At 70.6% G+C, this 55,740-nt stretch carries 54 protein-coding genes and 1 other RNA gene (2 of these 55 only partly in view); 20 read left to right on the forward strand and 35 right to left on the reverse strand.

Annotated elements, in window-relative coordinates; all coding sequences use genetic code 11:
- Nucleotides 1-1,331 carry the 5' portion of a DUF3352 domain-containing protein gene (locus ACYVGD_RS08080; protein ID WP_460742721.1) on the reverse strand. It extends 247 nt beyond the left edge of the window, so only the first 1,331 of its 1,578 coding nucleotides appear in the window; it begins with the start codon at nt 1,329-1,331; its stop codon lies beyond the left edge, outside the window.
- A 142-nt stretch (nt 1,332-1,473) separates the two neighbouring features.
- On the opposite strand from ACYVGD_RS08080, the gene ACYVGD_RS08085 reads away from it, so the two are divergent.
- A complete protein-coding gene (locus ACYVGD_RS08085) occupies nt 1,474-2,568 on the forward strand; it encodes a pyridoxal-phosphate-dependent aminotransferase family protein (protein ID WP_460742722.1) in 1,095 nt (364 codons plus the stop codon).
- A 148-nt stretch (nt 2,569-2,716) separates the two neighbouring features.
- Here ACYVGD_RS08085 and ACYVGD_RS08090 read toward each other — a convergent pair whose 3' ends face one another.
- Nucleotides 2,717-4,150 (reverse strand): hypothetical protein, encoded by a 1,434-nt coding sequence (locus ACYVGD_RS08090; RefSeq protein ID WP_460742723.1) that lies wholly within the window; start codon nt 4,148-4,150, stop codon nt 2,717-2,719.
- 49 nt (nt 4,151-4,199) lie between these two features.
- Entirely contained in the window at nt 4,200-7,118 is a 2,919-nt protein-coding gene (locus tag ACYVGD_RS08095) for a bifunctional [glutamine synthetase] adenylyltransferase/[glutamine synthetase]-adenylyl-L-tyrosine phosphorylase (protein WP_460742724.1), read from the reverse strand.
- 119 nt (nt 7,119-7,237) lie between these two features.
- Here ACYVGD_RS08095 and ACYVGD_RS08100 point away from each other — a divergent pair, with 119 nt between their 5' ends.
- Complete coding sequence (locus ACYVGD_RS08100; protein ID WP_460742725.1) at nt 7,238-8,041, forward strand: sterol carrier family protein; 804 nt, start codon at nt 7,238-7,240, stop codon at nt 8,039-8,041.
- Nucleotides 8,042-8,062: 21 nt separating this feature from the next.
- Here ACYVGD_RS08100 and glnA read toward each other — a convergent pair whose 3' ends face one another.
- Complete coding sequence (glnA, locus tag ACYVGD_RS08105) at nt 8,063-9,406, reverse strand: type I glutamate--ammonia ligase (protein ID WP_460742726.1); 1,344 nt, start codon at nt 9,404-9,406, stop codon at nt 8,063-8,065.
- 71 nt (nt 9,407-9,477) lie between these two features.
- Between glnA and ACYVGD_RS08110 the strand changes: the two genes are divergently transcribed.
- Nucleotides 9,478-10,338, forward strand: coding sequence for a DUF2510 domain-containing protein (locus tag ACYVGD_RS08110; protein WP_460742727.1), 861 nt, complete (start codon nt 9,478-9,480; stop codon nt 10,336-10,338).
- A gap of 15 nt (nt 10,339-10,353) precedes the next feature.
- On the opposite strand, the gene ACYVGD_RS08115 is transcribed toward ACYVGD_RS08110, so the two are convergent.
- Nucleotides 10,354-10,593, reverse strand: coding sequence for a hypothetical protein (locus tag ACYVGD_RS08115; protein WP_460742728.1), 240 nt, complete (start codon nt 10,591-10,593; stop codon nt 10,354-10,356).
- A gap of 107 nt (nt 10,594-10,700) precedes the next feature.
- Between ACYVGD_RS08115 and map the strand changes: the two genes are divergently transcribed.
- The 3 genes from map to rnpB all read left to right on the forward strand — a co-directional run bounded on the left by map (nt 10,701) and on the right by rnpB (nt 12,873).
- Nucleotides 10,701-11,516 carry a type I methionyl aminopeptidase gene (gene map / locus ACYVGD_RS08120; protein WP_460742908.1) on the forward strand — a complete coding sequence of 272 codons (816 nt, stop codon included), beginning with the start codon at nt 10,701-10,703 and terminating at the stop codon, nt 11,514-11,516.
- Nucleotides 11,517-11,586: 70 nt separating this feature from the next.
- Nucleotides 11,587-12,393: a MerR family transcriptional regulator gene (locus ACYVGD_RS08125; RefSeq protein WP_460742729.1), complete on the forward strand. Its 807-nt coding sequence runs from the start codon at nt 11,587-11,589 to the stop codon at nt 12,391-12,393.
- A 135-nt stretch (nt 12,394-12,528) separates the two neighbouring features.
- Nucleotides 12,529-12,873, forward strand: an RNA gene (gene rnpB / locus ACYVGD_RS08130) — RNase P RNA component class A.
- A 30-nt stretch (nt 12,874-12,903) separates the two neighbouring features.
- On the opposite strand, the gene ACYVGD_RS08135 is transcribed toward rnpB, so the two are convergent.
- Both ACYVGD_RS08135 and ACYVGD_RS08140 read right to left on the reverse strand, forming a co-directional pair.
- Nucleotides 12,904-14,337, reverse strand: a complete 1,434-nt coding sequence (locus tag ACYVGD_RS08135) for an RNB domain-containing ribonuclease (RefSeq protein WP_460742730.1) — start codon at nt 14,335-14,337, stop codon at nt 12,904-12,906.
- A 65-nt stretch (nt 14,338-14,402) separates the two neighbouring features.
- Nucleotides 14,403-15,356 carry a sugar-binding transcriptional regulator gene (locus tag ACYVGD_RS08140; RefSeq protein ID WP_460742731.1) on the reverse strand — a complete coding sequence of 318 codons (954 nt, stop codon included), beginning with the start codon at nt 15,354-15,356 and terminating at the stop codon, nt 14,403-14,405.
- A gap of 59 nt (nt 15,357-15,415) precedes the next feature.
- Here ACYVGD_RS08140 and glpK point away from each other — a divergent pair, with 59 nt between their 5' ends.
- Complete coding sequence (gene glpK / locus ACYVGD_RS08145) at nt 15,416-16,939, forward strand: glycerol kinase GlpK (protein WP_460742732.1); 1,524 nt, start codon at nt 15,416-15,418, stop codon at nt 16,937-16,939.
- Nucleotides 16,940-17,054: 115 nt separating this feature from the next.
- Here the strand turns inward: glpK and ACYVGD_RS08150 are convergent, their stop codons facing one another.
- The 5 genes from ACYVGD_RS08150 to ACYVGD_RS08170 form a co-directional block, all read right to left on the reverse strand.
- Nucleotides 17,055-17,789, reverse strand: a complete 735-nt coding sequence (locus ACYVGD_RS08150) for a zinc ribbon domain-containing protein (RefSeq protein WP_460742733.1) — start codon at nt 17,787-17,789, stop codon at nt 17,055-17,057.
- 68 nt (nt 17,790-17,857) lie between these two features.
- Complete coding sequence (locus tag ACYVGD_RS08155) at nt 17,858-18,673, reverse strand: hypothetical protein (RefSeq protein ID WP_460742735.1); 816 nt, start codon at nt 18,671-18,673, stop codon at nt 17,858-17,860.
- Nucleotides 18,670-19,260 carry a histidine phosphatase family protein gene (locus ACYVGD_RS08160; RefSeq protein WP_460742736.1) on the reverse strand — a complete coding sequence of 197 codons (591 nt, stop codon included), beginning with the start codon at nt 19,258-19,260 and terminating at the stop codon, nt 18,670-18,672. Before ACYVGD_RS08160 ends, ACYVGD_RS08155 begins: the two co-directional genes overlap by 4 nt.
- 14 nt (nt 19,261-19,274) lie before the next feature.
- Complete coding sequence (locus ACYVGD_RS08165; RefSeq protein WP_460742737.1) at nt 19,275-20,402, reverse strand: IS110 family RNA-guided transposase; 1,128 nt, start codon at nt 20,400-20,402, stop codon at nt 19,275-19,277.
- 177 nt (nt 20,403-20,579) lie between these two features.
- Nucleotides 20,580-21,476, reverse strand: a complete 897-nt coding sequence (locus tag ACYVGD_RS08170; protein WP_460742738.1) for an acyltransferase domain-containing protein — start codon at nt 21,474-21,476, stop codon at nt 20,580-20,582.
- Between the two features lie 70 nt (nt 21,477-21,546).
- Between ACYVGD_RS08170 and ACYVGD_RS08175 the strand changes: the two genes are divergently transcribed.
- The 3 genes from ACYVGD_RS08175 to ACYVGD_RS08185 all read left to right on the forward strand — a co-directional run bounded on the left by ACYVGD_RS08175 (nt 21,547) and on the right by ACYVGD_RS08185 (nt 26,333).
- Nucleotides 21,547-23,022: an aminopeptidase P family protein gene (locus ACYVGD_RS08175; protein WP_460742739.1), complete on the forward strand. Its 1,476-nt coding sequence runs from the start codon at nt 21,547-21,549 to the stop codon at nt 23,020-23,022.
- A 1-nt stretch (nt 23,023) separates the two neighbouring features.
- Entirely contained in the window at nt 23,024-24,133 is a 1,110-nt protein-coding gene (corA, locus tag ACYVGD_RS08180; protein WP_460742740.1) for a magnesium/cobalt transporter CorA, read from the forward strand.
- A 466-nt stretch (nt 24,134-24,599) separates the two neighbouring features.
- Entirely contained in the window at nt 24,600-26,333 is a 1,734-nt protein-coding gene (locus ACYVGD_RS08185) for an HNH endonuclease signature motif containing protein (protein ID WP_460742741.1), read from the forward strand.
- Nucleotides 26,334-26,745: 412 nt separating this feature from the next.
- On the opposite strand, the gene ACYVGD_RS08190 is transcribed toward ACYVGD_RS08185, so the two are convergent.
- Genes ACYVGD_RS08190 through ACYVGD_RS08200 form a run of 3 tightly spaced genes read right to left on the reverse strand, consistent with a single transcriptional unit; the run spans nt 26,746 to nt 28,850 of the window.
- The gene (locus ACYVGD_RS08190) at nt 26,746-27,246 is read right to left on the reverse strand and encodes a YflT domain-containing protein (protein ID WP_460742742.1); all 501 of its coding nucleotides are present in this window, start codon (nt 27,244-27,246) and stop codon (nt 26,746-26,748) included.
- 2 nt (nt 27,247-27,248) lie between these two features.
- On the reverse strand, nt 27,249-27,908 hold the full coding sequence (locus ACYVGD_RS08195; protein ID WP_460742743.1) for a VOC family protein: 660 nt from the start codon (nt 27,906-27,908) through the stop codon (nt 27,249-27,251).
- Nucleotides 27,909-27,911: 3 nt separating this feature from the next.
- Entirely contained in the window at nt 27,912-28,850 is a 939-nt protein-coding gene (locus ACYVGD_RS08200) for an HpcH/HpaI aldolase/citrate lyase family protein (RefSeq protein ID WP_460742744.1), read from the reverse strand.
- Between the two features lie 272 nt (nt 28,851-29,122).
- Between ACYVGD_RS08200 and ACYVGD_RS08205 the strand changes: the two genes are divergently transcribed.
- The 3 genes from ACYVGD_RS08205 to ACYVGD_RS08215 are packed head-to-tail and all read left to right on the forward strand — an operon-like array spanning nt 29,123 to nt 32,179.
- The gene (locus tag ACYVGD_RS08205; RefSeq protein ID WP_460742745.1) at nt 29,123-30,415 is read left to right on the forward strand and encodes a magnesium transporter MgtE N-terminal domain-containing protein; all 1,293 of its coding nucleotides are present in this window, start codon (nt 29,123-29,125) and stop codon (nt 30,413-30,415) included.
- Nucleotides 30,405-30,929 (forward strand): DUF1003 domain-containing protein, encoded by a 525-nt coding sequence (locus ACYVGD_RS08210; RefSeq protein ID WP_460742746.1) that lies wholly within the window; start codon nt 30,405-30,407, stop codon nt 30,927-30,929. Before ACYVGD_RS08205 ends, ACYVGD_RS08210 begins: the two co-directional genes overlap by 11 nt.
- A 59-nt stretch (nt 30,930-30,988) precedes the next feature.
- Entirely contained in the window at nt 30,989-32,179 is a 1,191-nt protein-coding gene (locus ACYVGD_RS08215) for an Mrp/NBP35 family ATP-binding protein (RefSeq protein ID WP_460742747.1), read from the forward strand.
- 52 nt (nt 32,180-32,231) lie between these two features.
- Here the strand turns inward: ACYVGD_RS08215 and ACYVGD_RS08220 are convergent, their stop codons facing one another.
- The 5 genes from ACYVGD_RS08220 to ACYVGD_RS08240 all read right to left on the reverse strand — a co-directional run bounded on the left by ACYVGD_RS08220 (nt 32,232) and on the right by ACYVGD_RS08240 (nt 36,948).
- The gene (locus tag ACYVGD_RS08220) at nt 32,232-32,606 is read right to left on the reverse strand and encodes a sec-independent translocase (protein ID WP_460742748.1); all 375 of its coding nucleotides are present in this window, start codon (nt 32,604-32,606) and stop codon (nt 32,232-32,234) included.
- A gap of 47 nt (nt 32,607-32,653) precedes the next feature.
- Nucleotides 32,654-34,120, reverse strand: coding sequence for a S1C family serine protease (locus ACYVGD_RS08225; RefSeq protein ID WP_460742749.1), 1,467 nt, complete (start codon nt 34,118-34,120; stop codon nt 32,654-32,656).
- A complete protein-coding gene (locus tag ACYVGD_RS08230; RefSeq protein WP_460742750.1) occupies nt 34,117-35,556 on the reverse strand; it encodes a hypothetical protein in 1,440 nt (479 codons plus the stop codon). Before ACYVGD_RS08230 ends, ACYVGD_RS08225 begins: the two co-directional genes overlap by 4 nt.
- Complete coding sequence (gene sigE, locus ACYVGD_RS08235) at nt 35,553-36,170, reverse strand: RNA polymerase sigma factor SigE (RefSeq protein ID WP_460742751.1); 618 nt, start codon at nt 36,168-36,170, stop codon at nt 35,553-35,555. The genes ACYVGD_RS08230 and sigE overlap by 4 nt, the downstream gene beginning before the upstream one ends.
- Nucleotides 36,171-36,282: 112 nt before the next feature.
- A complete protein-coding gene (locus tag ACYVGD_RS08240; RefSeq protein WP_460742752.1) occupies nt 36,283-36,948 on the reverse strand; it encodes an O-methyltransferase in 666 nt (221 codons plus the stop codon).
- A gap of 19 nt (nt 36,949-36,967) precedes the next feature.
- Here ACYVGD_RS08240 and ACYVGD_RS08245 point away from each other — a divergent pair, with 19 nt between their 5' ends.
- On the forward strand, nt 36,968-37,213 hold the full coding sequence (locus ACYVGD_RS08245; protein WP_460742753.1) for a biotin/lipoyl-binding carrier protein: 246 nt from the start codon (nt 36,968-36,970) through the stop codon (nt 37,211-37,213).
- Between the two features lie 104 nt (nt 37,214-37,317).
- Nucleotides 37,318-38,208 (forward strand): 4-hydroxy-tetrahydrodipicolinate synthase, encoded by an 891-nt coding sequence (gene dapA / locus ACYVGD_RS08250; protein WP_460742754.1) that lies wholly within the window; start codon nt 37,318-37,320, stop codon nt 38,206-38,208.
- Between the two features lie 141 nt (nt 38,209-38,349).
- Here dapA and glgC read toward each other — a convergent pair whose 3' ends face one another.
- The gene (glgC, locus tag ACYVGD_RS08255; protein WP_460742755.1) at nt 38,350-39,576 is read right to left on the reverse strand and encodes a glucose-1-phosphate adenylyltransferase; all 1,227 of its coding nucleotides are present in this window, start codon (nt 39,574-39,576) and stop codon (nt 38,350-38,352) included.
- 138 nt (nt 39,577-39,714) lie between these two features.
- Between glgC and glgA the strand changes: the two genes are divergently transcribed.
- The gene (glgA, locus tag ACYVGD_RS08260; RefSeq protein WP_460742756.1) at nt 39,715-40,908 is read left to right on the forward strand and encodes a glycogen synthase; all 1,194 of its coding nucleotides are present in this window, start codon (nt 39,715-39,717) and stop codon (nt 40,906-40,908) included.
- A 68-nt stretch (nt 40,909-40,976) separates the two neighbouring features.
- Here the strand turns inward: glgA and ACYVGD_RS08265 are convergent, their stop codons facing one another.
- Nucleotides 40,977-41,144: a DUF3117 domain-containing protein gene (locus ACYVGD_RS08265; RefSeq protein WP_460742758.1), complete on the reverse strand. Its 168-nt coding sequence runs from the start codon at nt 41,142-41,144 to the stop codon at nt 40,977-40,979.
- 113 nt (nt 41,145-41,257) lie between these two features.
- On the opposite strand from ACYVGD_RS08265, the gene ACYVGD_RS08270 reads away from it, so the two are divergent.
- On the forward strand, nt 41,258-42,049 hold the full coding sequence (locus tag ACYVGD_RS08270) for an enoyl-CoA hydratase-related protein (protein WP_460742759.1): 792 nt from the start codon (nt 41,258-41,260) through the stop codon (nt 42,047-42,049).
- Between the two features lie 3 nt (nt 42,050-42,052).
- Here ACYVGD_RS08270 and ACYVGD_RS08275 read toward each other — a convergent pair whose 3' ends face one another.
- The 5 genes from ACYVGD_RS08275 to ACYVGD_RS08295 are packed head-to-tail and all read right to left on the reverse strand — an operon-like array spanning nt 42,053 to nt 45,318.
- A complete protein-coding gene (locus ACYVGD_RS08275) occupies nt 42,053-42,562 on the reverse strand; it encodes a DivIVA domain-containing protein (protein ID WP_460742760.1) in 510 nt (169 codons plus the stop codon).
- 13 nt (nt 42,563-42,575) lie between these two features.
- Nucleotides 42,576-43,376, reverse strand: a complete 801-nt coding sequence (locus ACYVGD_RS08280; protein WP_460742761.1) for an LOG family protein — start codon at nt 43,374-43,376, stop codon at nt 42,576-42,578.
- The gene (gene dapE / locus ACYVGD_RS08285; protein WP_460742763.1) at nt 43,376-44,467 is read right to left on the reverse strand and encodes a succinyl-diaminopimelate desuccinylase; all 1,092 of its coding nucleotides are present in this window, start codon (nt 44,465-44,467) and stop codon (nt 43,376-43,378) included. The genes ACYVGD_RS08280 and dapE overlap by 1 nt, the downstream gene beginning before the upstream one ends.
- Before the next feature lie 30 nt (nt 44,468-44,497).
- Nucleotides 44,498-44,716, reverse strand: coding sequence for a helix-turn-helix domain-containing protein (locus ACYVGD_RS08290; RefSeq protein WP_460742764.1), 219 nt, complete (start codon nt 44,714-44,716; stop codon nt 44,498-44,500).
- On the reverse strand, nt 44,716-45,318 hold the full coding sequence (locus ACYVGD_RS08295) for a DUF2975 domain-containing protein (protein WP_460742766.1): 603 nt from the start codon (nt 45,316-45,318) through the stop codon (nt 44,716-44,718). The genes ACYVGD_RS08290 and ACYVGD_RS08295 overlap by 1 nt, the downstream gene beginning before the upstream one ends.
- 104 nt (nt 45,319-45,422) lie before the next feature.
- Between ACYVGD_RS08295 and dapD the strand changes: the two genes are divergently transcribed.
- Nucleotides 45,423-46,358, forward strand: a complete 936-nt coding sequence (gene dapD / locus ACYVGD_RS08300; RefSeq protein ID WP_460742767.1) for a 2,3,4,5-tetrahydropyridine-2,6-dicarboxylate N-succinyltransferase — start codon at nt 45,423-45,425, stop codon at nt 46,356-46,358.
- 25 nt (nt 46,359-46,383) lie between these two features.
- On the forward strand, nt 46,384-47,253 hold the full coding sequence (locus tag ACYVGD_RS08305) for a hypothetical protein (protein WP_460742768.1): 870 nt from the start codon (nt 46,384-46,386) through the stop codon (nt 47,251-47,253).
- A gap of 78 nt (nt 47,254-47,331) precedes the next feature.
- Here ACYVGD_RS08305 and dapC read toward each other — a convergent pair whose 3' ends face one another.
- Complete coding sequence (gene dapC / locus ACYVGD_RS08310) at nt 47,332-48,426, reverse strand: succinyldiaminopimelate transaminase (protein WP_460742769.1); 1,095 nt, start codon at nt 48,424-48,426, stop codon at nt 47,332-47,334.
- The gene (gene fdxA / locus ACYVGD_RS08315; RefSeq protein ID WP_460742770.1) at nt 48,423-48,749 is read right to left on the reverse strand and encodes a ferredoxin; all 327 of its coding nucleotides are present in this window, start codon (nt 48,747-48,749) and stop codon (nt 48,423-48,425) included. The genes dapC and fdxA overlap by 4 nt, the downstream gene beginning before the upstream one ends.
- A gap of 231 nt (nt 48,750-48,980) precedes the next feature.
- Here fdxA and ACYVGD_RS08320 point away from each other — a divergent pair, with 231 nt between their 5' ends.
- On the forward strand, nt 48,981-49,511 hold the full coding sequence (locus ACYVGD_RS08320; protein ID WP_460742771.1) for an LSm family protein: 531 nt from the start codon (nt 48,981-48,983) through the stop codon (nt 49,509-49,511).
- Nucleotides 49,512-49,560: 49 nt separating this feature from the next.
- Here ACYVGD_RS08320 and ACYVGD_RS08325 read toward each other — a convergent pair whose 3' ends face one another.
- From ACYVGD_RS08325 to ACYVGD_RS08350, 6 genes are all read right to left on the reverse strand, one after another.
- On the reverse strand, nt 49,561-51,270 hold the full coding sequence (locus tag ACYVGD_RS08325; protein ID WP_460742772.1) for a VanW family protein: 1,710 nt from the start codon (nt 51,268-51,270) through the stop codon (nt 49,561-49,563).
- 91 nt (nt 51,271-51,361) lie between these two features.
- Nucleotides 51,362-51,892, reverse strand: coding sequence for a flavin reductase family protein (locus ACYVGD_RS08330; protein ID WP_460742773.1), 531 nt, complete (start codon nt 51,890-51,892; stop codon nt 51,362-51,364).
- The gene (mshB, locus tag ACYVGD_RS08335; RefSeq protein ID WP_460742774.1) at nt 51,889-52,788 is read right to left on the reverse strand and encodes an N-acetyl-1-D-myo-inositol-2-amino-2-deoxy-alpha-D-glucopyranoside deacetylase; all 900 of its coding nucleotides are present in this window, start codon (nt 52,786-52,788) and stop codon (nt 51,889-51,891) included. Before mshB ends, ACYVGD_RS08330 begins: the two co-directional genes overlap by 4 nt.
- A 34-nt stretch (nt 52,789-52,822) precedes the next feature.
- Nucleotides 52,823-54,508 carry a peptide ABC transporter substrate-binding protein gene (locus ACYVGD_RS08340; RefSeq protein ID WP_460742775.1) on the reverse strand — a complete coding sequence of 562 codons (1,686 nt, stop codon included), beginning with the start codon at nt 54,506-54,508 and terminating at the stop codon, nt 52,823-52,825.
- A gap of 5 nt (nt 54,509-54,513) precedes the next feature.
- Nucleotides 54,514-55,560, reverse strand: a complete 1,047-nt coding sequence (locus ACYVGD_RS08345; protein WP_460742910.1) for an ABC transporter ATP-binding protein — start codon at nt 55,558-55,560, stop codon at nt 54,514-54,516.
- 28 nt (nt 55,561-55,588) lie between these two features.
- A protein-coding gene (locus ACYVGD_RS08350; protein ID WP_460742776.1) for an ABC transporter ATP-binding protein crosses the window boundary here: on the reverse strand, nt 55,589-55,740 show its 3' portion. It continues 916 nt past the right edge of the window; only the last 152 of its 1,068 coding nucleotides appear in the window; its start codon lies beyond the right edge, outside the window; the stop codon is at nt 55,589-55,591.

A 55,740-nucleotide genomic window follows, 5' to 3' on the forward strand; every position in this document is an offset into this window, starting at 1 on the left:
TACGCCTGGTTCGGCGACAGGTAGACCATGCCCCCCTCCTCGACCTGGGACACGGGAAACTCGCCGCCGGCGCTCAGCTTGTCGATCAGGGCCTTGAGCTTCGCCTTGTCAGTCTTGATCCCCACACCGATCGGAAGGCGCTTCGGGTCGGTCGACGAGGCCTTGGCGAAGTCGAGGTTGCCCATGCTGAGGCGCAGGTCCTCACCGAGGAGGGTCTCGAGGTCAGCGCGGCTGAGCCCTCTGTCGCTGAGCGCGTCCTCGCCGCCGGCGGCCTCGACGATCTGCGGGACCATCTCCTTGCCGTTCGCGATGCCCACCGCGATCGCCGCGTCGCCCGGCAGTTCACCGATGTCGGTCTTGGCCTTGGCCACGGGCCTGAGGCTCTTGGCGACCATCGCGATCTCGGGGTTGCCCCCGGAGAAGCGCAGGGTGGCGGCACCCGAGCGCACCGAGTCGGCACCGGTCTTGCCTGCGTCGCCAAGGTCGCTGCCCATCTCGGTCGCGACCTCCTGGAGGCCGGCCTGGTCGAACCATGCCGTGGCGAGCCCGGTGGTGCCGAGCTTGCCCATGTCCTCCGTGTAGACCTTGTTGTCGACCAGCTTCTCCTTGACCGCGCCGTACCCGTCCGCCGCGGCCTGGTCCTCAGCGAGCACGAGGTGGTCCTTGACGTACGCGATCCCCATGGCCGACGAGCCGGAGTTGCACTTCGCCATGGCCTGCGCCGCGGCACGGGCCTTCTTCTCGTCCTTGGACTGGACGACCACGATGGGAGACTTGCTGCCCCGTCGCATGGTGATCGCGGCATGGTCACCCATCCACGGCTTCACGTCGTTCTCGTAGGTCATCGCCTTCTCGCAGCCCGCGCTCTCGAGCACCGAGTCGACCAGCGACTTCTTCAGGTCGGTGCCCTCGTTGAGCTTCAGCCCCTCGCGGACGCTCGGTAACTTCATGCCGAAGCGCACCATCTCCAGCGACTGGCTGGCGCCGGGCGCCAGGTCTAGGTCGACGTGCAGGATCGCGTCCGACGGGGCGACTGAGGCGGTCGCGACGTCACCGCCGCCCAGCAGCGGGCTGGCGATGGCGTAGCCACCCCCGGCCACGACGGCGAGCGCCAGGACTCCAATGCCGACCTTGGCACCCGTGGGCATCCCTTTCTTCGGTGGCTGCGTGGCCGGACCGGCGTACGCACCCTGCTGCTGCGGGTATGCCTGAGGACCTGCCTGCGGCGCGTACCCAGGCTGCGGCGCGTACCCCTGCTGCGGCGGCTGCCAGCCGCCCTGGTTGCCGGGCTGCTGCGGCTGCTGCGGCTGCTGCCATCCGTTGTTGGTCATGTAGACATCCCCCCGAAGTCGTGTGCTGTCGCCAGCGTAGGGAGAGGACAGGTCCGTTCGTGGCCCGCGAGGACGACCGATACCAACCCGTGACGGGCGGACAGCGCGCCGAGCGGGCCCCACGCTGCGTTACCGTGACGACATGACGAACATCGCTGATCGCCACCTGCTCGGACCGGGCCCCAGCAACCCTTACCCCGAGGCCGTCTCGGCGCTTGGCCAGCCGCTGCTGGGCCACCTCGACCCCCAGTTCCTCACGCTGATGGACGAGACCTGCGACGGGCTGCGGAGCGTGTTCGGCACGCAGAACGCACGGACGCTGCCGCTGTCGGCCACGGGCTCGGCCGGCATGGAGGCCGCCTTCGTCAACACCGTCACCGCCGGTGACGTCGTGGTCGTGGCCGTGAACGGCCTGTTCGGCCAGCGCATGTGCGAGGTCGCCCGTCGCTGCGGTGCCGAGGTCGTCGCCGTCGACCACGAGTGGGGTCAGCCGGTCGACGTCGACCGCGTGCTGTTGGCCCACCCCTCCCCCAAGCTGATCGGCGCCGTCCACGCCGAGACCTCGACCGGTGTGCGCTCGGACATTGCCGCGCTCGGCGCCGGCAAGGGCGACGCGCTGCTGCTCGCCGACACCGTGACCTCCATCGCCGGCATCGAGCTGAAGCTCGACGAGTGGGGCGTCGACCTCGCGTACGCGGGCACCCAGAAGTGCCTCGGCGTCGCGCCGGGCCTCGCCCCGTTCTCCATCAACGACCGCGCCTTCGCACGTCGCATCGAGGACCCACGCTCCTGGTTCCTGGACCTCGGCCTGCTCGGCGGCTACCTCGACCCCGAGGGCAAGGGCGGCGGCCGCACCTACCACCACACCGCCCCCACCGGCATGGTCGCGAGCCTCCACGCGGCGCTCGACCGCATCCTCGACGAGGGCCTCGAGAACGTCTGGGCCCGCCACGAAGCCGCGGGCCGGCTGCTGCAGGACGGCCTGCAGGAGATGGGCCTCGAGCTGTTCGCCGCCGAGGGCTCGCGCCTGCCGGAGCTCACCACGGTGAAGGTCCCCGAGGGCGTCGACTCCGCCGAGGTCCGGGGGCGCCTGCTCAACGAGTTCGACATCGAGATCGGGGCGGGCGCCGGTGCGTACGCGGCCACTGTGTGGCGCATCGGCCTCATGGGCCACAACGCCCGGCCCGAGCGTGCCCTGATGGTGCTCGCGGCGCTGAAGAAGGTCTTGGGACGCTGACGTTTCGCGCACATTGGACGTCTTCCTGTTGGACCGCGCCACGATGTCGGCCGCCCTCGCCCCCGGGGGGCGGACGTCGATCTCGTCAACGACCACCTGGGCCCGCTCCACGACGACCTGATGACGTTCTGCCGCTGAGCGGCCCCCCTCAGGCCCGGCTGGAACCCCAGCCGAGCACGAGCGCGATGCCCAGCGCCGAGCGCGGGTCGTAGGGCCCACGCCACAGCCCGCCGTGCACGGCCTTGGCGGCCTCCTCGCGCCACGGCTCGCGCGGCTCGGCGGTCCGCCCGGACATCAGGTCGTGCACGAGCAACGCGGCCATGAGCGTGTTCGACGTCGCAGGCTCGAAGACCTCCACGCCGAAGCGGTGGGCCCCGGCGTACGCCGCTGCCAGCGCGCGGTTCTTTGTCACCGACCGCGTCTTCGTCGGCGGGGCGACGTTCATCGAGACCGGCAGGCCGTCCCGGAGGGCGACGCTCGCCCGCCAGCGCTGCAGGCGCTTGGCGAGGATGTAGTTCGGGCCCTGCTGGACGATCATCGAGTCGACCACGCCCGGCTCGGCGCCGGGGCGGTAGTTGCGCTTGAGCAGCTTGCCGCCGGACACGCCCTTGAGGACCGGCCGCAGGCGACGCAGCGTACGCGACTCGTAGGAGCGCACCGAGTGGTCGATGACGTCCTGCGGCACACCGAACACGTCGGTGGGCGTCGCGAGGTACGCCAGCGCAAGGCCGTCGCGGACCGACGAGAGATGGGTGGCGAGGGCGTCAGTCGCCATGGACACCCGCAGGTTGACCGCGCCGTCGGCGTACACGTAGTTGCCGAGGACGAGCGGGCCGTCGAACGACTCGAGCCAGTCGGCGACTGCAGACAGGTCGTGGAGCAGGTCGGCGCCCGTCTCGTCGCCGTGCCGGGGCACGTGGAGCGTGCCGGCGCCCTGGGCCGCGAGCGCCTCGACACGCCTCCAGATCTCGGGGCGAGGCAGGTCGATGGCGACGACCTCCGCACCCCAGTCGAGCAGGGCGCGCAGCGGACCCATCTCGGCCCCGGCACCGAGCACGGCCACCCGGCGACCGGGCAGCGACAACCACTCGGGATGGTCGACGACCTCGCGGACCGCGTCCGCGGCCGACGGCTCGATGATGCCGTCGGTCGTCCACCGTTCGAGCTGGGTGTGGAGCTCGGCCCCCTGGAGGCGGCGGCCGTGCAGGGGCAGCGAGAAGTCGTGCACCGGGGTGCCGGTGCCGACGACGGTGCGGGTGGTCAGGGGCTTCTCGGACTCGGTGGCGAACACGTCGTCGAGCGGGATCTCCCCGGAGCGACCGACGACGCGCATCCGGCGGTGGAGCGACTCGAGGCCCCTGCGAGCGATGCCGAGCGCTGCGTCGTCGGAGGCGAGACCGGCCTCGACGAGGCGACGCGCGTGGGCGGCATAGCCCGAGCGCCAATCGGTCTCGCCGAGGGCGGCGCGGGCACCCACGGGGTCGAGGTCGCCGAACGCGTCGGCGAAGACCGCCCGTCCGAGCGCGGTGGTGGAACGCTTGCCGTCGTCGCTGGTCGGGATGACCACACCGGTGGAGTCCATGCCCTGACCCTAGAACCCGTGGGAACACCGCGTGTCGGCAGGGGCCGGATCAGTCCGTCTCGCCCCAGAACAACCGGTTCATCACCGCGCGCGACTGGCGCGCGGCGCGGTGCCACTCCTCCACGAGGTGCGACCCGGCCCCCGGCCCCCGCCCCGTCAGCTGGGCCACCGCCGCGAGTTCGCGCGCGTCGACCGGCAGCTGGTCGCTCGCCTTCCCCCGCACCAGCATGATGCGGTTGCGCAGCATGCTCGCCAGCTCCCACGTGTGTCGCAGCGTGCTCACGTCCTGGGCTGACATGAGGTCGGCCTCCTCCAGCGCGGCCAGGGCCTCCAGCGTGCTGGGCGTACGCAGCGCCTCGACTGCGTGGGCGTGCTCGAGCTGCAGCAGCTGGACGGTCCACTCGACGTCGGACAGGCCACCCGGGCCCAGCTTGAGGTGGCGCTTGGGGTCGGTGCCGCGCGGCATGCGCTCGGCCTCCATGCGCGCCTTGAGGCGGCGGATCTCCGTGAGTTGGCCGGCGGTGAGCCCGCCCTCGGGCCAGCGGCGCACGTCGATCAGGGCGAGCAGCCGTTCCCCGGTCGCCCGGTCGCCGGCCCCCAGGTCGGCGCGCACCAGGGCCTGCGCCTCCCACGTCGCCGACCACCGCTCGTAGTAGTTCGCGTACGACTGGAGCGAACGCACCAGCGGGCCGTTGCGTCCCTCGGGCCGCAGGTCGGCGTCGATCTCGAGGCGGGGTTCGGGACCGGGCCGCGACAGCAGGGTCCGCAGCCGCGTCACCAGCGCGGTGCCACGGCTGCGCGACTCCTCCGAGTCGTCGGCCAGCACGAACATCGCATCGGCGTCCGACCCGTAGCCGAGCTCGCCACCACCCCAGCGGCCCATGGCGATCACGGCCAGCGGGCCCGGGTCGGCGTCACGGGCGGCGATCTCGAGGGCGACGTCGAGGGTCGCCCCGGCCACGGCGCTCAAACCGCGCCCGACCGCGTCGAGGGCCGTCACGCCCAGCAGGTCGCCGACGCCGACGCGGAAGAGCTCGCGGCGCCGGATCGCGCGGACGGCGTCGATGGCCGCCTCGGGTGTGTCGCACTGGTGGGCGACTTTGCGCATGGCCGCTGCGATGGCATCCCGGTCGCGCGGGGCCAGGTCGTCGGTGTCGGCGAGGAGCTGGACGGTCGTCGGGTCACGGCGCAACAGGTCCACCAGAAACCTCGACGAGGCGAGCAGCGTCGCGAGGCGTTCGGCCATCGCGCCCTCGTCCCGCAGCGCACGCAGATACCACGGCGTGTTGCCCAGCGCCTCGGACACCTGGCGGAACGCCAGCAGTCCGTGGTCGGGGTTGGGCGCCTCGGCGAACCAACCGAGCATGGCCGGCAGCAGCTGGCGCTGGATCTCGGCCTGCCGCGACACGCCCTGCGAGAGTGCCTCGATGTGCCGCAGCGCCCCGCCGGGATCGAGGTAGCCGAGTGCCTTGAGGCGCTGCTGCGCCGCCTCGGTGGTCAGCGCGACCTGACCGCTGGGGATGCGGGCGACGGTCTCGAGCAGCGGCGAGTAGAACATCCGGCGGTGCAGCGCCAGCACCCGGCGCGACCGCCTGCGCCAGCCCGAGACGACCTCCCGGGCGTCGGTGCCGAGCGTGCGGCCGATGCGGCGGAGGTCGTCGTCGTGGTCCGGCAACAGGTGCGTGCGCCGCATCCGGTGCAGCTGGGCGCGGTGCTCCAGCACCCGGATGAAGCGGTACGCCTCCTCCAGCTCCGCACCGTCGGCACGGCCCACGTAGCCGTGGTCGACGAGCGCCTGCAGTGCCGGCAGCGTCGCCCGGGCGCGAACGCGGTCGTCATTGCGGCCGTGGACCAGCTGCAGCAGCTGGACGGTGAACTCGACGTCCCGCAGACCACCCTCACCCAGCTTCAGCTCCCGGCCCTGCTCGCGCGCGGGGATCAACGAGATCACCCGGCGGCGCATGGCCTGGGTGTCGTTGACGAAACCGTCGCGCTCGGCGACGCGCCACACGTGGGGCGAGACGAGCTTGACGAGCTCGCCGGCCAGGTCGAGGTCGCCGGCCATCGGCCGGGCCTTGAGCATCGCCTGGAACTCCCACGCCTTCGCCCAGCTCGAGTAGTAGGCCTCCATGCTCGCCATCGTGCGCACCAGGGGGCCGGCCTTGCCCTCGGGTCGCAGCGCCGCGTCGACCTGCCAGATCGTGCCGGCGGCGGTGTGGGCCGAGCAGACGCGGGTCATCGCCGAGGCCAGCCGGGTCGCGGTGGCGACGGACGACTCGTCGTCGGTGACGAAGACGACGTCGACGTCACTGACGTAGTTGAGCTCCTGGGCCCCGCACTTGCCCATCGCGACGACCCCCAGCCGGGTCTCGGACGCCGCGTCCCCGACCTCGTCGCGGGCAACCGCGAGCGCTGCCTCGACAACCGCGTCGGCGAGGTCGGCGAGCTCGCCGGCGATGTCGTCCATCACGGCCAGCGGGTCGGGCGCGGCGAGGTCGCGGGCGGCGATGCGGGCGACCTCGGTGCGGTAGGCCAGCCTCAGCTCGTCGGCGGCGTCCTTGCGGCCGCGGGGGCGGGACAGGTCGGGATCGGCGTCGACGGCCTCGAGGAGACGCCGGCGCAGCGTCGCGGCCTCGGTGCGGCGTGGCGTCTCCGCGAGTGCTGCGACGGCTTCCGGGTGCTGTGCGAACAACGGGGGCAGCGCGGCGGACATGCCCAGAACCGAGGCGAGGCGGCCGAGTTGGTCGGCGTCGCGGCGCACCCTCTCCCACAGCTCCGGCTGGCCGTCGGCGAACCGGCCGAGGCCCGACAGCGCCTGGTCCGGGTCGGCGGTCCGAGCCAGCGCGTCGACGAGCCTGTCGAGATCGGCCGGGTCATCGGTGTGCCACGGCTCGAGGGCGGCGGCGGCCGCCGTGGCATCCGCGAATCCGAGCCGGGCCAGACGCCCCACCAGCGATTGTGACCTCACCCCAGCACCCTATGCCGGGCCGTGGACGCGACCATCCGAGGGTTCTCAAGCGTGAGATGTTGGATCCTGTTGGCTTTCCCGCAACCATGTTGACATGTGGTCAGCCTAGGGTGACAGACGTGACGGTGGTGACACAGGGACAGATGATGCTGCGCAAGACAGTGAGGGGCCTCGCCGAGCAGGCCGGCATCGTGTCCGCCCTGCTCTCGCGCCTCTCCCAGTCCGACTACACGCGCCTCACCCCGCGCCCGGGCCACCGTGTCGGCACGCTCGTCGGGACGCTGATCGTCTGCGAGGCCGACCTGATCGGCGCCCTGTCCCGCTCGACGAGTGCCCGCCCGGGCTCCCTGGCCGACTACTTGCAGGGCGAGCGGTTCACCCGCCACAACCGGGAAGACCTCGCCCGCGAGCTGGCTCAGCACGAGTCTGGAGCCTCGCTGGCCGAACAGTTCCGCTCCCAGGCCGACGAGCTGAAGATGCTGCTCGACGAGCCCACCGTGCCGTCGGTGGTGACGGTCGGACACCAGTCCCTGCGCCTGGTCGACCTGCTGCGGGCGACCACGATCGAGCTGCTGCTCGGCACCGACGACCTCGACACCGCGCTCCCCCACCACGACATCGAGTGGAGCCGGGAGGCGCTGGCCACGGGCGTCCGAGCCCTCACCGAGGTGATCGCCCAGCGCCACCCCGGCCGGTCGATCGAGGTACGCGTACCCCCGTTCGCGGCCGTCCAGTGCGGCATGGGCGACGACCCGTCCCATACGCGCGGCACCCCGCCCAACGTCGTCGAGACCGACGCCCGCACGTTCCTGCGACTCGTCCACGACCGCACGCGTTTCGCTGACGAGGTCGCCGCCGGGCGGCTCCACGCCTCGGGGACGCGCAGCGACCTGTCGGCCTGGTTCCCGCTGCTGCGCGACTGACACCCCGGGTCTGGGGAAGGCTCAGAGGACCGGCAGGTAGCGGTCCAACTCCATCGGGGTGACCTGGGCGCGGTAGTCGTCGAACTCCGCGCGCTTGTTGCGCAGGAAGAAGTCGCTCACGTGCTCGCCGAGGGTCTCGGTGACGAGCTCGCTGGACTCGGCGGCACGGATGGCCTCGTCGAGGTTGCGCGGCAGCGGACGCAGCCCCAGGGCACGCCGCTCGCGGTCGCTGAGCGACCATACGTCGTCCTCGGCCTCCTCCGGCAGCTCGTACTCGTTCTCGATGCCAGCCAGTCCCGCGTTCAGCACCAGCGCGTACGCCAGGTAGGGGTTGGCCGCCGAGTCGATTGACCGCAGCTCGATGCGGGCCGACGAGCCCTTGTGGGGCTTGTACATGGGCACCCGCACCAGCGCGGAGCGATTGTTGCGGCCCCAGCACACGTAGTTCGGCGCCTCCCCGCCACCGGCGAGGCGCTTGTAGGAGTTCACCCACTGGTTGGTGACGGCGCTGATCTCCTCGGCGTGGTGGAGCACACCGGCAATGAACTGCCGGGCGGTCTTCGACAGGTGGTACTCGGCCGTGGCGTCGTAGAACGCGTTGGTGTCGCCGGCGAACAGCGACATGTGCGTGTGCATGCCCGAACCGGGATGGTCCGAGAACGGCTTCGGCATGAAACTCGCCATGATGCCGGCCTGCTCGGCGACCTCGCGGACCACGACCCGGAAGGTCATGATGTTGTCGGCCATCGACAGTGCGTCGGCGTAGCGCAGGTCGATCTCCTGCTGGCCCGGCGCACCCTCGTGGTGGGAGAACTCCACCGAGATGCCCATCTGCTCGAGCATCGAGATCGCGCGGCGCCGGAAGTCGCTGCCGCGGCTCGACACCGTGTGGTCGAAATAGCCGGCACGGTCGATCGGCGTCGGCTCCTGGCCGGGGACGATGTCCTTCTCGAGCAGGAAGAACTCGATCTCCGGGTGGGTGTAGAACGTGAACCCCATGTCGCCGGCGCGCTTGAGCGCCCGCTTGAGGACGTAGCGCGGGTCGGCGTACGACGGTGAGCCGTCGGGAAGCTTGATGTCGCAGAACATGCGGGCGGTGGATCCGCCGTCGGTCCAGTCGCGCCACGGCAGCACCTGGAACGTCGACGGGTCGGGGTGGGCCACCATGTCGGCCTCGTACACGCGGGCGAACCCCTCGACCGCCGAGCCGTCGAATCCCAGGCCCTCCTCGAAGGCCCCCTCCAGCTCGGCGGGGGCGATGGCGACCGACTTCAGGAACCCGAGCACGTCGGTGAACCAGAGCCGGACGAACCGGATGTCGCGCTCCTCGAGCGTCCTCAGCACGTACTCGGTCTGCTTGTCCATGGGGCTGATTCTGCCCTGTGCCGGCGACCGCCTGCGCCGGTGGTCACGTTTGGGATGCGATGATGCTGCGCATGGGTGGACCCGGAGTACCGTTCGGCCCCGGTGATCAGGCGCTGCCGCCGCCGGGGTGGTACGCCGACCCCTCTGGTGCGCGCGACTGCCTGCGGTACTGGGACGGCGCGGCGTGGACGCCGCTGGTTCGCGACCTGCGCCCGCGGCGCCGGTGGCCGTGGATCGCCGGCGGTGCGGTGGCGGCGCTGGCCCTGATCGGCGCGATCGCGCTGCCCACGCTGAGCGATCCGGGCGTGCAGACCCGCCCCGCGCCCCCTGTCACCAGCCCCCGGCTGGTCCCGCCGACGGCCGCACCGCCGAGCGGGCAGCCGACCGTGCCGGGCATCTCGGCGGCCTGCCAGAGCGGGGACCCCGATCACCGCCAGGCCTACCCCCACGTCGCCGGCGAGGTACTCGGCGGCGGCTTTCGCTACCGGCTCCTGCCCGGCTGGCGTGCGTCGGACCCGCCGCCCCTGGAGTTCGGGAACGACGTGGCGGGGGGCCGCCCGGCCAATCAGGGTTCTCCCGCGTGGTTCGCCGTCGGCGCCGTCCGCGCCGACCAGAACGAGTTCGCCGCCCCCCCGCTCGCCGCTCGAACCATCGCAGACTGCCTGGACGGGTCGGACGCCGTGGACGGCCACACGCTGCTCGACGCGAAGGACGTCCCCGGCACCGCCGTGCCGGGCGCCCGTGAGACCGGCACCGTGCTGGCGCACTACGGGCCGGCCGACGGCACGGTCGAGCGCACCGTCGTCATCGTGGTCTCCGACACCGGCTCCCCGGAGTCGATGCCGTTCCTGGTGGCCGCGGGCGCCCACCAGGGCGAGGCGTCCGACAGCGACCTCCTCAGCCATCGCGAGCGCCTCAGCGCGTCTCCCTAGGCACGCGAGCCGGACTCATCCGCCGAAGAGCGCGCCCCTGATGCCGCCGTCTTGGTCGTCGTCCTCGTCGTCCTCATCGGGGTCGTTGAAGCGCGGGTCGTTGTCCCAGTCCTCGTTGCGGCGCTGGGCCGTCACGAGCGCCTGCTCGGCCTCGTCGCGCGAGTTGTAGGGGCCCATGCGGTTGTCGGCGCGGTCGCCGTCGTACTGCTCGACCTGCTTCGTCTTGAGGTTGTAGTACCACTGTCCTTCAGCCATGCGCCCAGTCTGGCGTACATGCCGGGCCCCGCGGGAGTGCCCCCGCTGAGGTGGAGGGCGTAAGGTGACGCAGCGTGAGCCTCGTTCAGCAGTTCCCCGTCTCCCCCATGCGCGCCGTCCCCCGTGACATCCCGCGTCCCGAGTACGCCGGCCGTCCCGCGCCGCGACCCTACGACGGGCCGCTGATCCAGCCGCCGGAGGTCATCGAGAACATGCGGGTGGCCGGTCGACTCGCCGCACAGGCGCTGGTCGTGGCGGGCGAGGCCGTGGCCCCCGGCGTCACCACCGACGAGATCGACGCGATCGTCCACGAGTTCCTGTGCGACCACAAGGCCTACCCCTCGACGCTCGGCTACCGCGGGTTCCCTAAGGCCTGCTGCACGTCGATCAACGAGGTGATCTGCCACGGCATCCCCGACGCGCGCCCGCTGGAGGACGGCGACCTGGTCAAGATCGACATCACCGCCTTCATCGGCGGCGTCCACGGCGACAACTGCGGCACGTTCTTCTGCGGCGACGTGGACGAGGAGTCCAAGCTGCTCACCGAACGCACCCACGAGGCCATGATGCGCGGCATCAAGGCGGCGAAGCCGGGCCGTCAGGTCAACGTCATCGGCCGCGTCATCGAGACCTACGGCAAGCGCTTCGGCTACGGCGTCGTCCGCGACTACACCGGCCACGGCGTCCACACCGCCTTCCACTCCGGTCTGGTCATCCCCCACTACGACGCGCCCCAGTTCAACGACGTCATCCAGCCCGGCATGACGTTCACCGTCGAGCCGATGATCACCCTCGGCGGGATCGACTGGTACCAGTGGGACGACGGCTGGACCGTTGTCACCAGGGACCACTCGCGCGTGGCGCAGTTCGAGCACACCATCCTTGTGACCGACAACGGCTTCGAGATCCTCACCCTCCCCTGAGGCTCGTGACGGGTTGACCCTCCCCCGGCGGGAGGTCCGAGCGTGGGAACAACCGAAGGAAAGGAATCCCATGTACTCGATCGGTCAGTTCTCCCAGCTCACCGGGCTCTCGGTCAAGGCGTTGCGCCACTACGACGCCGAGGGGCTACTCGTCCCCGCCGACGTCGACCCGTGGTCGGCGTACCGCCGCTACGACGGCTCGCAGATCCGCGACGCCGCGACGATCTGCGTGCTGCGCGCGATGGACCTCCCGCTCGTCACCGTCAGGGAGGCGCTCGCCGACCCGAGCCGGGTCGACGAGATCGTCGACGCGTTCGTGGCGGAACGCGAAGAGCGCCGCCGCCGCGAGGACCAGATCACCGCCGACGCCCGCCGCGCCCTCGCCGGGTATGCCGCCCCCACGACGCCGCAGCGGCGACATGCCGATGCCCAGCCCTGGGTCGGGCTGGTCTGTCGGATCAGCTTGGAGGACGTCGACGTCGACGAGCGCTCGGCGGCGTTCAACGAGCGCTTCAACGAGTTCTACCGGCGCGCGCACGACGCCGGCCTGGAACCGCTCGGTCACTGGTGGATGACCTCCGACGACACCGGCGACAGCAGCGAGCTCGAGTGCACCTGGGGGATCCCCGTACGCCACCTGCCCGACGGGCCGCTCACCGACGACCCGGACGAGCGCAGCGGCACGCTGCCCGCCCGCACCGAGGTGTACACCGAGCTCGAGGTCGACGACTCCGAGGCCGATCGCCTCCTCGAGGCGCCGCACCCGCTCGTCGTCGCCTTCCTCGGGGCCGGGCTCGAACCGGACGTGGACGTGCGGCAGGTCCACATCCCGGGGCCCGACTCGTTCAGGCTGCAGGTCGTCGCCGACCTGCCCTGACCTCCCCGGAATGTCCCGGTGGGACGGGAATGAAGTTGCGGGCATGTGAGAGTGCTGCGGAGCCCCCGACGTCCGGCCGCGGGCGCGACCACGGTTCGCCGGGGACGTGCCCGCGGTGGCACACTGGGACGACGACGAGGCGTCCAGGCGATCGCGGCGTACGCATGCGTACGGCGAGGAAAGTCCGGGCTCCACAGAGCAGGGTGGTGGGTAACACCCACCCGGGGTGACCCGCGGGACAGTGCCACAGAGAACAGACCGCCCCTTCAGGGGTAAGGGTGAAAAGGTGGTGTAAGAGACCACCGGCATCCCAGGCGACTGGGGTGGCCAGGTAAACCCCACCCGGAGCAAGGCCAGACAGGGAGCGTTCGAGGGCTGCTCGCCCGAGCTCCCGGGTAGGCCGCTCGAGGCCATCGGCAACGGTGGTCCTAGATGGATGATCGCCCGAGACACAACCCGGCTTATCGGACGCCTCGTCGCCAACTTCCCCCTGTCGGGGCCGGCGCCCGGTCAGCGCACCTGCGTGAACTGCGAGACACCGGTCCTGACGTCGGCGGAGTCGAGGCGCGCGCGGACCTCCTGGCCCAGCGGCAGCTTCGCCCCCTTCACGTTCGCCTCGACCGCCGGATCGGTGATCTGGAACCGCGCGCGCCCCTTCTGGGGGTCGGCGTCGACGACGGTGCCGGTGAACACCTCGCCGATGCGGCCCGAGAGCACCAGCGTCTCGACGAGATCGACGACGCCACGCTCGAACTTCTTCGAGCGGCGGTCGGACTCGGCCATCTCGTCGGGCAGCTGCGGCAGCGCGTCGATCACCCAGCGCGGCACCTCCTCGCCCGCGCAGATCGCGACGCAGGTCTCCCCCACGTAGCGGTCGACGAGGCGGCGCAGCGGTGCGGTGGCGTGCGCGTACTCGGCGGCGATCGCCGCGTGCTGGACGTCTTGGGGCACCATGCCGTGGAAGTCTTGGTAGCCGGCACCGCGGAATAGGCTGGTGCAGGCGTACATCATCGCCTTGTGGCGCCCCTGGGTCGGGTCGAGGGAGCGGACGAACTCCGGGTAGTCCATCTCGGCCGGCCACGCGATGTGGAGGGCCTTCGCGGTGTTGCGCAGGCGGCGCAGCGCGCCGTTGTCGGCCGGCGGAAGCGTGCGCAGGACACCGACCTCGGCGTAGAGCATCAGGCGGGCGGCGGACATGCCGGTCATCAGCGAGATCTGGGCGTTCCAGCCCTCGACGGGCAGCGGCGTGCGGAACTCGAGCTCCCAGCGGTCACCGTCGACACGGACCTCCTGCTCGGGGATGTCGAGCGATACGCCACCACGCTGCTTCTCGAGCTCCTCGCGCAGCAGACCCACCTCCTTGAGCAGCTGCAGCGACTCCGACGCGGTTCCGTCCTCGAGCTGGGCCTGGACGCCCTCGTAGGTGAGCTGTTCGCGGCTGCGCACCAGCGCACGCTCGACGGTGGGATCGGCGCACTCGCCGCGCGCGTCGAGCACCATCTTCCACACCAGGGCGGGGCGCACCTGGCCGGGCAGCAGCGACGCCGCGTCCTCCGACAGCTGGGGCGGGTGGAGCGGCGTCCGCCGGTTGGGGGCGTAGAACGTCTGGCCGCGGCGATGGGCCTCCAGGTCGATCGGGTCGCCGGCGGTGACGAACGCGGCGACGTCGGCGATCGCGTACCAGACCGTGTAGCCCTCCCCCGTGCGTTCGATGAAGACCGCCTGGTCGAGGTCCTTCGCGCCGGGCGGGTCGATGGTGACGAACTCGATGTCGGTGAGGTCGGCGTCGGGCAGCCGCGGTGCCGCAGCGGCCTTCTCGGCGGCGGCCAGCACGTCGGCGGGGAACTCTTCGGGCACCTCGAGCTCGTCGCGGAGACGGTCGAGCCCCTCGACGAGCGGGGTCGGGACGTCGGTGTCGCGCAGGCGCACGTGACGGCTCGGCATGGATCCTCCTCGTTCGGGTTTCGCCAGCCTAGCGGTCGCCCCCGACAGCCCTCGTGGGCCCGCCCTCAGGCCTCGCCGCGACGCAGGACGGCGTGAGCGGTCGCCTCGTCGACGACCAGGTCGGTCGCCACGTGCGCGTGCAGCGCCGCCACGAGCGCCGGCACCTTCGCCTCGCCGGCCACGACGCACACGCGCCGCGGCACGCGCTGCAGCTCGGCCGGGTTCAGCCCCGTCGCCCTCTGGTTGAGCTCGATGTCGTCCCACGAGCCGTCCTCGCGCAGCAGGACGGTGCACACGTCACCCACGACCCTCTGACGCCGCAGCTCGGCGACATCGGTCGGCGACAGGTAGCCCGAGGCGTACACGTGGGACGGGACGGTGCCGCCGAGCGCGCCCACGCCGAAGACGGCCAGGCCGATCTTGCGCTGCACCGCCAGGACCCTGCGTACGCTGCGCTCGGCCCACATCGCCTGCTTGGTGGCGGTGTGGTCGAAGAACGCCGGCACCGGGAAGTGGACGGCCGTGGCGCCGAACGCATCGGCGGCCGCCGACAGGATGGCACCGGCGTGGGGGATCCCCGACGAGGTCGGGTTCACCGCCCCGTTCATCTGCACCACCGTCACGCCGCTCGTGCGCCGGGGCACGAGATGCTGGACCAGAGACGAGATCGTCGTACCCCAGGCCAGCCCGACCACCAGGTCGTCGGCGACCCACTCGGACACGAGGCGGGCAGCCGTCAGGCAGACCTTGTCGACGCGGGCCAGCTCCGGCGTACCGTCGCGCACCGGGACCACGTGCGCGCGCACGCCGAACCGCTCGGCCAGCCGGCGTCCCACGACGTCGGCGGAGCGGTCGGGCTCGCCGACACTGATCTGGACGATACCCCGCTCGCGCGCCTCCTTGAGCAGGCGCGACACCGACGACCGCGAGACGCCCAGGTGGTGGGCGATCGACTCCATCGTCTCGTCCTGAACGTAGTACAGAGTGGCGGCACGGTGCAGGTCGACGTCACGGGCCATGCGCCGACTTTACGCGTACCCCTACGCCGACGCGACGGTCGCGGGTCTAGGGTCGAGACATGAGCGACGAGAAATATGTGCTGGCCATCGACCAGGGCACGACGAGCTCCCGTGCCATCGTGTTCGACCACGACGGGACGCCCGTCGCCCAGGGCCAGCTCGAGCACGAGCAGATCTTCCCGCGGGCTGGCTGGGTCGAGCATGACCCCGTCGAGATCTGGAGGAACACCCGCGAGGCGATCGGCACGGCGCTGTCGAAGCAGGGCATCAACCGCCACCAGGTCGCCGCGGTCGGCATCACCAACCAGCGCGAGACCGTCGTCGTGTGGGACAAGAGCACCGGCGAACCGGCCTACAACGCCATCGTCTGGCAGGACACGCGTACGCAGAAGATCTGCGAAGAGCTCGCCGCCGACGGGGGCGTCGACCGCTTCAAGGAGGCCGTCGGCCTGCCGCTCAACACCTATTTCGCGGGCCCCAAAGTCAGGTGGATCCTCGACAACGTCGACGGCGCCCGCGAGCGTGCCGAGGCCGGCGACCTGCTCATGGGCACGATCGACACGTGGCTGTTGTGGAACCTCACCGGCGGTGTCGACGGGGGCGTCCACGTCACCGACGTCACCAACGCCTCACGCACCATGCTCATGAACATCAAGACCCTCGACTGGAACGCCGACGTGTGCGAGGCCATGGGCATCCCGATGTCGATGCTGCCGGAGATCCGTTCGTCGTCGGAGGAGTACGGCCGTGGCGCGCGGAACAGCCTGCTGATCGACACCCCGATCTCCGGGATCCTCGGCGACCAGCACGCAGCGACGTTCGGCCAGGCCTGCTTCGAGGAGGGCATGGCGAAGAACACCTACGGCACCGGCTGCTTCCTGCTGATGAACACCGGAAACGAGCCGGTCATCAGCGAGAACGGCCTGCTGACGACAGTCTGCTACAAGATCGGCGACCAGGACGCGGTGTACGCGTTGGAGGGCTCGATCGCCGTGGCCGGCTCACTGGTGCAGTGGCTCCGCGACAACCTCGGCATGTTCGACAACGCCCCCGACATCGAGAAGCTCGCCCGCGAGGTCGAGGACAACGGCGGCGCCTACTTCGTCCCGGCGTTCTCGGGCCTGTTCGCACCGTACTGGCGCTCCGACGCGCGCGGAGCGCTGGTCGGCCTGACGCGCTACATCAACCGCAACCACATCGCCCGCGCGGTGCTCGAGGCGACGGCTTTCCAGACCCGTGAGGTCGTCGAAGCCATGAACGCCGACGCCGAGGTGGAGCTCACCGAACTGAAGGTCGACGGCGGCATGGTCGCCAACGAGCTGCTGATGCAGTTCCAGGCCGACCAGCTCGGCGTCGACGTCGTCCGCCCGAAGGTGCCCGAGACCACGGCGCTGGGCGCGGCGTACGCAGCCGGCATCGCCGTCGGCTTCTGGGAACTCGAGGACGTCAGGGACAACTGGGCCGAGGACCACCGCTGGTCGCCGCAGGTGGACGACGGCGAGCGCGAGCGGTTGTTCCGCAACTGGAAGAAGGCCGTCACCAAGACGTTCGACTGGGTCGATGAGGACACCGAGCGGGACTGACACCCCGAGACCCGCACCCAGACCGGCGTGATCTGGAAACGACGGGGTGGGAGGTCCTGCGTCAACTCCCCACCCCGTCGCGGCGACCGGCTGCGTCCATCTGTCCGGGGCAGGGTCAGGCGGACTCGGAGGAGCGCACGAGGATGCGTCCGCACTCGTCGCAGGTGACGACCTCGTCGACAGGCGCGGCGAGCATCTCGCGCAGCTCGGCGGCGTCGACCTCGAGGCGGCAGCCGGTGCAGCGCCGTTGGGCGAGCTCGGCGGCGCCGGTGCCGCGCGTCGCGGCGATCTTGTCGTAGCGGGCCAGCAGCGGCTCGGGCAGCGACTTCGCCAGCTCGGCGCGGGCGGTCGCGTTCTCGTCGACGTCTGACTGGATCTCGTGGAGCTTCGCGTCGCGCTCACGCATGACGCTGCGGATCTCGTCCTCGAGGGCGGTGCGACGCTGGGCGATCATGTCGAAGTGCTTCTGGGCGATGTCGACGGCCTCCATGAGTTCGAGCTCGGCGTCCTCGAGGTCGCTGATGCGCTTGTCGAGGTGTTCGATCTCCTCGATCATCGAGCGCAGGGCCTTCGGGTCGCCGGCGCCGGCGTCGACACGCTCCTGGTTGCGGGCTCGGCGGGCGCGGACCGGTTCGAGGTCGTTCTCCGACCGCTTCACCTCGCGCTGGACGTCCGACAGCTTCGTCTCTGACTCGGTGTAGTCCTCCATCAGTTGCTTGCGCTCGGCCATCATCTCGGCGATGCGGGCGTGCTCGGGCAGCGACTTCTGCTGGTGGGCGAGCTGGGCGGCACGGGTGTCCATCTCCGCGAGCCTCAGCAGGGACCTCTGCGCGGTCGGATCAGCCTTCATGCGGGTGCGCCTCCTCATTCGTGCCCCGGTCGAGGGGCTTCTGCCGATCCTAGTGCGTTCGGGCGCCGTCAGACGTCGGTGCGCTCGTAGGCGGCCAGCTCGAGCCACCACTGCGTCGCCCCGAGCGCCTCGACGAGCGGCGCGACCACGACGCGCCGATCGGCACCCAGGTCGCGCTTGAGGAGGAGCCCGACGGCACCGGGGTCGTCACCGGACCAGCGCAGGCCGAGCATGTGGTCGCCGTCCACGACGTACACCTCGGCGGGCTCGCGGCCGCTGGCCAGGCCGCGCAGGATCGCCAGTGTGGGTCCGGGGTCTCCGTCGGGGGCGCCGAGCACGCTGAGGTCGCGTCCGTCGAGACCCGGCCACGAGGCTTCGGCGACGTCGCCTACTGCCGGGTGGTCGAGCACGGCCACCGTCGCGCCCGCGGGCGCGACGAGGCGGGCGTCGCCGGTGAGCGCGAGCTGGAGGTGGACGGCATGGGTCCCGTGCGCCAGCGGCCCGGGCACGTCGCGCGGGGACTCGTCGGGCGCCAGCGCGTACGCCAGCTGGAGCGTGGGCTCGCTCTGCTCCACGCGGCGGGTGAGGCGGCCGTGGGCGGTATCGACGTACGCCGACTGGCGCGTCCCCAACCACACCCGGTTCCAGGCGTCGCCGTGGTCGGCCGCGCCGAGCAGCCCGGGAAAGCACTCCTCTCCGCCGCCGGCGTCGATGAACGGGACGCCGGGCTCGACGCGTTCGGCACGTTCGAGCGCCACGGCGCCGTCGGGGTTGGTCCACAGCCACTCGCGGGTGTCGGTGGTCAGCGACCACCAGCGTCCCCCGTGGTCGAGGTCGGTGTGCCAGATCAACGGCACGGGCCGCCACTGGGGATCGGTCGTCATGCGCGTCCTTCCATCCGCTGGTTCCAGCGCAAGACCGCCGGAGACTCCTTCTCGAACCCGAGGACCGAGACCGTCGCGGTCTCGAGCGGGAAGCTCGCGCCGCGGGAGATGTCGAGCTCCAGCCAGCTCAGCGCCAGCACCCGCAGCGAGTGGCCGTGAGCGAACACGAGCGCGCGCTCGACGCCGGAGGTGCGTACGCGCCGGACCACGCGGCCTAGCCGCGCCATCACGTCCTCGCGGGACTCGCCGCCGGGGACGGGGTGGGTCCAGATGCGCCAGCCGGGCTGGTCGCGGCGGATCTCGTCGGAGGTGCGGCCCTCGTAGTCGCCGTAGGCCCACTCGGCCAGGTTCTCGTCGACCTCCGCGTCGGCGAAGCCCGCGATCTCCGCTGTGCGGCGCGCACGCAGGCGCGGGCTGGTCAGCACAAGCCCGAAGTCGGCGGGGTCGAGGCGATCACGCAGGGCCTCGGCCTGGCGTACGCCCTCGTCGGTCAGGTCGAGGTCGGTCACCGAGGTGTGCTGCCCCGAGCGGCTCCACTCGGTCTCGCCGTGACGGACCAGCCACAGCTGCGTACGCGCGGTCTCCATGTGTTTCTCCTATGTCAAGCAGCGGCCGTGAGGCAAGTCGTGGCGGGCTGCTGGACGGGTTGGGTGGTGTTCTTCAGGGTGGTGAAGACGATGCGGACGAGGTGGCGTTTCAGGCAGCGGAGGGCTTCCCGGTTCGACATTCCCTCGGCCTTCTTCTTCTCGTAGTAGGTGTGTCCCAGGCTGCCGCGCAGTCTGGTCTGGGTGACCGCGATCCGGTGGATCGCGCAGTTGACCTGCCGGTTCCCCGAGCGGGTCATCCGAACGCGTCCCTCGGTACGGCCGGACCACACCGGGATCGGCGCGATGCCCGCGTGCCGGGCCAGCTGCGCCTCGCCGGGGAAGCGGTCGATGCCACCAATCTCGCCGACCAGCTTCGCGGCGGTCAGCTCTGCGCAGCCGGGCAGTGCCACCAGTTGCGGCGCACGCTGGCGCACCAACACGCCGATCCGACGCTCGAAGGTCTTGATCCTATCGGTCAGGGAGATGACGTCGGCCAGCTCATCCAGAGCCAGCTCTGCCACGATGCTGCGCGGCAGTTGTTCCAGCCAGGCGCGCAGGGCCTGCTGGTGCTTGGCCAGGTCCAGCCCACGCGACTTCACCTCGTGCTCGGGGTCGAGCTCGTGGACCCGCCACAACAGGCTGTTGATCGTGGCGGTCCGCTGCCTGACCAGGGTGTCTCGCCGGTCGGTGAGCAGTTTCAGTTCCCGTGACTGCTCGTCATGGTGGGCCCGCGGCAGGTCGGGCTCGCGCAGCGCGGCCCTCGCGACCGCGAGCGCGTCGATCGGGTCGGACTTGCCCCGGGTCCGGGCCGAGGCACGGGCCTGGGCCATCATCTTCGGCGGGACCCGCACGACCACCTGCCCGGCCGCCAACAGGTCGGCCTCCAACCGGGCCGACAGGTGACGGCAGTCCTCGATCGCCCACTCCAGCTCGTCCCCGAACCGCTGCCGGGCCCAGCGCAGCGCATCCCGGTGACCGGGTGTGGTCGCCCTCACCGTGACCTGCCCCAGCTTGCGTCCAGCCCGGTCGACCGCGACGAAGGTGTGTGTCTTCTTGTGAACATCGGCTCCAACGACAACCATGGTGGTTGCCTCCTTCCACCTGATCAGTGCAGGGACGGTTGGGCCGGTCGGCGGACACATCTCAGTGGGGGCGGTGCCACGCTCCTATCAAGTCACGCCGGCCGGTCCGTCACACCAGCCGCCGACAAAACGCATGCACGCCACGAAGGCACCCAGGCTACGAGTCAGACGACCGGTGATCAGGATCCAACCACCGCGACCAGCCGCGGTGCCATCACCCTGACACTGACGTTCAGGCTAGCGGGCGTGGCCGTCAGCCATCGCGCGGCGGCCGTGCCGGATGGTCAGGGGCTCGCCGGAGCGCAGATGGGAGACGACGAGCTGTTCGAGGCGCGAGGTCGTCGGGAGGGTGTCGGGATCGACCTCGCCGCGGCGGCGGAACGTGAAGAACACGGCGTCGTCGGTGCCCGGACTTGGTTCGCCGAACAGCTCCCACTGCGCGGCGAAGGCGGCGATGTTCGAACCCGGCAGGCCCGCGGCCAGTGTCTCGTCGAGCAGCCACGACTCGCAGTGGAACCACTGGGGCCGGATGTCGGCGTACCACTGGCCGAACGCACGCTCGGCCTGCGCGAACGAGTCCTCGACCGCGTCGGGGTCGAGCGGTCCGGTCTGCGGCACGTGCACCGACAGCACCACCGTCCCGCGGTGCGGTGCGACGTCGAGGCGGTCGAGGGCGAGCTGGAGACGTCCGAGCTGGAGCAGCGCCCCCGACCAGCACAGCGTCAGCCAGTCCTGGGTGTGGAGGCCTGGCTCGCCGTACGTCAGCCGGTTCACCCACACCTGCCGCCCAAGGTCTGCCAGCGATGCCCACGAGACATCGTCGTCGACGCCGCGCGAGCGGTGGTAGGCGTGGACGGCGTCGGCCGTCGCGAGGAGTGCCATCAGCGGCAGCACGCCGCGGCCCAGCGGACCGGTGGCGTCCTGCGGGTCGAACACCTGGCGCTGCTCGGGGACGAGATCACCGATGCCGGCGACGAGCCGGTCGGCCAGCAAGCCGACGCGCTCCATGTCGTCCCTGTCGGCGAGGACGGCGTACGCCAACTCCCGCGTAGCCGCCGCGTCGTCGGGTCGGAGACCGAGCCGTTCGAGACGGCCATCGGTCAGCTGGGCGCGCAGGCGATCGGACCACTCCATGACGCCTATGATGCGGGTTGCAGCGCAATCCGCGACAGTCCGGTGCGATCCCGGGCCGGAAAGGGACACCATGAGCCAAGAGCAGCCGAAGCAGCCCAAGCGCCTCCCCCAGTTCTCCGAGGCGTTCAAGGCCTTCATCACCACCGGATGGGCCGACGACGACGTGGTGCCCGATCCCCTCCCCGCCACCGCGTGGACCCCGGCTCGTCGCGCCAGACTCAGCGAGCTGTTCCCCGGCGACCGTCTCGTGATCCCCGCCGGCGGCCTCAAGGTTCGCAACAACGACTGCGACTACCGCTACCGCCCCCACTCGGCGTTCGCCCACCTCACCGGTCTGGGCACCGACCGCGAGCCGGACGCCGTGCTGGTGCTCGAGCCGATCGACGGCGACGAGGGCGAGGGCGGCCACGACGCGACCCTCTACTTCAAGCCGCGCGCTCCGCGCGACGCGGAGGAGTTCTACGCCAACCCCCGCTACGGCGAGATGTGGGTCGGCCGCCGCGAGTCGCTGGCCGAGATGGAGCACCTGACCGGTCTGTCGTGCGCCGCCGCCGACGAGCTCGACGACGCCCTGGCCAAGAACGCCTCGGCCACCCGCATCCGTGTCGTCCGCGACGCCGACGAGCGCATCACCGCCCTCCTCGACTCGCTCGAGCGTCGGGGCGACCAGGAGTCCGACGACGAGCTCGCCACCGCCCTGTCCGAGCTGCGTCTCGTCAAGGACGAGTTCGAGGTCGACCAGATGCGTGAGGCCTGCGCCCAGTCGGCCAAGGCCTTCGAGGAGGTCGTCAAGCAGCTCCCCGAGGCCGTGCGCCGCGGTCGCGGCGAGCGCTGGGTCGAGGGCGTCTTCGGCCTTCACGCCCGTCACGTCGGCAACGCCGTCGGCTACGACACGATCGCCGCGTCGGGCGACCACGCGTGTACGCTGCACTGGATCCGCAACGACGGCGACCTCGACGAGGACACTCTGCTGCTGCTCGACGCCGGCATCGAGCTCGACACCCTCTACACCGCCGACATCACGCGTACGTTGCCCGTCACCGGCCGCTTCAGCCCCGCCCAGCGCAAGGTCTACGACGCGGTGCTGGCGGCGCAGGAGGCCGGCATCGCCGCCGCCAAGCCGGGCGCGAGGTTCGCCGACGTTCACGCCGCCGCGATCCGCGTCATCGCCGAGCATCTCGCCAAGTGGGACATGCTGCCGGTCGACGTCGAGGAGACCCTCGACCTCGAGGCCGGCGGCCAGCACCGCCGCTGGATGGTCCACGGCACGTCCCACCACCTCGGCATCGACGTCCACGACTGCGCCCAGGCGCTCGCCGAGAACTACCGCGAGGGCACGCTGAAGGAGGGCATGGTCGTCACCGTCGAGCCGGGGCTGTACTTCAAGTCGAACGACCTCCTCGTCCCCGAGGAACTGCGCGGCATCGGCGTACGGATCGAGGACGACATCCTCATCACCGCCGACGGCAACGAGAACCTGTCGGCGATGCTGCCGCGCACGGCCGACGAGGTCGAGGCCTGGATGACCGGGCTGCTCGGGGACTGACGTGCCCGACGGCAAGCGGCACCTGCCGACCCCCTCGCTGAAGCCGTTCCGCGCGTTCGGCGTGCGCACCGACGCCGTCCTCGAGTCGGTCGGCCGCGCCGAGGCGGAGTCCCAGCCACCCAGCTCAGTGGTCGCGTGGGCGCTCTACGAGAACGGCGAGCGCGTCGACTGCGACGACCTCGACGTCGCCACCGGGCACGCCGTCGCCGGACGCGGGTTCGTCTGGCTGGGCCTCAAGGACCCCTCCGACGACGACATGGCGGGCTTCGCCACCAAGTTCAACCTCCACCCGCTGGCGATCGAGGACGCCGTCGAGGGCCACACACGCTCCAAGCTGGAACAGTTTGGCGACACCCTGTTCGCCGTCATCTCGACCGTCGCGTACGTCGACCACGCCGAGCTCACCGACTCGTCGGAGATCGTCTCCACCGGCCAGGTCATGGTCTTCGTGGGCCAGAACTTCGTCATGACGGTGCGGCGCGGCGAGCACGCCCAGCTGCGTACGCTGCGCTCCCGCATGGAGGCCGAGCCCGGGCGACTCGCGAACGGCCCCTACGAGGTGCTGTACGCCGTGCTCGACAAGATCATCGACGACTATCTGGCGGTGGTCCAGGAGTTCGAGACCGACATCGAGGAGGTCGAGACCGACGTCTTCGCCCGCCAGGGCAAGACCGAGATCGACCGCGTCTACCAGCTCAAACGCGAACTGATCGAGTTCAAGCGGTCGGTCGTCCCCCTGGGTGCCCCGTTGGCGGCGCTCGCCACCCGCGATCTGGCCGCGATCCCGGCCGAGGCCCGCGCATACTTCCGCGAGCTGTCCGACCACCACGTCGAGGCCCGTGAAGCGATCCAGTCGTTCGACGAGGTCCTGACGACGATCATGTCCGCCGCACTCGCACGCCTGTCGTTCGACGACAACCAAGACATGCGCAAGATCTCCGCCTGGGTGGCCATCGTCGCCGTGCCGACCATGATCGCCGGCATCTACGGCATGAACTTCGAGAACATGCCCGAGCTGAAGATGCAGTACGGCTACTACGGCGCCCTCGGCCTCATGGCGGCGGTCAGCTTCGCGCTGTTCATCTTCTTCCACCGCAACAAGTGGTTGTAGGAGTGGGCTGACCCTCGAGCGCGGACATTGTTCCCCGAGCGCCCGCACTGTTCTCCGAGCGAGATCGCCCCGACGACACTTTTCTCCGAGCGAGGCCGCCCACGGCCGAGACGAGGAGCACCCACGCACCGACTCAGCCTGCTGGGGTGCGGGCTGCGTGGCGAGCGCTCCGCGATGGGACGCCGAGCCGCCTGCCTGTGTGTGTCCCGTTGGCTTGCGGCGTCTTTACGCCGCTCCCGCGCTACCCACTCCGCGCACACCTCTCACATGCCGCACAAGGCACCCAAGCACCACCCTCGGAACGCGGCCCACACGGCCCGGCCACGCCCTCCGCGCGAGGCCGCCCACGGCCAAGACGAGGAGCCAGCCCGCCCCCGTCCCTCCCGACCACGTGCACGGATCAGGAATTGTCAGTCCCGCTCCCTAGGATTAGAACATCAGTACACATCCGGAAAGGAGAGGGCGCATGTGCGATGCCCCCGTCGCCACGACCCTGCAATCCCTACCCGACAGGCCTGCTCTGATCGGTGGGCTCCGCGACACCGCCGAACGCATCCGGCAGGCCGAGATCGACCAGCTGCTCCTGATCGCCGCCTGCGCCCAGGCCTACTCCTGGATCGACGAGTACGCCGACCACGACGCCGACGCCCGCGTCCTCCACGGCGAACGCCTGTTACCGGTCGGGGCTGACGGGACCCCCTATGTGGCCGAGTTCCTGGTGTTGGAGGTCGGGCCGGCGTTGGGGGTCAGCCCGGCTGCGGCATCCCAGCAGATCACCGACGTGCTGAACCTGCAGCACCGTCACCCGCGCCTGTGGGCGCACGTGATCGCCGGACACGTCCGCTTCGCTGCCGCGAGGAAGGTCGCGCAGACCGTCGCCGCGCGCGGCCTCCCGCAGGCGCTGGCGCTGCGGGTCGACGAGCGGTTGGCGCCGTGGGCGCCGGGCTGGGGCACCACCAAGATGGTCAACCAGGCCGAACGCCTGTGTGCGGTCATCGACCCCGAAGGCGAGGAACACCGCCGCCAGCGCGCGCTCGACGAACGCTACGTCAACACCCAACCCGCAGGAGGCGGGGTCATCGAGCTGTCCGCACGGCTCGACGGCCCAGCCGGACTCCGACTCGAGGCCACCATCACCGAACTCGCCGGCATCCTCGCCGACCAGCCCGACCCGCTCCTCACTACAGAGCAGCAGAACGCTCTGGTGGCGTGGCCCGCCGGAGCCGACCGCAGCCCCCGTGCCCGAGCCCTTGAGCTCCTCGGCACCCCCGCCAAAGCCGCAGCCCTCCTCGCCGCAGGTCGTACCGCCGCAGGCACAGACCACAGCGGCACGCAGCACAGCGGCCCAGACCAAACCGGCCCGGATTGCACCAGCCCGGGCGCCCGCTGCGGTGGTGGTGTGAGCCGTGCCGTCGGCGCCACCTCCAGCCCCCACATCGACGACGCCCATGGCTGCGGCAGGCACGCGTGCGTGACGAGCCCGCCCAGTGCCGGCACGGCGGGTGACATGGTGCTGCAGCTGGAGGTGCGGGTCCGGCCCGACGAGACCGCCCGCGGTGCCGGCGGAGAGGTCACCGGCCTGGGTGTGGTCGCACGCTCCCAGCTCGACCAACTCCTCGCAGACGCGTCGAAGGTCATCGAGCGCCCAGTCGTGGACCTCAACGCCGATCACCAGACCTCCGGCTACGCCCCGACACCAGCACAACGGTGGGCCGTCCTCGCCCGGGAACAAGTGGTGGCGTTCCCGTTCGCGACCAGGAGTCCCCGGTCAAGGTTTGCGGATCTGGATCATGTGGTGCCCTGGCCCATGGGGCCGACCGCGACGCACAACCTGATCCCGCTCGACCGTCGGGCGCACCGGGCCAAGACCCACGGCCGGTTCCGCGTCGAACCCGTCCGACCCGGCGTGGTCAAGTGGACCACCCCCACCGGGCAGACCTACTGGGTGTCCCCGCATGGCACCTTCACCGACGACCCGGCCGTCGAACGCAAGCTCGACCCCAACGGTGTCCGACGACGCACGCGCGCGGCGACACGCCAGGCAGCCCGACTCGCGCGAGACAACGCGCGGGCCGCACTCGAAGCCGAAGCCCGACAGGCCGCCGCCAGACTCCTCGAACGAGCACCCGAACTCATCCCCCTCGACCCCGCCCTCCACCAGCCCGGTCGTCTCGGCCCGGCAGAAGCCCGAGCCGCCTGAAACCAGATCCGCGTCCTGGAACCAGAAGGACCCAATGGCCCTTCCGCAGCCGCTCAAGCCCGCCGAGCCACCCCCACCGGCAGCCGTCACCCCCGCGGTCGACGGCCCGTCGGCATGCCCTCAGGCGCCTGCCGCGGCGTGCAGGCACGCGTGAATCAGTCGTCCTGCACTCATGAACCAGGCACTGACACAAAACGGGTGGAGCCACAGATGGCTGAGCATGATGCTGTACCCATGGCTGCCACCCCCTTCACCGCCAAGCCGACGCTCACCGCTGCTGTTCCACGGCGGATGGATCGACGTGCACTACATGGCGATCCTCGCGAACGCGTCCTGACATCCCCGACGGAAGCAGGCCGACATCCCCGACGGGAGCAGGCGAAGGCGCGTACGAAAATCGGTCAGGCGGGGTTCACTCGAACAGGTGGGCGCGGCCGCCGGGGCGGTTCATGAGCTTCTCCCGCGCCTCGGCGGCGACCTTGTGCTCGCACAGGACCTCGAAGCGCGTCGGCACTGTCTGCGTCATCGACACGAAGTCACGCTTGCCACCGCTGAGGGAGTAGCCGATCGCACCGAACACGACGCTGAAGCCGATGGACACCAGCAGCGCCATGATGATCATGGCCGTGGGCGACCCCTGACCGAACACGACGAGCAGGATGCCGACGATGAGGCCGGTGCTGATGCCCGACGTGACGGCCTGCTGGATGACGGTCCCCCAGTCCTTGCGGCCGCGGATCCGCTCGACGAGCTTGAGCTCGGTGCCAACGATCGCCAGGTTCTCGACAGGGAACTTCTGGTCGGCGAGGTAGTCGACGGCGGCCTGGGCGTCGGCGTACTTGTCGAACATCCCGACCGACTGCGGGAAGTCGAGCTCGAAGCCAAGCCCCGAGAACGGCTGCATGCTGGCCATGGTCAGTCCTCTCCGAAGACGCAGAACTCGTTGCCCTCGGGATCGGCGAGGACCGTCCACGCGCCCTCCCGCGAGATGATAACGGCGCCGGCCGACGTGAACTCCTCCACGCTACCCGAGACGTCCCAGTGGATCCGGTTCTTGACCTGCTTCGTCTCGGGAACTGGCGCGAAGACGATGGAGTCGTACGGGAGCCCGTCGCCCTCGACCCACCACCAGGGCACACCATCCTCGGTGCCGGCGGTCAGCCCGAGCCGGTCGGCCCACCACCGGGCCTGTGCCTCGGGATCGGCCGCGTCGACGCCGAGCTCGTAGAGCCGCTGCGCGGGCACGTCGTGGCGGACGAACGCGCACAGTTCCAGCCCGTCGGGCGCCTCCATGACGGTCCAGCCGTGCGAGTCGTCGAGCGATCGCGCGCCCAGCGCCTCCAAGTCGGCCACGGCAGCTGTGTGCACGTCCAGGTGTACGCGGGCCTTGTGCTCCTTGGGCTCGGGGACCTCGTTCACCCAAAGGTTCAGGCGCGGGTCGTCGGCATGGACGAGCACCTGCGGCTCGCCCCAGGGATGGCCGGCGCGGTGCGTCAGTCCGAGCGCTGCCGACCAGAACGCGACGGAGGCTCGCTGGTCGGTCGTGTCGAGGCACAGGTCCTTGTAGTGGGCCACCCCTCAGCCCTCCGCCGTCGGCGACAGCCCTGCGGCCTCACCCTTGGCGACGATGCGCTGGGCGACCTTCATGCCGGCCTCGTCGACCATCTCGTCGTCGACGACGATGGCACCGACCGCACCCCCGGCCTCGGTGGTGGCCGCCGCGTACGCCTCGACCATGCGGTGGGCCCGGTCGAAGTCGTTCTGCGCCGGGGTGAACACCTCGTTCCCGGCGGCGACCTGGTCGGGGTGGAGCACCCACTTGCCGTCGTAGCCGAGCGCCGCGGCACGCCCCGCCGAACGGCGGAAGCCCTCGACGTCACGGATCGCCACGTACGGCCCGTCGATCGCCAGCAGGTCATGGGCGCGCGCGGCGACCAAGATCGAGAACAGCGGGTGGTGGAACGCATCGGCGATCTCGTAGCCCTTCGGCTGCTCGCCGACGTTCGTCGACGCCATGCCGACCGACGCCATGAAGTCGCCCGGACCGAACACCAGCGACTGCATGCGCGGGCTGGCACCGGCGATCTGCTCGGCGTTCAGCAGTCCGCGCGCGTCCTCGATCTGGGCCTCGATGCCGATTCTCCCGACGGGCAGGTCGTGCGTACGCTCCACCTGCGTCAGCAGCAGGTCGAGCGCGACGATGTGCTCACGCGACTGGACCTTCGGCAGCACGACGGCGTCGACGTGCGCGCCGGCGGCGCCGATCACCTCCGTGACGTCCTGGTAGGTCCACGGCGTCGTCCAGTCGTTGACGCGGACGGTGACCGTGGGCGCCGTCCACTCCTCAGCCAGCGCCGAGACGATCATGGTGCGGGCGGTGGCCTTCGCCGTGGGCGCGACGGCGTCCTCGAGATCGAGGAAGACGGCATCGGCCCTCAGACCGCGCGCCTTGGTCAGGAAACGCTCGGAGGATCCAGGGACGGCAAGGACGGTGCGGCGTACGCGGGGCTCGCTCATGGCGTCAGCCTATGCTCTCCCCCGTGTCCGAGGACCTGAGCCCCGGCTACGAGGTGTTCCACCACGACCTCGGGGCGCTGCTGGACTTCCATGCCCGCGTGCTGGGCTTCGAGCTCGACGATCATGATCCGGGTGCCGACTAGGTGGCGGCCCGTCCGGGGCGCGCTGCAGGTCGGATGCTGTCGTCGGGCCGACGTCCCGAGCCAGGTCGAGGACTGCGGCGACCGCACGGCCCCGAGACCGTACGCGACCGGCGCCGGTACGCTTCCCCGGTGAGCACCTCGACGTCGATCTTCATCTCCCGCATCCGCGGCCTGCCCGTCGTCGACGCCGGCGGTGACCAGATCGGTCGCGTACGCGACGTCGTGATCCAGACCCGCACCGAGGGCCGGGCGCCCCGCTGCAAGGGTCTGGTCGTCGAGCTGTTCGCCCGCCAGAAGATCTTCATGAACATGGCGCGCGTCCACTCCATCGACGGCATGCAGGTCGCCATCCAAGGTGTGGTGAACACCCGCCGGTTCAGCCGACACGCCGCCGAGACGCTCGCCGTCGAGGACCTGTTCGACCGCCACGTCAAGCGCCGCAACCACGACGAGGCGTACGCGGTGTACGACATCTCCATCCGCGAGGTGCGCAACCGCGAGTGGGAGCTGTCCGAGGTCGCGCTCCGTGAGGCGAAGAGTCGACGCTTCGGTCGCCGCCCCCACGTGACGATCGTCGACTGGGACGAGGTCGACGTGCTGCGCCCCGAGGCGACCGCGGCACGCGACAACGAGACGATCCTCGCCGAGATGGAGGACATGCACGCCGCCGATGTCGCGCGCGAGCTCCACGACCTGCCGCCGGAGCGGCGTTCGATCATCATCGCGGCCCTCGACGACAAGAAGCTCGCCGACGCCCTGGAGGAGCTCCCGGAGGACGAGCAGCTCGAGGCGATCCAGGGCCTGGAGGCCGAGCGCGCCGCCGACATCCTCGAGGAGATGGACCCCGACGACGCCGCCGACCTCATCGCCGGGCTCAACCCGACCATGGCCGAGGACCTCCTGCGCCGCATGCAGCCCCAGGACGCCTCCGACGTGCGTCGGCTGCTCGTCTATGAGGAGTCGACCGCGGGCGGCCTCATGACGCCCGAGCCGGTCATCCTCCCACCAGACGCCACGGTCGCCGACGCGCTCGCCCACGTACGCAACGAGGAGCTCTCCCCCGCCCTGGCGTGCATGGTGCATGTGTGCCGCACGCCGCTGGAGACCCCGACGGGTCGCTACCTCGGCGGGGTCCACATCCAGCGGCTCCTGCGCGAGGCACCGTCCCTGCTGGTCTCCCAGCTCATCGACTCCGAGCTGGAGCCCCTGCCCGTCGACGCCCCGCTCAGCCGCGTGTCGCGCTACTTCGCGACGTACGACCTCGTCAACGCGCCCGTCATCGACGACCAGCACCGCCTCGTCGGCGCCGTCACCGTCGACGACGTGCTCGACCACATGCTCCCCGACGACTGGCGTGGCGACCAGATGGACGAGGTCGAGCCGACCGACGACCTGGCTGAGGAGGTGAACCATGGCGCGTGAGCGCACCCGCCGCGTCGAGGACCGGCTCTCGACGCCGGGCCGCGAGCGGCCCCTGCTGCCGCAGATCAAGTTCGACTCCGATGCGTTCGGTGTGTTCGCCGAACGGTTCGCCCGCTTCATGGGCACCGCGCGCTTCCTCATCTGGATGACGGTGTTCATCGCCCTGTGGGTGGTCTGGAACGTCGTGGCCCCGAAGGCCCTGCGGTTCGACGAGTTCCCCTTCATCTTCCTGACGCTGATGCTGTCGTTGCAGGCCTCGTACGCGGCCCCCCTGATCCTGCTCGCGCAGAACCGCCAGGAGGCCCGCGACCGAATCCAGGCCGAGGACGACCGCAAGCAGGCCGCCCAGTCGCGTGCCGACATGGACTACCTCGCCCGCGAGATCGCCTCGGTACGCATGAACGTCGGTGAGCTCGCCACCCGTGACTTCATCCGCAGCGAGCTGCGCCGCAGCCTCGAGGACAGGGACAGGGACAGGGACAGGGACAAGGACAAGGACAGGGACCCGCGATAGCCGACCGCCCGGTCGTTCATTTTTGAAGCGGATCGCTGCGCCCGCGTACACTGCCCCTCATGCCCGAGATCAAGACCAACGCGCCTGACCACGCCCTCCTGGAGCCCGTCAAGGCCGCCCTCGCGACAGTGATCGATCCCGAGATCAAGAAGCCGATCACCGACCTGGGCATGGTCGACCGCGTCGACATCTCCGACGCCGGGGAGGTCACCGTCGACATCCTGCTGACCACGGCCGGCTGCCCGCTGAAGGGGCCGATCCAGGCCGACACGACAAAGGCCGTCTCCGACGTCTCCGGCGTCACGGGCGTCCTTGTGAATCTCGGCGTCATGACCGACGAGCAGCGCGCCGAGCTGCGCAAGAGCCTCAACGGCGGCCGCGGCGAGCGCGAGATCCCCTTCGCGAGGTCCGGCTCCCTGACCCGCGTCATCGCCGTCGCCTCCGGCAAGGGCGGCGTCGGCAAGTCGTCGGTCACCGTGAACCTGGCCATGGCGCTGGCCGCCGAGGGCCGCTCGGTCGGCGTCCTCGACGCCGACATCTACGGCCACTCCGTCCCTGCGATGCTCGGTATCGCCGACGCACGGCCCACCTCGATCGGCGACGACGACGAGGCCATGATCCTGCCGGTGCCCGTCATGGGCATCAAGGCCATGTCGATCGGCATGCTCAAGCCCACCCGCGACCAGGTGGTGGCGTGGCGCGGCCCGATCCTCGACCGCGCGATCCAGCAGATGCTCGCCGACGTCCACTGGGGCGACCTCGACTACCTGGTCGTCGACATGCCGCCCGGCACCGGTGACGTCCAGATCTCGCTCGGCCAGAAGCTGCCCAACGCCGAGGTCGTCGTCGTGACCACGCCCCAGCAGGCGGCCGCCGAGGTCGCGGAGCGCGCCGGCACCATGGCGTCGATGATGAAGCAGCGTGTCGTCGGCGTCGTCGAGAACATGGCCTACCTCGACTTCACCGCCCCCGACACGGGCACGGTCCACCGCATCGACCTGTTCGGCACCGGCGGCGGTCAGGCGGTCGCCGACGGCCTCACGCGACGCCTCGGCTATGACGTGCCGCTGCTCGGCCAGGTCCCGCTCGACCCGAGCCTGCGCGTCGGCGGCGACGAGGGTGCGCCCGTGGTCGTCGGCCAACCCGACCATCCGTCGGCGGTCGCCCTGACCCAGATCGCGAAGACGCTCGGATCGAAGGGCCGCTCGCTGGCCGGTCTCCATCTCGGCCTCACGCCCACCGGCCGCTGACCCGGATCGTGCGCGCCAAGATCGAGGTCCTGCGCAGCCTCTAGGCGACGGCTCAGGTCGCCTCGGTGTCGTAGGGCGTCGGCAGCGTCGCGACCGGCACCTGCTCGGCGATGCCCGCCTTGGCGTCGGCGATCTCGTTGCGCAGCGAGGCGTCGGCCTCCATGAGGTCCTTCTTCACGTCGTCGATGACCGGCTGGACCTCGTCGAGCAGGTGCTTCTGGACGAACGTGCGCGGGTTCAGGTCTCGCAGGTCGACGTCGGTGCCGAGCTCCTGGCTCAGCTGGGTCTGGGCGTTGTTGGCGATGCCACGCAGGAAGTGCAGGACGCGAGCGGCCTTGCGGGCCAGCTCGGGCAGCTTCTCGGGACCGAAGATGATGACGGCCAGGACGATGAGCGTGAAGAGCTCAGCAGGACCGACGTCGAACATGGGCGACAGCGTACCGTCTCACGATGTGCGCTCCGCACAGCTGGAGATCAGCCCTCCTTGCCCCCCAAGGTGACCTTCACGTCGCCGCGTCCCGCCACTGTCAGCGTGATGGTGTCCCCCGGCTTGTGGGCTCGGATGCGGACGATCATCTCGGTCGCCGTGCGGACGATCCGTCCGTCGACCTCCTCGATGACGTCGCCCGACCGCAGGCCGGCCTGGGCGGCCGGGCCGCCGGCCACGATCGAGGCCAGGCGTACTCCGCCGCTCTGGTCGCCGGAGATGGTCGCCCCGATCACCGGGAAGCGCGCCTTGCCGGTGGACATGATCTGGTTGGCGACGTCGACGGCCTGGTTGATGGGGATGGCGAACCCGAGGCCGATGTTGCCCTGCTGTGCGTCCTGGCTGGCCCCGCCCAGGGTCAGGATCGCCGAGTTCACGCCGATGATTCGACCGGCGCCGTCGGCGAGCGGCCCGCCGGAGTTGCCCGGGTTGATGGGCGCGTCGATCTGGATGCCGTTGATGTAGGCGACCGAGTCGTCGGTTCCTTGGTTGTTGCCGACGCTCAACGGCCGGTCGACGGCCGAGACGATGCCGGCGGTGACCGAGCCACCCAGCCCGAGCGGCGCGCCGACGGCGACGACCTGCTGGCCCGGGCGCACCGACGCCGAGTCGCCGAGGTCGACCTTCGGCAGGCCCTTCGGGTCGTCGGCCTTGATGACGGCCAGGTCGTAGCCGGGGCTGCGGCCGACGACCTCGGCGCTGCGCCGGGTTCCGTCCTGGAGCTGGATCGTCACTCTCCCGTCGGAAGCCCCTTCCACGACGTGGTTGTTGGTCATGATGTGACCCTGGTCGTCGATGACGAACCCCGAGCCGGTGCCCGAGCGCCCGCCCGAGTTGTAGGCGATCGTCACGGTGCTGGGCAGGACCCGCTCAGCCACCTTGACCGTGTCGGCCTGGCTCTGGGCCGGCGGGACCGGCTGTTGCTGGATCTGGGGAGCCGACGACGGCACCCCCCCTGACCTGCCGTCCGTGAGCTGGGCACCGCCGTAGCCCGCCGCGCCCCCGACGAGCGCCGCAACGATGGCGCTCGCCACCACAGCCGGCAGCACGCGACCCCGCGGGCGCGGCTCCACCTTGGCCACCGGGGCGTAGGGCTCGGAGTACTCGTGGGTCGGAACGCCCTGGGGCGGGAACGACGGCTGGCCGTAGCCCAGGTAGGCGCTCGGGGTCGCCGAGGGCGGGGCGTACGCGTAGCCCGGCCCGCCGAAGGCCTGGTCGCTGGTTCCGGGCGCGGGCCATGCCTGCTGGGCCGGCTGGGCCTGATGGAGTTGGTGGACGGGCGGCACCTGATGGCCGGGCGGCGCCGGCTGGTCGACGAGGGTCCGTTCGTCGAGGACGAGCGTCGGCTCGGGACGGTGGATGGCCTCGGTGGGCTCGGGTTCGAGATCCACGGTCGGCTCGTGGTCGGTCTGGTCGCCGAACCAGTGGCCCAGGCCCCGTCGGTCGTCGGTCATCGGACTCCCATCTCGGCCAGGACGACACGCCAGCCGTCCACGACACGGTCGGTGCGGGTCCGCAGGACGGTCGCGTCGTGCGGGAGCTCGGCCGACACGGCGGCCGCGTGCTCGATCCCGGCGCTGGTGACGACCGTGAGGACACGATCTCCGGACTGCCAGGTGATCATGGTCGGCAGGCCCTGGCTGCGATAACCCCGCAGCGCCGGGTCCCACACCGTGCCACGGGGTGCGCCGGCGAGGGCTCCCCGCTGCTCGAAGACGCTGACGGTGGCGACCCCGTCGCCGTAGACGCTGTGGAGCACGTCTCCCACCTGACGCATGCGGACCAGGTCGAGCCCGGCCAGCCTGGTGGGACAAGCGAATCCCGATCGGGCCATCTGGGGCGCCGCCGTGACGGTCAGCGCGGTGACCGGCATCGGTACGGTCAGGCGCGGCGCCACGTGGCGGTCGGTGCCACCACCGAGGGTGATGTCGACGAACCCCGAGCTGCGGATGACGACTCCCCGCGACCGCACCTCCGACCAGAGGACCAGTCCCGTCTCACGGTCGAGCCACCACCGGGCGGCGACGGCCTCGTCGTCCCTGGCCTCGACGACGTGGGTGGGACGTCCCGCGACGACCGGCCCGTCGCCGGTCAGGAGCGTGTGGTTGGTGGCGACGAGGTCGACTCCCAGGCTCGTCTGGTCGGGCAGGAATCCCGTGCGTGTGCCCGCCCGGCCCGGCAAGGTGACCTCCACCCCGCTGCCCGGTCGGGCCGTCACCCCGACATCGGTGGTCCAGTAGCCCGCGACGTGGCGGACCTGGACGCGGCGGGTGCCGGTGTGGGCGACATGGTCCGTGGCCTCCTGGGCGCGCTGGAGCCGGGCGTACGCCCCCTCGCGGGACGTCGCCGAGCCCGCACCCGGGGACTCGACGCGGGTCGTGGTCGTCTGGGGGGTGACCGTCAGCGCGGCCGCCGTCGCGGCGTCGGCCAAGGGCTCCGAGCCCAACGCCGAGGTGAACTCGCCCAGGGCGACGGGACCGGGATCGACGGCGGCCCGGGGCACTGGTGGGGCGGCCGTCCAGCCGACGGCGACCGCAGCCAGCGCCATGGTCGCCATGCCCGACCCGACAGCGAGCCCGGCACGGCGTACGCGTCGGCGCACGCTGGGCATGGGACGTCGGGGCGGGCGGCCGCCCCGGTCGAACGGACGCGCGTGGAGCGGCGCCGACGCCTCGTCACCGGCGATGCCCACGAGGCGCGCGGCCAGGTCGGCGGGCGGGACGGAAGGTGTCGACGCGCCACGCAGCCGGGCCGCGACGTCGCGCAGCTCGGAGACCCGCTCGCGGCACGACACGCAGTCGACCAAGTGGCCAGCGGCGCGCCCGCGGTCGCGATGATTCAGCGCCCCGTCCACGTACGCCGACAGGCACTCGTCGGAAGGACAGCTCACGGCTCCACCCCGAGGTAGCGCTCACGGTCGCCGGTCGGGCGACGGTGGGCCAAGGTCTCTCGCAACTGGGCGCGCCCGCGGTGGATGCGGCTGCGGACCGTGCCGATCTTCACGTCGAGGACCTCGGCGATCTCGTCGTAGGTCAGCCCCTCGATGTCACACAGCACGACGCACGCGCGAAACTCCGGGGCGAGCGCGCGCAGCGCCTCCTCGACGTCGGCGTCGAGGTCGCCGTCGGCGTATGCCTCCGCCGGCGGGGCGTCGGCGCTGACGATGCGCTCCTCGGCCTGGTCGACGAACCCGTCGAACCGGATGCGCTGACGACGACGCGCCTGGTCGAGGAACAGGTTGGTGGTGATGCGGTGGAGCCAGCCCTCGAACGTTCCGGGCTCGAAGCGGTGGAGCGACCGGAACACGCGGATGAAGACCTCCTGGGTGAGGTCTTCGGCGTCGTGGGGGTCGCCGGTCAGCCGGTAGGACAGGCGGTAGACGCGCGCCGAGTGGTCACGGACGACCTCCTCCCACGTGGGCGGCGTCCAGTCGGCCTCGGTCTCGGCGGGCACGTCGGACGCCGGCGCGGCATCCTGCCGCGTACGCCACCTCGTGATCGGCACACAACCCCCTCGGTCGGTCACTGGGGACCATTGTGCCAAGCGAGCCTGTCAATTCCCTGTGAGCCATGGTCCCAACCTCACAACGACCCGCGGGAGCGGGTCGTTCCCGAGGTCAGGCCTTGACCGCGACCACGAGCCCGTCGCCCACCGGCAGCAGCGTCGCGACGAGGTCCTTGTTCTCCTGGATGTTCTCGAGCGCCTCGCGCAGGACGATCGTCTCGTCCTCCTCGTTGGTGACGTCGGCGATCCTGTCGGACCACAGGCAGCTGTTGAGGATCATCAGGCCGCCGTGGCGCAGCAGGCGGAGCGCCTGCTCCACATACTCGCCGTACTCCAGCTTGTCGCCATTGACGAACACGACGTCGTACGCGCCGCTGCTCAACTTCGGCAGCACGTCGAGCGCGGTGCCAGCGATGAGGCGGAAGCGGCGTGCCGGCAGGCCCTGCTCGCTGAAGAGACGGCGGGCAGCGGCCTGATTCTCGTGGTCGCCGTCGACGGAGGTCAGGATGCCCTGGTCGTTCATGCCCGCGAACAGCGCCAGCCCCGACACGCCCGCGTTGGTGCCGATCTCGACGACGGCCTTCGCGTCCACGGCGCGCGCGAGCACGGTCAGGAGGCTCGTCGACCCGCGGGTCAGCGGCGTCTGGCCCAGCTCGGCCGCGGACGAGCGCCCCTTCTGCATCGCCTCGGCGTCGGGGCGGAAGTCCTCCGCGTAGACCCAGGAGGACGCCGACGGCGCAAGCTTGGTCGAGGTGAGAGAGCCATGGGTATCGGTCACAGGCCCTACCATAGCGCCCATGACTGCCGCCGCCCCGGACCGTTCCGCCCACACCGTGACCGCCGAGCTGGTGGCCTCCGTGATGAAGGTCGAGGTCGCCATCGGCGACCGGGTGACCCCCACCGACCCCGTGGTGGTGCTGGAGTCGATGAAGATGGAGATCCCGGTGCTGGCCGAGAAGGACGGCATCGTGCGCGAGGTCGTCGTGACCGAGGGAGATGTCGTCCGCGACGGCGACCCCCTCGTGGTTCTGACGATCGCCTGAGGCCGGGCCGCCGCACCACCACAGATCCTGTGGCGCACCTCACCGCGTACGCCATGTCCTCTCGGTTCCTGTCCCCCAAGGCCCGTCTGGACTAGGATTTCTCCATGCCTGAGACCACGCTGCCCTTCGGCCGGCTGCTGACCGCGATGGTGACCCCGTTCGCCGCCGACGGATCCGTCGATCACGCAAAGGCCGCCGACCTCGCCGTCCACCTCGTCGACGAGATGGACAACGACGCACTGGTCGTCTCCGGCACGACGGGCGAGTCGCCGACCACCTCGGACCACGAGAAGGCTGCCCTGCTGCGCACCGTCAAGGACGCCGTCGGTGACCGGGCGAAGATCGTGGCGGGGATCGGCACCAACGCCACCGCCCACACCGTTCATCTGGCGGAGCAGGCCACCGCCGCGGGGGCCGACGGCCTGCTCGTGGTGACCCCCTACTACTCCAAGCCGCCGCAGGCCGGCGTCCTGGCCCACTTCCGCACCGTCGCCGACGCGACGGACCTGCCGGTGATGCTCTACGACATCCCCCACCGCGCCGGCGTACCCATCGCGACCGACACGCTCGTCGCCGCCGCCGACCACCCGAACATCGTGGCGGTCAAGGACGCCAAGGGTGACCTGGTCGCGTCCGCCGACGTGATGGCGCGCACCGACCTCGTCTACTACTCCGGTGACGACGCGCTCACCCTGCCGCTGATGTCGATCGGCGGGGCGGGCCTCGTCGGGACGTCGACCCACTTCACCGGCCGGCTGGCCAAGCAGATGATCGAGGCCTACGCGGCCGGCGACACCGCCACCGCTCTCGAGCTCCACCGGCGACTTCAGCCGACGTTCACCGGGGTCTTCGCGACCCAGGGCTGCATCCTCGTCAAGGCGGGGCTGCGGCTGCAGGGCCGCGACGTGGGCGGACTCCGCCCGCCCCTGCCCGAGGCGACCGAGGCCGAGACCGAGGCGTTCCGCGGCTGCCTCGAGCGCTCGGGCCTGCTCTGACCCCGACTCGGAGCCCCAACTCCTGCACCGGGGTCCACGATTTGGTCGGCGGTTTCCAGCGACCAACTCGTGCGGGTTTGTGCACGAATCGGGCCCGGGTGGCAGAGACGGACGCGGGGGTCCGGTGCGGGCGGGAGACGCTCAGTCTCGGGTGACGCGCACGCCCTTGCCGACGACGGTCACGCCGCCGGCGGAGACGGTGTAACCGCGCGCAAGGTCGTGGTCGTGGTTGACGCCGATCTCGCAGCCGTCCTCGACCACGACGTTCTTGTCGAGGATCGCGTTGCGGATGACCGCGTTGCGGCCGATCCTGACGTTGTCCATGATCACGGCGCGCTCGACGTTGGCCCACTTGTCGACCCGGACGTTCGGCGAGAGGACCGACGCGTCGACGTCACCACCGGAGATGATGCAGCCGGCCGAGACGATCGAGTCCTCCGCGTTGCCGCGGAGCACGAACTTCGCGCCTGGTCGCTGGGGCTGGTAGGTCCAGATCGGCCACTCGTTGTTGTAGACCGAGAAGTTCGGGTTCACCGAGACCAGGTCCATGTGGGCCTCGTGGTAGGCGTCGATGGTGCCGACGTCACGCCAGTAGTTGCGGTCCTTGTCGGTGGCACCGGGCACCGAGTTGCTCGTGAAGTCGTGGACCTGAGCCTGACCGGCCTCAACGAAGCGCGGGATGATGTCGCCGCCCATGTCGTGGCGCGCGGTCGGGTCGGCTGCATCGGCCTCGAGGGCCTCGACGAGCGCCTTGCGCGTGAAGATGTAGTTACCCATCGACGCGAACGACTCGTCGGGCGAGTCGGGCAGACCGGGCGGGTCGGCCGGCTTCTCGAGGAACTGCTTGATCTTCGCGTCGGCGCCAGCGTCGATGATGCCGAAGGCCGAGGCCTCCTTGCGGGGTACGCGGATGCCCGCGACCGTGCAGTCGAGACCCGAGTCGATGTGCTGGTCGAGCATCTGCGACACATCCATGCGGTAGATGTTGTCGGCGCCGAAGACGACCACGTAGTCCGGATCCTCGTCGAGGATCAGGTTCATCGACTGGAAGATCGCGTCGGCCGACCCCTGATACCACCGCGGCCCCAGGCGCTGCTGGGCGGGGACCGGGGTCACGTAGTTGCCGAGCATGGTCGACATGCGCCACGTCAGCGAGATGTGGCGGTCGAGCGAGTGCGACTTGTACTGCGTCAGGACAGCGATCTGTCGGAGCTCCGAGTTCACGAGGTTCGACAACACGAAGTCGATGAGCCGGTAGGTGCCCCCGAAGGGGACGGCCGGCTTGGCCCGGTCGGCGGTCAACGGCATCAGCCGCTTCCCCTCGCCTCCGGCCAGGACGATGGACAACACCTTCGGTCGGACAGCCATGGTCTGGACCCTTCTTCCCACGTCGCGTGATCTCACCATAGCGAGAGCCGACCCGCCCCGTGCGGGGCCCCTTCGACCGCTCGATGACGTCGCACACCCCGCCAGGCCGCTCGCCCCGCCCTGTGCAACTATCACGTCATGAGCCCGCGCATCTCCATCCTGACCCGTGAGTACCCGCCCTCGATCTATGGCGGCGCCGGTGTCCACGTCGCCCAGCTCGTCCCCCAGCTCCGCAAGTTCTGCGAGGTCGACGTCCAGTGCATGGGCGAGCCCCGTGACGGCGCCACCGCCCATGCGGAGAGCTTCCCTCCCGACGCCAACGCCGCCCTGCGGGTGTTCGGCGCCGACCTGTCCATGGTCGCGTCCGTGCCCGAGGTCGACGTGGTCCACGGCCACACGTGGTACGCCGCCCTGGGCGCCCTGATGACGGGCCTCATGCAGGACATCCCCCACGTGGTCACCGCCCACTCGCTCGAGCCCGACCGCCCCTGGAAGGCCGAGCAGCTGGGCGGCGGCTACCGCCTCAGCACGTGGGCCGAGCGGTCCGCGTACGAGTCCGCGGGCGCTGTGATCGCCGTGTCCGAGGCGATGCGCCCCGCCATCCTGAACGCCTACCCCGACGTAGACCCGGCCCGCATCCATGTCGTGAAGAACGGCATCGATCCCGAGGAGTTCAAGCCCGACCACGACACCGACGTGATCACCGGCCTGGGCGTCGACCTCGACCGGCCGATCGTGACCTTCGTCGGACGCATCACCCGCCAGAAGGGGCTCATCCACCTGGTCCACGCCGCCGAACAGCTCGACCCCGACACCCAGCTCCTGCTGCTCGCGGGTGCCCCGGACACCCCGGAGATAGCCGCTGAGTTCGACGAGGCGTTCGACCATATCGAGCAGACGCGCTCCGGCGGGGTGACCTGGGTGCAGGAGATGCTCCCGCGCGCCGCGGTCCGCCAGGTGCTGACCCACTCGACCGTGTTCGCCTGCCCGTCGATCTACGAGCCGCTGGGCATCGTGAACCTCGAGGCCATGGCCTGCGAGACCGCCGTCGTCGCCTCGGCGGTCGGCGGCATCCCCGAGGTCGTCGTCGACGGCGAGACGGGCTCGCTGGTGCGCTATGACCCCGCTCAGGCCGAGGACCCCGACTTCGTACGCAGGTTCGAGAGCGAGTTCGCCGCGAAGGTCAATGACCTGACCCGCGACCCCACGAAGGCCGCGGAGATGGGCCGTGCCGGGCGCCGGCGCGCCATCGATGAGTTCTCCTGGGAGAAGATCGCCCGCGAGACCCTGGCCGTGTACGAGGCCGCCATCGCGGCCCATGGCTCGCGCTGAGGGCCCCACGGACAGCCAACGGGCCCCGGACTCTCAGTCCGGGGCCCGTCGCCAATTCTCGGGGTTCGTCAGCCGACGACGTCCTTCAGAGCAGCGGCGAGCTCGTCCGCCTCGGCGGCGTTCATCTCGACGACCAAGCGGCCGCCACCCTCGAGGGGCACACGCATGACGATCCCACGGCCTTCCTTGGTGACCTCCATGGGGCCGTCGCCCGTACGCGGCTTCATTGCTGCCATGTGTGACCTCATCTCTCCTCGCGGCCTGGACCGCTGCTGATCTCTACCCACTCCATTATTCCGCATGTGAGGCCTCCCCCACGAGAGGGGGTCGCCGCCTTAGAATTATCCCCATGAGCCAGCCCGTCACCATCACAGTCTCCAAGGGCGTCGCGACCCTGCGTCTCGACCGCCCCGAGTCCATGAACTCGTTCGACCGCGCGACCCGCCTCGCCCTGATCGAGGCCGTCCAGCAGGTCGGCGCCGACCCCGAGGTACGCGTCGTGGTCATCACCGGGTCGGGACGCGCGTTCGGCGTCGGCCAGGACCTCAAGGAACACCTCGCCTCGTTGCAGAGCGGATCGGTTGAGCAGGTGTGGCGCGTCGTGCCCGAGGAGTACAACCCTCTGGTGCGGGCCGTCGCGGAGCTGGAGAAGCCCTTCATCGCCGCGGTCAACGGTGTGGCCGCGGGCGCGGGCGCCTCGCTGGCCTTCCTCGCCGACTTCCGCGTCGTGGCGCGCTCGGCCGGGTTCAACACGGCGTTCGCCGGCATCGCCCTGAGCTGCGACACCGGTGCCTCGTGGACCCTGCAGCGGCTGGTGGGCCAGGCGAAGGCCATCGAGCTCATGCTACTGCCGCGTACCGTCGGCGCCGAGGAGGCCCTCGAGCTCGGGATCGCGTCCGAGGTCGTCGACGACGACCAGCTCGAGGGGCGTGTGGCTGAGCTCGCCGGTCAGCTGGCCCAGGGGCCGACGTTGTCGTACGCCTCCATCAAACACTCGGTGGCCTACGCCGCGACTCACACGCTCGAGGAGTCGATCGAGGTCGAGTCGCAGATGATGGCGCGTACCGGCGCATCCGCCGACCACCGTGTCGCCGTCGACGCGTTCCTGGCCAAGCAGAAGCCGCAGTTCGAGGGTCGCTGACCCTCAGTCGCGAGGGCGCCAGGCCTCCGCGTCGTCGGCCTCCTCGTCGCCCACGTCCTTCTTGTCGGCCACGTCCTTCTTGTCGGCCGTCGTGCGCCCGCGCCAGGCGGCGGCCCGCTCCCTGGGGTCGGTGACGTGCCGGGACACGGGGGCGGCCTCGATGACCGCGTCCTCGTCGTCGACCTCGGCGCGTGCCGTCGGGTCTTCGAGGTCCGGCCCGGCGTGGGGAGCGGGATAGCGTACGCCGGCCTCGGCCATGGCGCGGTCACGTACGTCGATCTCCAGGGCCAGGCGGGCCACGAGCGCGTCAACCTGCTCCATGTCGTAGCCCCGCGCACGCACGGCGAAACGGGCATTCTCGAGATCGGCCCCGCGGACGGGTCCGGCCTGCGGCAGCGTGGGTGCGGTGCCGTCTCGCCCGGGCTCCTCGGGCATGCCGCCGAGCCCACCGGCTGCGGCGATGGCCCCCGCCCCCAGGATGAGGACGGCAACGATGACGATCATGATCTGCATGTCGACTCCGGGATCATTCGGCGTGGGTGGGCGGCTCGTCGGCGGTCGGCTGCTCGTCCTCGGGCGTGTTCGACGTGACCATGATCGACACGACCTCGTCGACGTCGTCGGTGATCCTCAGCATGTCGACGTCGGGCTCGGAGATGTAGCCCCCGCCCAGGACCGAGTCGACGACCCACTGCTTGAGCGGGCCCCAGTAGTCGGACCCGAAGAGCACGACGGGGAAATCGGTGATCTTCTTCGTCTGGACCAGCGTCAGCGCCTCGAACAGCTCGTCGAAGGTGCCTAAGCCACCGGGCATGACCACGAAACCCTGCGAATACTTGAGGAACATCGTCTTGCGGGCGAAGAAGTAGCGGAAGTTGATGCCGAGAGTCACGTAGTCGTTGAGGCCGGTCTCGAAGGGCAGCTCGATGCCCAGCCCGACCGAGACTCCCCCGGCCTCGTAGGCGCCCTTGTTGCCGGCCTCCATGATTCCAGGCCCGCCGCCGGTGATGACGGCGAAGCGGGCGCGGGCCAGCGCGGCACCGATCTCCTCGGCGGCGGCGTACATCGGATGGTCCGGGGAGGTTCGGGCGGAGCCGAAGATCGAGACCGCGGGGCCCAGCTCGGCCAGCGTCCCGAACCCCTCGACGAACTCCGACTGGATGCGCAGGACCCGCCAGGGATCGGTGTGGACCCAGTCGCTGGACCCTCTCGACTCGAGCAGGCGCTGGTCGGTCGTCGTGGGCAGGACCATGTCGTGAGCCCGCAGGACCGGGCCCTGTTGACGACGCTCGTGGCCGGTGGCGCGGTTGACGATGCGGTCGGCCATCAGCGGTTTCCCCCGAGCCACCGAAGGAATGCCTCGCGGCAGGCGTAGACGTCCGAGGCCGGGCAGAACTCGTCGTCGGTGTGGGCGTGGATCGGGTCGGCGGGCCCATAGTTGACCGCGGGGATGCCGAGCGCCGAGAACCGCGCCACGTCGGTCCAGCCGAACTTCGGGCGGGCCTCTCCCCCGACGGCCGCGAGGAACTCGGCGGCGGCCGGCTGGTCGAGCCCGGGTCGGGCCCCGTCGGAGGAGTCGGTGAGCTCGATCTGGTCGAAGCCGTCGAGCACCCCGCACACGTGGGCGTACGCCTCGTCGACACTGCGGTCGGGGGCGAAACGGTAGTTGATGTCGATCTCGCAGCGGTCGGGGATCACGTTGCCCGCGACCCCGCCGGAGATGCGGACGGCGTTGAGGCCCTCGTGGTACTGCAGTCCGTCCACGACCGGCTTGCGAGGCTCATACGCCGCCAGGCGACGCAGGATCTCGCCGGCGTCATGGATCGCGTTGTGTCCCATCCACGCCCGCGCGGAGTGGGCGGCGCACCCCGGGACGGTCACGCGTACACGCAGCGTGCCCTGACAGCCGCCCTCGATGCCGGCGGCTGTCGGCTCGCACAGCACCGCGAAGTCACCGGCGAGCAGTTCGGGCCGGTCACGCGCGATGTGGCCGAGGCCGTTCTTCTCGGCCTCGACCTCCTCGTTGGCGTAGAAGATCCATGTGACGTCATGGACGGGGTCGGTCAGTGCGGTGGCCGCCGACAGCTGGACGGCGACCCCGCCCTTCATGTCGCACGTGCCACGGCCGACCAGCCGTCGCTCGTCGCCCTCGCCCTCGATGCGGCACGGCAGGTTCGGCGTCGCCGCGAGTGGGACGGTGTCGATGTGGCCGGCGATCACGACGCGAGTCGGCCGCCCCAGCGAGGTGCGGGCGATGACGTTGTCTTCGTGACGGATCACTTCGAGGTGGGGCGCCTGCGCGCGCAGCGCAGTTTCGATGGCGTCGGCGATCGCCTGCTCGTCACCGGACACCGACTCGATGTCGACGAGGTCCCGCAGCAGGTCGACCACGTCTCCGGTCAGGTCGATTGAGGTCATGGCCTACACCCTAGGGGAACCTTCGTGTCGTCACTCGACCGAGAACAGGTCGCCCGGGGAGCAGTGGAGCACCTCGCACAGCCGGGTGAGGGTGGAGAAGCGGACCGCCTTCGCCCGGTTGTTCTTCAGCACCGACAGGTTGACCATCGAGACGCCGACCGCCTCGGCGAGGGCGGTGAGCGTCACGTTGCGTTCCGCGAGCAGCGCGTCGAGGTGACAGACGATGCGGTGGGGTTCGTCGACCGGCATCAGACGAGCCCCTCGGAGTCGGCCCGCAGCCGGGTGCCGTGCCGAAACACTGCGCCCAGCACCTCGACGAGGCCGGCGGCCGCCAGAAGCCCGCAGCCGAGGCCCAGCTCGTCGAGGTAGAGCCGGCCGTAGATGACCGGCACCTCGTGCAGCGGGAACACGACGATCACACGGTCGAGCGCGTTGAGGCCGGGCAGGCTCACCGCGCCGACCGCAAGCAGACCGGCCAGCACGTGGAACGACCTCATCGCGTCGTGCTGGAACGGGTCCCCCGCCACGGCGCGGTCGAGGAGCCGCCACACCACCACCACGCCGGCCGCCAGCAGGCCGACGAGGACCAGCGAGGGCAGCAGGTCGACGAGCCGCTGGAGGACCGTGGGATGCGGCAGCGAATAGATGATCTCGTCGGCCCAGCGGACCGTGGCGTCCTCGCGGAGCACCTCCGGCAGCGGCGGCCCCTCTCCCGCGGCGAGGGCCCGCACCTCGAGCGGGCGGCCGGTCACCAATGCCACGACCCGGGGCAGGACGCCGCCCATGAGCACCCCCGCGACCGACAGGATCATCAGGACGCGAAGGATGTTGCGCTCGGTGTTGCTGATCACGTCAACCTCCTTGAAATATCTCTACTCGATATTATCGAATGCCGTTATTATCGTCCATCGTTGTTATCGAGGATCGTTACTTCAGATCCAGTACGCTGGCACGCATGACCAAGCAGAGCATGAGCCGCCCCGCCTGGGGCTGGGGCGTCGTCACCACCCACGACAACGACCAGGTCCTCGACACCTGGTTCCCTGCTCCCGCACTGGGCACCGCCGACGCCGGTGACGCCCCCGCCGAGCTCACGGCGCTCGAACGCACCGACGCCGCCCGTGGAGTACGCCTGTCGGTCGAGCGGGTCGCGATCGACCTCGACGCCGCCCCCGCCTCGGTCCCCGACGCCTACCTGCGCCTCCACCTGCTCTCCCACCGGCTCGTCGCCCCCAACACCATCAACCTCCAGGGCCTGTTCGGCGCGCTGACGAACGTGGTGTGGACGTCAGCCGGCCCGTGCGCCGTCGAGGGCTTCGAAACGACCCGCGCCCGCCTGACCGCCGAGCACGGCCGCGTCACCGTGTGGGGCGTCGACAAGTTCCCGCGCATGATCGACTACGTCCTCCCGTCGGGCGTCCGCATCGCCGAGGCCGACCGCGTACGCCTGGGCGCCCACCTCGCCGAGGGCACCGTCGTCATGCACGAGGGCTTCGTGAACTTCAACGCCGGCACGCTCGGCACCTCGATGGTCGAGGGCCGCATCTCGCAGGGCGTCGTCGTCGGCGACGGCTCCGACGTGGGCGGCGGTGCCTCGATCATGGGCACGCTCTCGGGCGGAGGCACCGAGGTGGTCTCCATCGGCGAACGCTGCCTGCTGGGCGCGAACGCCGGCATCGGCATCTCGCTGGGCGACGACTGCGTCGTCGAGGCCGGCCTCTACGTCACCGCCGGCACGAAGGTGAAGGTCGACGGGCAGGTCGTGAAGGCCTCCGAGCTGTCCGGGCAGGACGGCCTGCTGTTCCTCCGGAACTCCCTGACCGGCGAGGTCGAGGTCCGCGGTCGCGAGGGTCGCAAGGTCGAGCTCAACGCCGACCTGCACGCCAACTGACCGCTCCGCCCACCATCACCCCACCATGGCCCGACGACGCCGCGGTTGCCTGGCCGTCGGCCTCGCCGTCGCCCTCCTGGGCGGGGGGGCGCTCAGCGCGGGCCTGTACGCCAGCCGCCAGGGCTGGATCGAACCGCTGCCGATCGAAGAGCGCTGCGTGATCAGCGGCTCGACCGGCACCGTGGTCCTCACCCCCGAGCAGGCCCGCCTGACCTCGATCATCGTGGGCCGCTCGGTGGCGCGCGGCCTCAGCCCGCGCGCCGCCACCATCGCGATGGCCACCGCCTACCAGGAGTCAGGCATACGCAACCTCGACCACGGCGACCGCGACTCGTTGGGCCTGTTCCAGCAGCGTCCGTCGCAGGGCTGGGGCACCCCGGCGCAGATCCGCGATCCCTGGTACGCCTCGGACGCCTTCTACGCCGCGCTGGTGAAGGTCCCCGCGTGGGAGACCGGCGACATCAACGACACCGCGCAGAAGGTGCAGCGCTCCGGGCACCCGCAGGCGTACCGCAAGCACGAGGAGAAGGCCCGGATCCTCGCCGAGGTCTTCACCGGCCACCGGGCCGCGGGCGTGACGTGCGCGCTGAAGGCCCGCTCGAAGCCGCTGTGCATCGACTGCCACGTCGACATCGACCCGTTCGCGCTTCAGCGCGAGGCGTGGCTGACCTTCGGTATGGCCGGGGAGATCCAGGCCGAGTCCGGGGTCCGGTGGACCCCACGCAGCGAGGAGGAGGCTTGGAGGCTCGCCGCATTCAGCGTGGTGAACGGCCCCCGGGTGGCCGTCACCCACGTCAGGGTCGGCCAGCGTCGCTGGGAGAACTCGCGCCTGCGGCCCGCCACCTGGGGCGGAGGCTCCCCGGACGGCGTCGTCGTGGCCACCGGACTTCCCTGAGCGCCCGGGAAAAGCGAGGGCCCCGGCCCGGACGAACCGTCAGGACCGGGGCGCTCGACGTCTGGCAGCGCGGACGACCTAGCCGCGCAGGCGGGAGGCCGCCGACTCGATGCGCTCGTCACTGCCCGTGAGCGCGAGGCGCACGTGGTTCTCGGCCTTGGCGCCGTAGAAGTCGCCCGGGGCGGCGAGGATGCCGCGCTCGGCGAGCCAGTCGATCGTGGTGCGGCACTGCTCGTCGCGCGTCGCCCACAGGTACAGCCCGGCCTCGGAGTGGTCGATGCGGAAACCTGCCGCCTCGAGCGCGGGCTTCAGCACGCCGCGGCGCGCGAGGTAGCGCTGTCGCTGGACCTCGACGTGGGCCTGGTCGCCCAGGACCTCGGCGAACGCGACCTGCACAGGGCGCGGCATCAGGAAGCCGCCATGCTTGCGCATCTCCCGGAGCTCGGCGACCACCTTGGGGCAGCCGGCCACGAAGCCCGCGCGGTAACCCGCGAGGTTGGAGCGCTTCGACATGGACAGGGCCGTGATGATGCCCTCGTGGGAGCCGCCGCAGATGTCGGGGTGCAGCACCGAGACGGGGTCGGCCTCCCAGCCGAACTCGCCGTAGCACTCGTCGGAGACCAGCACCGCACCGAGCTCACGGGCGCGGTTGACCCACGCGCGCAGCTCGTCGGCCGACATCACCGCGCCGTGCGGGTTGCCGGGCGTGTTGATCCAGATGGCATCGGCCTCGGTGACCTGGGCCGGGTCGTCGCAGGCGACGACCTTCGCGCCAGCGATCGCGCCGCCGACCGCGTACGACGGGTAGGCGATCTCGGGGATGACCAGCGTGGAGTCGGCGCCGAGGCCGAGCTGCCACGGCAGGTTGGTGACGAGTTCCTTGGTGCCGATGACTGGCAGGACGCCGTTCTCGTCGAGACCCCGGACGTGCCAGCGCTCGGTCACGTGGCGGACCATGGCCTCGCGGAGCTCGGGAATGCCGATGGTAGGCGGATAGCCGGGCGCGTCGGCGGCCTCGCTGAGGGCGCGCATGGCGAGCTCGGGAGTCGGGTCGACCGGCGTACCGATCGACAGGTCGCAGATGCCCTGGGGGTGTTCACCCGCCCGCTTCTTCGCAGCGAGCAGGGTGTCCCATGGGAAGTCCGGCAGCGACGCTGCCACCGAACGCCTCAAGCCTCGTGCTCCTGCACGGGAAGAGCCTCGATCAGCGCGTGGTCCTTGTCGATGACCCCCATCTTGGACGCGCCACCCGGCGAGCCCAGGCCCTCGAAGAACTTCACGTTCGCGTCGTAGTATTCCTTCCACTCCTCGGGCACGTCGTCCTCGTAGAAAATCGCCTCGACGGGGCAGACCGGCTCGCACGCACCGCAGTCGACACACTCGTCGGGGTGGATGTAGAGCATGCGGTTGCCCTCGTAGATGCAGTCGACGGGGCACTCCTCGACGCAGGCGCGATCCTTCAGATCGACGCACGGCTGCGCGATGATGTAGGTCATTCAAGACTCCTAGGTCGTCACGGCCGCCCCTTCGGCCTCGGCCACGGCTGGGGCGCCCTGTCACTCTACTACCCCTGCCCCGCTACTACCCGTGCCCCGCCAGGTGTTGGTGGCGGAGAACGCCGCTGCGCGGGTGAGGAAGCCCGCGCAGGTGGGCCCTTCACGTCGACGTGGACGAACTCACCGGGGCGTTGGCGTTCGTAGCGGCGCCTGCTCACCTAGGATTCCGCCATGGATCCCCTTGCTCGTGCTGGCGTGAGCATCGGTGGTCGTGCATCGCTGCGCGTCACGGCCCCCGACGGGCCCGGTGACATCGTCGGGGTGGTCACCGCCCTAGACGACGCGTCGATCACGATGCGCCGTCGCGGTGGCTCCGTGACCACCCTCCCGAGGGCGGCGGTGACCGCCGCACGCGTCGTGCCGCTGGTCGCCCGCGGGCGCAACCCGCACCATTTCGCCCGCGACCAGGTGTGCCGGTTGGCCCACGACGAGACAGTCGGCGGTGCGGGAGACGTGTGGGTCGGACGCCTCGCCGAGCTCGTGAGCTCTCTCGACGACTCGGGCGTGTCGACGAGCGACGGGCTCGCCCGCCACGGCTCGTCGGCGGCGCGCGTGTTCGGCGAGTGGGCCGCCATGCGCCTCGAGGATCCCGACGACCTCGCCGCGCTGGGGGCCTGGGCCGCCCTCCACGACGCGCGCAACGTGGCGGTCACGGGACCGGGCGCCACCGGCGTACGCGGCCTCGAGCCCCTCCAGGACTGAGTCGGGCCCGGACCGTGAGGTCCGTGTGAGCCATCGTCTCAGGAGGCCGTCAGGGCTTCTTGCTGCACTTGATCTCGTCGGTCGCCGAGTATTTCCACGACCTGTCCTCACGCTTGACGACCGCGCCGTTCTGCTTGAACACGCGGTAGTAGCTGGCGGTGAACCCGGGCGACGCGGACTGGGGGTTGCAGTCGGCCGAGTCGTCGTTGATGGTGCGGCCGGTGTAAAAGTTGGACTTCGTCGGCTCCGGGGACTCGATGTCCCACTTCTTCGTGCCCCAGATCTTCACGGTGATCGAGCCCTTGCTGGAACCCGACGACGGGCTGCGCGCTGCCTCGATGTAGATCGCGGCGTCGGAGTCGTTCTGGAACTTCACGTCGATCGAGCCCGAGTAGATCGTCGACTCGCGCCCGGCCGGATAGCGGTCGAAGTACATGGTGTGGGGCTGGTGCTCCACGTCCTTCAGGCCGGCGAACCACGCCGCGTTGAAAACCGTCGTGGCGCTCTGGGAGATGCCGCCGGCGTTCTCCTTCTTCAGTTTCGAGCCCGCGACGACCCAGCCGTCGACGTAGCCGACGTCGCGGGAGCCGAGCACCTTGTTGAGCGAGAACGTCGCGTCCTTGGCGACCGTGTTGCCGTTGATGCGCGATGCCGCCAGACCGAGGTTGATGTTGCGGTAGTCGGCGTGGGGGTAATAGGTCGTGAACTCGCCGATGACCTGCTTTGGCTTCTGCTGCTCGGCCATCTCGGTGGTGAACTTCGCCTTGGCGCCCGTGAGCTCCACCTTCACGTCACGACCTTGGGGCTGAGACACCACCGGCGAGACCACCTTCGCGAAGTTCTCCTTGGTGACTTCGGCACCGTCGACGGCGGGCACGACGACGAGGCCGCCGCCCTCCATCTTGTAGGAGGCGTCCTTGGCGTCCTTGAGGTCGAGCTTCTTCATGGCCGGCTTGGCGGCCTCGTAGAGCTTGTCCATGTTGACCGCGCCGACCAGCTTCGACTCCTTGGGCTCGATCGTGGTGGCCCCGCCGATCATGGCGGGCGTCACCTCGAACACGCCCTTGCCGGTGTCGACCTTCACAGGCGCCGAGAGCGTTGGCTTGGCGAAGCCCTCGACGACCTCCTCGGCCTCGGAGGTGGTGATGTCGGGGTCGGTACGCACCACCGAGGCGGGCACCTCGGTCCGCTTCAGGTAGGCCGACCGGAGCCCCGACGTGATATCGGGCTGGCGCACCGCGATCGCCTGCTCGCCATCGGTGCGGCGGATCTCCACGCCCGCGATCGTGACCGTGGCGTCCTTGGCGGGCTTGTCGACCTTCGTGGCGACGTTCTGGGCGGCGCGCGTGAGGGACACGTCGTCGACAGCGATGGCAGGCTCGATGGGGCCGCCGCCGGTCAGGACGTTCCAGATGTGCTGGGGCGCCCAGCTCTTGCCGACCCCCGAGCGCTCGACGGTGGCCTCGTAGTCGACCGACAGCCCCGCCTCGGCGGGCACCACGTCAAGGCGCTGGCCCTCGACGACGACGGTCATGGCCGCGTTGACCCGACCGGACAGCTCGTCCTTCAGCTTCTCGACCGCCTGTTCGCGCGTGAGGCCGCCGATGTCGACCCCGGCGACCTGGGTCTGGCGTGGCACGTTGTCACCAGCCATCGCGTAGCCAGCCGCGTAGACGCCGCCTGCGAGCACGACCAGCAGGAGGGTCACCAGACCGACGACGCGCCCCGCGCTGGGGCGACGCCCCGACTTCTTCTTCACTGCACACCTCTCGCTCGGACCTGCACATAGTACGTGAGGTGGGCGACATCCCCCGCCTCGCGAGCGGGCGCCTCCGCGCGGTGGCGACCGCTCACCCGCCGGTGAAGCGACCGCGGAAATACGTCAGCGGCTGCGCGTCGGGGGCGTCGCTGTGTCGCGCCCCGAGCACCGCGCCGAGGAACACCTCGTGGTCACCGGCGACGACGGCCCGCTCGGTGCGGCACTCGAGCCACGCCAGCGCGCCATGGAAGAGTGGGGCACCCGTCAGCGCCGAGACCTCGAGGTCGATGCCGTCGAACTGCGTGTGCCGGTCGCGGCGGGGGTCGGCGAAGTGGCGTGCGATCCCGCTCTGGCCCGCCGCGAGCAGGGACACGCACCACGTGTCAGTCGCCCGCATCGACTCGACGAACCGCCCGTGGCTCGAGATCGACACGCTCACCAGCGGCGGATTCAGGGAGATCGAGGTGAAGGAGTTGGCCGTCATCGCGTACCACTCCCCCTCGACCTCGCACGTGACGACGGTGACGCCGGTGGCGAAGTTGGCCATAGCGGCACGCAACTCGCCCGCGCCGACCCCGACGAGGTCGTCGCGCAGCTCGTCCCCTCCTTCGGGCCCGCTCACAGGCCCGCGAACACGTCGTCGGCGCCCGGGGGCAGCGGTGTCCCCCCGGCCAGGACGAACCACTCGCGCGACCAGGCGTCCTCCCCGACGACGTCGCCCATCCTGAAGAACCAGCCGTCGCTGGCGATCTGGGACTCGTGGGCGCGGAACGCGGCGAGCTTTCGGTCGACCAGCGACGGGTCGTGAACGATCACCGCGATGTCTTCGTCGGGCTTGACCATAGGCGGCATCGGGCCGTCGGGGTCGAGGTCTCCGAAGCCCTCCTCGGCATGGCCCGCGTCGCGCATGACGCGGAGGCCGTGACGGAACCAGGTCTCCGATATCGTCGACCACAGCAGTCGGGGAGTGACCCAGGCCTCACCCAGGTCGCGGCGGTAGGTGGGGATGCCGGCCAGCTGTGCGGCGTACATGGCGACGCGATGGGCCTGGATGTGATCGGGATGGCCGTAGTTGCCGTACTGGTCGTAGGTGATCAGCACCTCCGGCCGGCGGTCGCGGATGACGGGCACCAGCTCGTCGGCGGCCTCGCGCAGGTCGGCACGCCAGAAGCAGTCGTCGTGGAGCGTGTCGGCGGGCCGCACCTCGCCGTTTTCTCCGTAGCGCATGCCCGAGTCGCGGTAGCGGTGGTCGCCGCCGAGGCGCAGGAAGTCGGTGACGCCCAGCGCCTCCATCGCCGCCTGGAGCTCGGTTATGCGGTGGGCAGCCAGCGTGCCCTCGTCGTGGAGGTGCTTGAGGCGGTCGGAGACGATCTCACCCTCCTCCCCGAGGGTGCAGGTCACCAGCGTCACTTGGTCGCCGCGGGCCGCGTGGCGTGCCATGGTGATGCCGGTGGTGGTCACCTCGTCGTCGGGGTGGGCGTGGACCAGCAGGAGCCGGCGCGGGTTCGGTTCAGACACGCGGACCAGACTAACCACCGCGGGCGACGATCCGTCAACGGACGCGGACCTCGGACAGGTCGAGCGCGCCCTGCCGGGTCAGGCGTACGTCGGCCAGCCGGGTCGACCAGCCCACCGGGGTGGACGCGTACCACAGGGGGATGGAGGGCGGGTCGACCGCCAGCCGGCCCTCCGCCTGGCGGTACAGCGCGAGCGCCTCCTCGGGCGTGGCCGCCGCGGCGGCGCGGTCGAGCAGTTCGTCGTACGCAAGGTCGCGGTGACCGGTGACGTTGGCCGACGAGTCGCTGCGGTAGCGGATCAGGTAGGGACCGGGCGACACACCGACCGAGCCGGTCTCCTGGCGTACGACCCCGGTGAGCCGCCCCTCCTCGACCTGTTCCAGGACGGTCTTCTGGTTGGGCAGCACGCGCACCTGGCAGTTGATCTCCAGCGCGGAGGCCAACTGGTTGCACAGGGAGTCGGCCCACTCCTTGTTGCCGCTGTCGGCGCTGACGGTCACATAGAACGCCCCGACGTAGCCGCCGGCGTCGTCGTAGGCCTGCCGGGCGGCGGACAGATCGAAGGTGCACAGCTCGCCGCACGCATCGGTCGCATAGCCCGGCACCGCCGGCGGCACCCACGAGGTGGCGGGCACGCGCGTGCCCTGGAAGATGCGACGGGAGGCTGTCTCGCGATCGATGGCCCGGCTGATGGCACGTCGTAGGTCAGGGTTCCCGGCGAGCTGCCTGTCGGCGCCGAGGAAGTCGAGGGTGACGGGCGTCCGGGTGTCGGCCTGCGCCCAGCGGTCCTTCAGGTCGGTCTTCCACTGGTCGTCGAGCAGCATGTCGGTCGGGACGACGCCGGTGAAGTCGAGACGCCCGGCGACGACGTCGTCGTAGGCCTTCTGCACGTCGAGTCCCCGCGCCGGGTCGTCGTACAGCCGGACGACGACCCGGCGCACCTTCGCGGGTGCGGGTCCGGTGTACGCGTCGTTGCGCTCCAGCACGACCTGGGTCGTCGACGCCGACACCAGCGTGAACGGGCCCGCGCCGATGGGACGCGTGGCGTACGCCTCCTTCGTGCCGCCCTCGGCGAAGAACGCGTCCGGCAGCGGCGCGAAGGCCGGGTGGTCGAGACGGGCGGGGAGGTCGGTCACCGGACGGGTCGTCGTCATCGTGAACGTGTGGTCGTCGACCACCTTCAGCCCCGTCATCTCGGCATCGCCGGGCACGTCGCAGGACTCCATGTCGCTGCAGCGCAGCGCCCGCGCCCCCTCGATGACGCCGAACAGCGAGGCGCCGGCCATCCCGTTGGTCCCGCGGGCGGCCCAGTTCCAGGCCGAGACGAAGTTGCGGGCCCGCACGGGCGTGCCGTCGGCGAAGGTCCGGTCGGGCCGCAGGTGGACGGTGAACGTGCGCTGGTCGGTCGTGTCGATCGCCGACGCGAGATCCATGACCGGGGCACCGCCAGGGTCGGTGCGCACCAGACGGGCGGTGATGGCCTCGGTGATGCGCAGCCCGCACGCGTCGGTCGTGTTGGCCGGCAGCAGGTTCCTCGCCGGCGTGCAGCCCTGGATCGTCACCTCGCCGCTCGGGACCGGCGACGGCGACCCGTCGGGCCCCGGCACCGTCGCGGGGGTGCACCCCGACAGGGCCAGCACGCCCGCGAGCACCGGCACGAGCGGGCGCAGCACGGGCCCGGCACGCCACGAGGTGCGAGCCGGGCCCGTGCCGTCGTCCATGGTGCTCAGCTCTCCACCAGCACCTTGCGCGGCTCGGCGAAGTGGCAGGCCGACATGTGCTCGGTGTGCCCGTCGGGGCGCAGCGCGAGCTCGGGGACCTGCGTCTTGCAGACCTCCTGGGCCTTCCAGCAGCGGGTGTGGAAGCGGCAGCCGGCCGGCGGGTTCGCGGGCGAGGGCACGTCACCGGACAGCACGATCTCCTCGCGCTTGCCGCGCAGGGTGGGATCGGGCACCGGCACAGCCGACAGCAGGGCCTGCGTGTAAGGATGGGTCGGCGTCGCGTAGATCTGGTCCTCGTCGCCGAGCTCGGCGAGCTTGCCGAGGTACATCACGCCGACGCGGTCGGAGATGTGGCGCACCACCGACAGGTCGTGGGCGATGAAGATGTACGCCAGCCCCAACTCGTCCTGCAGTCGCTCCATCAGGTTGACCACCTGGGCCTGGACCGAGACGTCGAGCGCCGAGACCGGCTCGTCGCAGATCAGGACCTTCGGGTTCAGCGCGATGCCGCGGGCGATGCCGATGCGCTGTCGCTGTCCGCCGGAGAACTGGTGCGGATAGCGGTTGATGTGCTCCGGGTTGAGACCCACCAGGTCGAGCAGCTCCTGGACGCGCTTGCGCACGCCCTGCTTCGGGACGGCGTCGGGGTGGATCTTGTAGGCCTCCCCCACGATGTCGCCCACCGTCTTGCGGGGGTTCAGCGACGTATAGGGGTCCTGGAACACGATCTGGATGTCGCGGCGCAGGCGGCGCATCGCCGCACCGCGCTGGGCGTACATGTCGACGCCATTGAACCGCACCGTGCCCGACGTGGGCTCCTCGAGGCGCATCAGTAGGCGGCCGAGCGTGGACTTGCCACAGCCCGACTCGCCCACGATGCCGAGCGTCTCACCCGGGTAGAGGTCGAACGAGACGCCGTCGACGGCCTTGACGTGGCCGACGGTGCGCCGCAGGACGCCCGCCTTGATCGGGTAGTGCTTGACCAGGTCGCGGGCCGACAGGATCGGCTCGCCCCTCGACGCGTTCGACGGGGTGCCGGCCTGGTGGCCCAGCTCCTCGTTGGTCGGCTCGCGGTGGTCGTCAGCGGGGATCGCGGAGCTCACCGTTCAGCACCTCCTTGGCGAAGTGGCACGCGCTTGCCCGGTCGCCCAGGTCGAGCAGCACGGGCGGCGGGTCCTGGCGGCAGATGTCCTGGGCGTACCTGCAGCGCGGGTTGAAAGCACACCCGGCGG

The sequence above is a fragment of the Mariniluteicoccus endophyticus genome (assembly GCF_054780035.1).

Bases quoted from the DNA above. Each gene is read 5' to 3' on its own strand.
- ACYVGD_RS08270 (WP_460742759.1), top strand. From the start codon at position 41,258: ATGAGCCAGCCCGTCACCATCACAGTCTCCAAGGGCGTCGCGACCCTG.
- ACYVGD_RS08160 (WP_460742736.1), bottom strand. From the start codon at position 19,260: ATGGAGACCGCGCGTACGCAGCTGTGGCTGGTCCGTCACGGCGAGACC.
- ACYVGD_RS08115 (WP_460742728.1), bottom strand. From the start codon at position 10,593: ATGGCTGAAGGACAGTGGTACTACAACCTCAAGACGAAGCAGGTCGAG.
- ACYVGD_RS08290 (WP_460742764.1), bottom strand. From the start codon at position 44,716: ATGCCGGTCGACGAACCCCACCGCATCGTCTGTCACCTCGACGCGCTG.
- dapD (WP_460742767.1), top strand. From the start codon at position 45,423: ATGACCAAGCAGAGCATGAGCCGCCCCGCCTGGGGCTGGGGCGTCGTC.
- glnA (WP_460742726.1), bottom strand. From the start codon at position 9,406: ATGGACAAGCAGACCGAGTACGTGCTGAGGACGCTCGAGGAGCGCGAC.
- ACYVGD_RS08275 (WP_460742760.1), bottom strand. From the start codon at position 42,562: ATGCAGATCATGATCGTCATCGTTGCCGTCCTCATCCTGGGGGCGGGG.
- ACYVGD_RS08245 (WP_460742753.1), top strand. From the start codon at position 36,968: ATGACTGCCGCCGCCCCGGACCGTTCCGCCCACACCGTGACCGCCGAG.
- ACYVGD_RS08125 (WP_460742729.1), top strand. From the start codon at position 11,587: ATGTACTCGATCGGTCAGTTCTCCCAGCTCACCGGGCTCTCGGTCAAG.
- ACYVGD_RS08265 (WP_460742758.1), bottom strand. From the start codon at position 41,144: ATGGCAGCAATGAAGCCGCGTACGGGCGACGGCCCCATGGAGGTCACC.
- glgA (WP_460742756.1), top strand. From the start codon at position 39,715: ATGAGCCCGCGCATCTCCATCCTGACCCGTGAGTACCCGCCCTCGATC.
- dapE (WP_460742763.1), bottom strand. From the start codon at position 44,467: ATGACCTCAATCGACCTGACCGGAGACGTGGTCGACCTGCTGCGGGAC.
- ACYVGD_RS08185 (WP_460742741.1), top strand. From the start codon at position 24,600: ATGTGCGATGCCCCCGTCGCCACGACCCTGCAATCCCTACCCGACAGG.
- ACYVGD_RS08175 (WP_460742739.1), top strand. From the start codon at position 21,547: ATGAGCCAAGAGCAGCCGAAGCAGCCCAAGCGCCTCCCCCAGTTCTCC.
- dapA (WP_460742754.1), top strand. From the start codon at position 37,318: ATGCCTGAGACCACGCTGCCCTTCGGCCGGCTGCTGACCGCGATGGTG.
- ACYVGD_RS08320 (WP_460742771.1), top strand. From the start codon at position 48,981: ATGGATCCCCTTGCTCGTGCTGGCGTGAGCATCGGTGGTCGTGCATCG.
- map (WP_460742908.1), top strand. From the start codon at position 10,701: ATGCGCGCCGTCCCCCGTGACATCCCGCGTCCCGAGTACGCCGGCCGT.
- ACYVGD_RS08190 (WP_460742742.1), bottom strand. From the start codon at position 27,246: ATGGCCAGCATGCAGCCGTTCTCGGGGCTTGGCTTCGAGCTCGACTTC.
- ACYVGD_RS08340 (WP_460742775.1), bottom strand. From the start codon at position 54,508: ATGGACGACGGCACGGGCCCGGCTCGCACCTCGTGGCGTGCCGGGCCC.
- ACYVGD_RS08090 (WP_460742723.1), bottom strand. From the start codon at position 4,150: ATGGACTCCACCGGTGTGGTCATCCCGACCAGCGACGACGGCAAGCGT.
- ACYVGD_RS08135 (WP_460742730.1), bottom strand. From the start codon at position 14,337: ATGCCGAGCCGTCACGTGCGCCTGCGCGACACCGACGTCCCGACCCCG.
- ACYVGD_RS08140 (WP_460742731.1), bottom strand. From the start codon at position 15,356: ATGGCCCGTGACGTCGACCTGCACCGTGCCGCCACTCTGTACTACGTT.
- ACYVGD_RS08215 (WP_460742747.1), top strand. From the start codon at position 30,989: ATGCCCGAGATCAAGACCAACGCGCCTGACCACGCCCTCCTGGAGCCC.
- glpK (WP_460742732.1), top strand. From the start codon at position 15,416: ATGAGCGACGAGAAATATGTGCTGGCCATCGACCAGGGCACGACGAGC.
- ACYVGD_RS08155 (WP_460742735.1), bottom strand. From the start codon at position 18,673: ATGACGACCGATCCCCAGTGGCGGCCCGTGCCGTTGATCTGGCACACC.
- ACYVGD_RS08110 (WP_460742727.1), top strand. From the start codon at position 9,478: ATGGGTGGACCCGGAGTACCGTTCGGCCCCGGTGATCAGGCGCTGCCG.
- ACYVGD_RS08085 (WP_460742722.1), top strand. From the start codon at position 1,474: ATGACGAACATCGCTGATCGCCACCTGCTCGGACCGGGCCCCAGCAAC.
- ACYVGD_RS08170 (WP_460742738.1), bottom strand. From the start codon at position 21,476: ATGGAGTGGTCCGATCGCCTGCGCGCCCAGCTGACCGATGGCCGTCTC.
- ACYVGD_RS08200 (WP_460742744.1), bottom strand. From the start codon at position 28,850: ATGAGCGAGCCCCGCGTACGCCGCACCGTCCTTGCCGTCCCTGGATCC.
- ACYVGD_RS08305 (WP_460742768.1), top strand. From the start codon at position 46,384: ATGGCCCGACGACGCCGCGGTTGCCTGGCCGTCGGCCTCGCCGTCGCC.
- ACYVGD_RS08150 (WP_460742733.1), bottom strand. From the start codon at position 17,789: ATGAAGGCTGATCCGACCGCGCAGAGGTCCCTGCTGAGGCTCGCGGAG.
- ACYVGD_RS08165 (WP_460742737.1), bottom strand. From the start codon at position 20,402: ATGTGTCCGCCGACCGGCCCAACCGTCCCTGCACTGATCAGGTGGAAG.
- ACYVGD_RS08220 (WP_460742748.1), bottom strand. From the start codon at position 32,606: ATGTTCGACGTCGGTCCTGCTGAGCTCTTCACGCTCATCGTCCTGGCC.
- ACYVGD_RS08210 (WP_460742746.1), top strand. From the start codon at position 30,405: ATGGCGCGTGAGCGCACCCGCCGCGTCGAGGACCGGCTCTCGACGCCG.
- ACYVGD_RS08225 (WP_460742749.1), bottom strand. From the start codon at position 34,120: ATGACCGACGACCGACGGGGCCTGGGCCACTGGTTCGGCGACCAGACC.
- glgC (WP_460742755.1), bottom strand. From the start codon at position 39,576: ATGGCTGTCCGACCGAAGGTGTTGTCCATCGTCCTGGCCGGAGGCGAG.
- fdxA (WP_460742770.1), bottom strand. From the start codon at position 48,749: ATGACCTACATCATCGCGCAGCCGTGCGTCGATCTGAAGGATCGCGCC.
- ACYVGD_RS08280 (WP_460742761.1), bottom strand. From the start codon at position 43,376: ATGGCCGACCGCATCGTCAACCGCGCCACCGGCCACGAGCGTCGTCAA.